Genomic DNA, 55,074 nt, shown 5'->3' with positions numbered 1-55,074 from the left:
GGATCACGCTGTGAAACGCTCCCCCCTGCTGCATGCCGAACTCTCGCAAGTGATTGCCGCGCTGGGGCATGGCGACATGGTGGTCATCGGAGATGCGGGGCTGCCGATTCCCGATGGCCCCAGGCGCATCGACCTCGCGCTCACGCCCGGCATTCCGCGCGTCGCGGACGTGCTGAAAGCCGTGCTGTCCGAGATGCAAGTGGAGCGTGCGCTGCTGGCGCGCGAGGCGGTGAAACAACTGCCCGCCGGAACGCTGCCCGCATGGTGCGAGGGCCAGTTGGCCGTCGTACCGGAGACGATCTCGCACGAAGAACTCAAGCGCCTGAGCGCAAAGGCCAAGGCCGTGATTCGCACCGGCGAATGCACGCCCTACGCCAACATCCTCCTGTACGCGGGCGTGACCTTCTGAGTTACTCGAACCGGTAGTTCGCGCCCACCGCCTGCCCCACCTTGAGCAGGTGCTCCACGCCCTGCACCACGATGCAGTTCATGCCGAAGGTGATGCTGCCATCAACGCGTGCGTCTGCACGGTAGGTGCGCAGCACGTCGCCGACCTCGGGGCTGCTGATGGCGGTGGCCGGGTCGATGTCCGGGATCGGGCAGCGCGTGCAGGGCTTGACCGGCTTGAGTTCGGCCTCGCCTTCGCCGGTAGTGACGTGCAGCGCGTCGACGCGGTCTTCGTCATGCGCCTCGATGCCGCCCAACACGATGTTGGGCCGGAAGCGCTCGATGCCGACCGCATCGTGGCCCGCCGCCGCGAGCCGCTCGTTGAGTTCGGCCAGCGAACCTTCGCTCGCGACGAGCAGCGGATAACCGTCGGCGAACTGGTTCAGCGCCTCGACGCCATCGGTCCACTGGAGGCTCGACAGCCGCTTGTGCTCGGGGTCGAAGCGCACCAGCCGCAGGGTCTGCGGCCGGCCGGGCTCGGAGAGGAAATCGCTGAACCACTGGGCGGCGATGTCGCCCATGTCGTAGGCGGCCACTTCGTCTTTCCACACCCGCACGCGCACCGGCTTTTCCACCCGGTCGAAGGCGAGGTGCAATGCCAGCATGCCGGGCGCGCGCAGCACCACTTCCATGTGCTTCATCTGCGGTTTGATGAGCGCCATGCGCGGCAGCTGGCGCTGGGTGACGAATTCGCCCTGGGCATCGACCACCATCCAGGCGCGGTCGAACTCGAGGCCGGTTTCGGTCAGCAGCATTTCGGTCAGCTCGACACCGACACACGACTTGACGGGGTAGACGAACAGGCGTGCGATGGTGGCTTCGAGGTCGAAAACGGGCTGCGACACGGTAGGGGTTCCTTGGAAATCGACCGCGATTGTCCCGCATCGGGGCTGGGGAAGGCCTTGGCGTTCCGAGGGGAAAGGCGTTAAAACTGCGCGCTACGCCCTCCTCAAGAGAAAGCATCCGCATGGCCGACGAACTGAAAGAACAGCAGATTCCCATGTCCGGGCAGGTCCTGATGCCCACCGGCCTCGCGGCGCTGGTGAGGATCCCGGTTCCCGGCACCAACCTGTGCATCGAGCTGGACCCGCGGGGGTGGGTGCCCAAGGGCGGCTCGACCTCCACGCTGTTCTTCCAGGACATCAAAGGCAAGAAGCACCTGCGGCTGGACTATGGCTTCAACGTCAAGACCAACTCGGTGAACTACCACTGGAACGCCAACAACAACACCGGCCATTTCGGCTTCGGCGATCACCAGGTCGCGGGACCCGCGGGCAAGTACGTCTATCAGGCAGCCAAGTACTTCAAGTGGGGCGGACGCATCATCGGCATCGTGGGCGTCACGCTCGATGCGGTCTCCATCGTGCAGGCAGACCGGCCGATGCGCCGGGCCACCGAGGTGGTGTCGGCCTGGGCGCTGGCGCGGGTCGGGTGCCTGGCCGTCGGCGAATACGGCGCGGGCCTGGGCACGGCGGGCGGCCCCTACGGCATCGCGGCGGGCGGCATCGGCGGCTGCCTGATCGGCGGCGTCGCGGGCTACTGGGCCGGCGAGAAGGCCGCGCAGGCCGCCTTCATCGTCTACGACTGGGCGGACGAGACGGTCTTCACGCCCCTGATGCGCGCGGCCGAGTTCGAGGTCAACGCCTTCGTGAACGAACTGGGAACGCCACGATGGTAGGCCGCATCGGGCTGCACACCGTTCGCGCCAGCCTGCCGCCGGCCCTGGAGCTCGGGCAGCTCGGCGCAGGCCAGTCGATGCTGCTCGTGCAGATCGACGATGCGGACGATCATGCGCTCGATGCCCTGCACCTCGCCATTGCCGAGGCCTTCGCGGCGCTGGGCCGCGTCACCTTTCTGGAGGATGTCGACCGGCCCACGCTCGGCATGCTGTGGCGCAAGCTGTGGAGCCCGGGGCACCGAAGCGACGCAGCCGCGTGGACGCCCGAGGAAGAAGGCACTCGGCATCGCCGCATCGCCCTGCGCAGCGCGTTCGGCGCGGCGGGCGCCGTCGGCACGGCGCCGGTGGAGCTGGGCCTGACGTCGACCGTCAGGCCCGAGGTTGCGGTGCGGCTGTTCGAGTTTTCGGGATGGTTCCAGGGCGCGCAACTGGTGCTGCTTTCGAAGTCGGCGGCACCCGGCGTCGACGACCGCTTCATCTGCGGACTGGCGGCGGAGAAGAACTGGTCGGTGCTGGACGCGCTGCCGGCCGAAGACCGGATCTCGGCCGCGGCGTTTCCCGGCGTGGACGGCGCCCTGATGGGCGTCATCGCGCTCTCGGGCACCGATCCGCAAAGCATCACCGACGCATTGACGGAACGCTTCGCCGCGCACGGCCTGCCCTGGCAGGTGCATTCGCCGGCCGAAACGCTGTCGCGCTACGGCCACGCGCTGGCGCAAGGCGCCTGACGGACCGCCTCCCGCCGGACGGGGGCGCGGGAACGGGCCCGCAACGCAACTCCTACAATCGTCCGATGGCCCTCCCCCCAGAAGTTTGCATTCGCGGCGCCGGCATCGTCGGCCGCACGCTGGCCCTGCTGCTCGCGCGCGAGCGTGTGCGCGTCGCGCTGGTGGTGCCACCGGCCACGCAGGGCAAGCAGGACATCCGCGCCTACGCGCTCAATACCGCCTCCAGGACCCTGCTCGAATCGCTGCGCGCCTGGCCCGACGCGGCCCACGCCACGGCCGTGCGCGAGATGCTCGTGCATGGCGACGAAGGCGGCCGCGTGCAATTCAGCGCCGCGAGGCAGAAGGTCGATGCGCTGGCCTGGATCGTCGATGTGCCGGCGCTCGAGCAGCAGCTGGCCGATGCGGTCCGTTTCCAGCCCCTGATCGAGGTCGTGACTGCGCCCGTGCCCGCACCGCTCACGGTGGTGTGCGAAGGCAAGGCCAGCACCACGCGCGAATCGCTCGGCGTGAGCTACGAAGTGACGCGCTATCCGCAGCATGCGATTGCGGCGCGGCTCGAGGCCGCGGAGTCGCATGACGGCATCGCGCGCCAATGGTTCGACGACAAGGGCGAAGTGCTCGCGCTGCTGCCGCTCGGCGGCACGCACGGCAAGACGGTTGCCCTGGTGTGGTCGGTCGACCAGTTGCGCGCGCCGGCCCTGCTCGCGCAGGGCGACGAAGAATTCAACGCCGCCGTGAGCGAAGCCAGCCATGGCGCGCTCGGTGCGCTCAAGCTCACGAGCGAGCGTGCGGCCTGGCCGCTCGCACGCGCCATGGCCGACCGCTGGACCGGCGCGATGCCCGGGCAGCCGAGCCAATCCTGGGCGCTGGCAGGCGATGCCGCCCACACGGTGCACCCGCTCGCGGGCCAGGGCCTGAATCTCGGGCTGGCCGATGCGGCCGCGCTGGCCGAGGTGATCAAGACCCGCGACTACTGGCGCAGCGTCGGCGATGCGCGCCTGCTGCGCCGCTACGAACGCGCCCGCCGCGCCGACGTGCTGCAGATGAGCCTCGCGACCGACGGACTGCAGCAACTGTTCTCGCACAACCTGGGCCCACTTCCTGCATTGCGCAACTGGGGCATGCGCGGCTTCGACCGCACGCGCCTCGTCAAGCACTGGATCACCGCGCAAGCCATGGGCTTGAAAGCATGACGCTACACACTCGAACGGATTTCCCGATGACTCTCGTACGCAACCTTCTTCTCGCCGCCTGCACGCTGGGCGCAGTCGTCGCCGCCACGGCCGGCGAAGCCGAGATCCGCAAGAACCTTCCGGCACGCATTCCGCAGTTCCCGGCCATCGACGAAGTCACGAAGTCGCCCGTGCCGGGCCTCTACGAAGTGCGCGTCAATGGCGCGCAGATCTTCTATACCGACGAGCAGGGCAACTACCTGATCCAGGGCAGCCTGATCGACGTGAAGTCCCGCAAGAACCTCACCGAGGAACGCGTGGAGAAGCTCAGCGAAGTCGCCTTCGACAAGCTGCCCCTGCCGGACGCGATCAAGATCGTGCGCGGCAACGGCAAGCGCAAGCTGGCGGTGTTCGAAGACCCGAACTGCGGCTACTGCAAGCGCTTCGAGAAGGACATGAAGACGATCGACAACGTCACCGTCTACCTGTTCCTCTACCCGGTGCTCGGCGCCGATTCGACCGCGAAGTCGCGCGACATCTGGTGCAGCAAGGACAAGGGCAAGGCCTGGAGCGACTGGATGGAAACCAGCGCCAAGCCCGCCACCGCCGCAGGCAGCTGCGACGTGGCAGCCCTGCAGCGCAACGTCGAGTTCGGCCGCAAGTACAACATCACCGGCACGCCCACGCTGATCTTCAGCAACGGCACCCGCACGCCGGGCGCCATCCCCGCGGAGCAGGTCGAGAAGCAACTCGCCGCCGCCGCCAGCTGATGGCCACGAAAGCCGTTGCCCGGCGCGCCGCTGCCGCGCCCGTTGCAGGCGTGCGTTACCGCGTCGAATGCGCGGACCTGCATGCGCACCTCTTCGCCGTCACGCTGACCATCGACGCACCCGCCGCAGAGCAGCGCGTGACGCTGCCGGTGTGGATTCCGGGCAGCTACCTCGTGCGCGAGTTCGCCAAGAACCTGCAGGGCCTGCGCGCCACGCAGGGACGCCGCAAGCCTGTGCTGACACAGGTCGACAAATGCAGCTGGCTGGTCGATTGCACGCCGGGCCAGCCGCTGGTGCTGCAGTACCAGGTCTGCGCGTACGACAACTCGGTGCGCACGGCCTGGCTCGACGCCGAGCGTGGCTTCTTCAACGGCACCAGCCTGTGCCTGCGGGTCGAAGGACAGACCGATGCGCCGCATGCGCTCGAGATCGTCGCGCCCGCATCGACGGCCGACGGCATCAGCTGGTCGTGCGCCACCGCCCTCGTGCCTTCGAAGACCGACAAGCACGGCTTCGGCAGCTACCAGGCGTCCGGCTACGACGAACTGGCCGACAGCCCGGTCGAGATGGGTGCCTTCTGGAGTGCCGAGTTCGAAGCCTGCGGCGTGCCGCACCGCTTCGTGATCGCAGGCGCCGCAGCCTCGTTCGACGGCGACCGGCTGATCGCCGACACCCAGGCGATCTGCGAAGCAGAGATGCGCTTCTGGCACGGCGACAAGGTGGGCAAGCGCGGCGGACCGAAGCCGCCGATCGATCGCTACGTCTTCATGCTCAATGCGGTCGACGACGGCTACGGCGGGCTCGAACACCGGCATTCCACCGCGCTGATCTGCAACCGCCGCGACCTGCCGCAGCGCGGCGAAAAGAAAAAGCAACCCGATGGCTACACCACGCTGCTGGGCCTGATCAGCCACGAGTACTTCCACACCTGGAACGTCAAGCGGATGCGCCCGGCGGAGTTTGCCCACTACGACTACAGCCGCGAGAACTACACGCAGCTGCTGTGGTTCTTCGAGGGCTTCACGAGCTATTTCGACGACCTGCTGCTGCGCCGCGCGGGCCGCATCGACGATGCGGCCTACCTGCGCCTGCTCAACAAGACCATCAACCAGGTGATGCAGACGCCGGGGCGCCTCGTGCAGCCGGTGGCCGATGCGAGCTTCGACGCCTGGGTCAAGTACTACCGCCAGGACGAGCAGACGCCCAACAGCACGGTGAGCTACTACACCAAGGGTGCGCTGGTGGCGCTGTGCTTCGACCTCACGCTGCGCCACGAAGGCAAGGGCTCGCTCGACGACGTGATGCGCCACCTGTGGACGCACAGCAGCGGCGGGCCGATCAGCGAAGCCGATGTGGCTGCTGCGCTCGAAGCCGTGGGCGGCCGCTCGTACGCACTGGAACTCGCGCGCTGGGTGCATTCGACCGAGGAGCTTCCGCTGGCGCAGCTGCTGCGCGCGCACGGCGTGGCCACGCTCGAAGACCCGTCGCAGCTGGCCCAGGTACTGGGCCTGCGCGTGGCCGAGGCCAACGGCAGCGTGCAGGTCAAGGTGGTGCTGCGCGGCGGTGCGGCCGAGAAGGCCGGTTTCTCCGCCCACGACGAGTGGATCGGCATCGAGCTGCCGACCGGTGGCAAGAAGGGGCAGCAGCGACCCGCGCAAGCCTGGCGCATCGCCAAGCTCGACGACCTGGCGCTGTACCTCGGCGACGCGACCAAGTGCACGGCCATCGTCGCGCGCGACCGCAAGCTGCTGAGGCTGCCGCTGGTGCTGCCCACCGGAGTGACCACCTGGCGCCTGTTCACGCACGACGCCGCGAAGCTGACGGGCTGGCTGGCCGGCTAGGGACTACCTCGCGGTTTCTGTCGCAGCGGGGGTTCGCACGAACAGCATCGGCTGCGGCTCGCCCACCAGCACGCAAGGCTTGCCCGTACGCCGGCAGTGGTCCTGCACGCGCCAGTAGGCGCCGTGGCTCACGCAGCCGGTCTGGCAGATCACGAGGTCGGCCGCGCGCAGGCCCGCTTCGAGTGCAAGGTCGTCGGTATCGTCGCCACCGTCGTGGTGCAGGTAGCGCCCGCCGGCGATTTCGACCAGCTGGCGTGCCAGCGATGGCGCCTCTTCTTCGCGGCCGACGCACAGCACGGCCTTTTCGCGCAGATCGGCCGGCGCCGGCCCTGCCGGAATGGCATGGCGCCGGCTGCCGGGCGCCAGCAGCGCATGAAGGCGCTTCGGCAACGTGCCGCCGACGGCCGCACGGGCCGCCAGCTCTTCCCGGACGATCGCAATCGCCGAATCGCGCGCCACCAGCGCGCCGCGCAGGCGCACGATCTGCGCCTCGAGCCGCTCGACGAGCGCTGCCTGCTCGACCAGCAGGCGCGAGCAGCGCTCCTGCGCCCGGGCATACGCCCGCAGCAACACGGCATGTTCTTGCATCGGGAACTCCATGGCAGCCATTCTAGATGAGAATAATTCTCAACTGAAGCGACACACGCGTCAGCGGACAGGAGGTCCTGCTCGGTATAGTGGGATGAGCATATTTTTCCCACCCCACCCGGAGACAGAGACACCATGCGCTACGAAAACATCGAAGTGCGGACCGAAGCAGGCAAGGTCGGCATCGTCACCCTCAACCGCCCCAAGGCCCTCAATGCGCTCAACGACGCGCTGATGACCGAACTGGGCGCCGCGCTCAAGGCCTTCGACGCCGACGACGCCATCGGCTGCATCATCCTCACCGGCAGCGAGCGCGCGTTCGCCGCCGGTGCCGACATCGCCGCGATGGCCAAGTACAGCTTCATCGACACCTACAAGGGCGACTACATCACGCGCAACTGGGAAACCATCCGCTCGATCCGCAAGCCTGTGATCGCGGCGGTGAGCGGCTTTGCGCTGGGCGGCGGCTGCGAGCTCGCGATGATGTGCGACTTCATCATCGCGGCCGACAACGCCAAGTTCGGCCAGCCCGAAATCAAGATCGGCGTGATCCCCGGCGCCGGCGGCACGCAGCGCCTGCCGCGCGCGGTGGGCAAGAGCAAGGCGATGGACATGGCGCTCACCGCCCGCATGATGGATGCGGCCGAGGCCGAGCGCGCGGGCCTCGTGAGCCGCGTGGTGCCTTTTGAAAAGCTGGCCGACGAAGCGCTCGGCGCGGCACTCGTCATCGCGGGCTACTCGCAGATCGCGGTGATGGCGGCCAAGGAGTCGGTCAACCGCGCCTTCGAGAGCGGCCTGAGCGACGGCGTGATGTTCGAGCGCCGGCTGTTCCACGCGCTGTTCGCCACGGCCGACCAGAAGGAAGGCATGGACGCCTTCCTCAACAAGCGCCAGCCGGATTTCAAGAACGCCTGACGGCGTTGGGGCTGCGGCGCGCGCTGCTAGCGCGTCAGCAGGGCCCGCAGTGCGGCGAGCGTCTGTGCCGGCGGCGTGCCGACCGATGCGCCGCCGCCGAGCTGCGGCGTCCAGCGCACCTGATCCCCCGCGATCTCGAGCACGGCGATCAATGTGCTGCCCTGGTAGAGCGACAGGCGCGCCTCGACCGGCGCAGCCAGTTGCGCGTCGGCCGCCGTGGCCGAGCGGGCCACCGCGTTCACCAGCGCGGCCAGCCCTTCGATGTCGCCGCGCGCGTGGCGCACGCCCCCGCCGTCGCGCGTGACGTCGAAGGACGTCCAGCGGTCCAGCGCCGAGAACGACGACGCGCCGGCCGGCGCTCTTGCGGCCTTGGCGGCGGCGCGTGGCGGCGGTGCATCGCGCAGGGCGCCGGAGGCTTCGACATTCGTGCTGCTGCCCCCCCGTGCAACGGACGCGGACGCGCTGTCCGTCGACTCCCGGCGCGGAGGTGCCGCGCCCGGTGCCGCGGGTGCGGCAGGCGCAGCCGCGAGCGAGGGCGGCGTTCTGTCGGGCTCGTCGATGGACGGAGGCGCCGCCGATGGCGCAGGAGCGGCGGCATAGCCACTGCTGCGTCTCTCCAACGCTCTTTCATCCTGCGCGCCTTCATTTTTTTGGCGCGCGCGTGCAGCTTGCTCGGCGATGCCCGGCGCGACCGTCGCAGGTGCGGGCAGGGGCACCGGCGCTTGCGCGGCAGCCGGCGCGGGAGGCGGCAACGGCGGCGACTCCGGAGGGGTCCGGTTGATCTCGGGCGCAGGGGTGGCCTGTTTGCGGGCCGGTGCCGGCACCGGCCGGCGGACTGCATCCGTCGTGCTGCGGTCCTGCGCTTCCTTGGCCGAATCGCGCGCCGGTGCTGCAGGCGCTTCAGCCACCGGCGCTGCCGGTGCCTGCTGCGCAACGATCGCGGGGCTGGGCGCCTGCGGCGCCGGCTCTGCCGAAGGCGGCGTGGGAGCGGCAGCAGGTGCCGGCGCTACCGCGCCGCCGACCCTCGCCTCGCCATCGAGCCTTGCATCGGGAATCGGCTCGCGGTGCCAGAGCACGGCCACGAAGGTGGCCACGAGCACGGTGGCGAAGGCCGCATTCCAGGGCATGCGGGCACGCGTGCCGCCGCCTCCGAACAGTCGGCGCCACCATGGCGCGGCATCCGCATTGTTCGCGGCGGAAGCCGGCGTTGGCGCAGGCGCGAGGTTGTGCGCCATCTTCCGGATCGCGTCGCGCGTGCGCGGGTCGGGTGCCGCATCGCGATCGGGCGCATGGTCGAGCGCGCGGCGCAGCACCGGATCGCGAAGGTCGTCGTCGCCACTGAAATCGACGGTGTTGTCGTTGCCGTTGCTCATGCGCGCTGCTCCAGCACCGACAAATAGCGCTCCATGCAACCGCGCAGCTTCTGCTGGCCGTAGCGCAGGCGGCTGCGCACCGTCTCGAAACCGATCTCCAGGCTCGCCGCCAGGGCCTCGACGGTCAGGCCGTCTTCGTGGTGCAGCAGGAACGCAGCACGCTGCTCGGCCGGCAATTCGTCGAGGCAGGCCAGCAGGCGGCGGCCGGCGGCGCGCCAGAACGCGAGCTCCTCGGCGGAGGGATGGGAAGCGGCATCGACAGCACCGCGCACGCCGCGGTCGAGCGTGGGCACGGCATCGCCGTCGTCGTCCGGATGGGCGTCGAGCGCCACCTCGCGCCCGCTCACGCGCAGCCGGTCCATCGCCAGGTTGTGCGCAATCGTGAAAGCCCAGGTGCGCCAGGTGGCGCCCTGCGGCGAAAAACTGTCGCGCGCCGAGATGATCCGCACCCAGGTGTCCTGGAACACCTCGTCGGCCTGGGCCGCGAGCCGTGCGCCCAGCAAGCGCCGGACGAAGCGGAACAGCCCGCCTTCGTGGCGCGCATAGAGCACATCGAACGCGGCGGCGTCACCGTGCGCGTAGGCCAGCATCAACTGATCGTCGGGCATGGCGTCGCGCTCGGTGGCGGCTTTGGCGGAAGGGGCGCGTGGAAGCGCGGACATCGGCGGATTTTCACCTGAGCTTGTACGGGCGGCGGACGGCATCGGGGTTCGCCTCCACAAAAAAGTCACGCGGGCTAACCCCGCGGCTGCGGGCCGGCCGTATCAGCCTGCATCCAACAACCCGGAGTCTTTCCATGGCCCTGCCCCTCGTTCCCCGTTTTCGCCGCCCGCTGGTCGTGCTGCTGTGCGCCCAGTTTCTGCTGACCGCCTGCGGCGCCACCGAGCCCCCGGCCGTTGGCGTCAGCACCGCGCGCTGGCCCAGGCCCGCCTTGCAGGTGACGCAGACCGAGCCGAACTTCCAGGCGCCGTCCGCCACGCATTGCGCACGGCCGGTGCAGACCCACGAGACGCCGGGCACCAGGAACACCGCCCAGCTGGAAAGGCGCAGGCTCGCCGACGCGTCGGCGGGCGCGAGTCTCGACGCCCCGCCGGCGGGTGCGCTGCGCAAGCCTTCGTCGCCCGCCGCAGCCAGTGCGAAGGCCTACGGCTCGACTGCCGGCGAACTGGCGGCGACCTTGCCGTCCGTCGCGGAGGCGCCGCCTCCCGCGGCGGTCGCAGTGCCGGCCCCACCTGCGCCCCCTGCGAGCAACAAGTCGCCGAGCCAGGTCCCACGCCCGGCCAACGAGCCCGTCACCGCTGGCATGGTCGACGACAACGCCGACTTCAACGAATACCTGAACTTCCGCAGCCGCACCCAGGTGGCCCACCGCGAACGCGACATCGGCATGCGCTATCTGCTCCAGGTGCGCGATGCGCGCGGCGCGGTGGTGCCCGATGCCGAAGTGGCGGTGCAGGCACCGAACGGCGCCGCCATGTGGGCCCGCACCGACGCCGGCGGGCGCGCCTGGCTGCATCCGAACGCCTTCGACGCTTCGCGCAGCCGGATGTACGAAGTCACGGTCCGCAAGAACGGCCGGCAGAGCACCGCCTTTCTGCAGCGCGGCCAGAAGAACGCGGTCGACGTGGTGCTCGACAGGCCGGGCGCTGCGCCTGCACGCGCCCAGCTCGACCTGGTCTTCCTGATCGACGCCACCGGCTCGATGGACGACGAGATCGCCAAGCTCAAGGGCACGCTGCGCACCATCGCCGACGAAGTGGCACGGCTGCCGAGCCGCCCCGACACCTGCTTCGGCCTGGTGGCATACCGCGACCGCACCGACGACTTCATCGTTCGCCGCCACGATTTCACCAACGATCTCGGCGCCTTCCAGGGCGTGCTCGATGCGCTGCAGGCCGCGGGCGGCGGCGACTACCCCGAGGCGATGAACGAGGCGCTGAACGAGACAGTCCACAAGCTGAGCTGGCGCGGCACCGGCACCACCCGCCTCGTGGTGCTGCTGGCCGACGCCCCGCCGCACCTCGACTATGGCGGCCCGCAGTACGACGACGACATGGTCGCGGCGCTGGGCAAGGGCATCAAGGTGTTCAGCGTGGGCGCCTCGGGGCTCGACAAGCAGGGCGAATACATCCAGCGCCAGATCGCCCAGTACACCGGCGGGCGCTTCGTGTTCCTGACCTACAAGGAGGGCGCGAACCCCGCGAGCGGGCCGGGTTCGCAGACGCTGCACGACGTCGGCAACTACTCGGTCCAGACGCTGGATCGGCTGATCGTTCGGCTGGTGTCGGAAGAATTGGGCAAGTTGCCGGCGGGTGGTTGAACTGGTCCCGCGGACTGGGCTATAATTTTGGGCTCGGCGCAAAACGCTGAAACGGCTCTTTAGCTCAGTCGGTTAGAGCGATGGAATCATAATCCACAGGTCCGCGGTTCGAGTCCGTGAAGAGCCACCAGTCAATAAAAGCCTTGTAAGTCAACGACTTACAAGGCTTTTTGTTTTTCCGGGGGCGCCGAGGCCCGCGCCAGCCCTCAGTCCCAGGTCCGGTTGTTCCCCCGCTGGAACTGCCGCCGGTACGCCGAAGGCGTGGCCCCCACGATCTGCCCGAAGCGGCGCGCGAACTGCGTCGGCTCGCCAAAGCCGGTGCTCTCACCGATCTCCGCCGCCGAGGCGCCGGTGAAAACCAGCAACGTCTTCGCGCGCTCGATCCGGCGTTCGGTCACCAGTTCCAGAAAGGTCTTGCCCGTTTCGCTCTTCAGCAGGTGGGCCAGGTGCGTCGCCGACACATGGCTCGCCAGCGCCGCATCGCCCAGGGTCAGTTCCTGCGCAAGGTTACGGCTGATGTAGCGGATGCAGCGCAACACGGCCGGCCGGTACGACTGCAGTGCCAGCCCCCGGGCCTCGCAGTTGCGGAACTCCTCGCCGTAGCGCCGCCACACCATGCCGATCAGGTGAAGCAGGTGGCTGCGAATCAACAGGTGGCTCGCCGTGTCTTCGTCCGGCGGCCGCTGTGCTTCCTGCGCCATGCGTTCGCACAGGTCCTGCAGTTGTTGTGTCGCGCTTTCGTCGAAGCGAAAGTCCAGGCAATGCTGGAAGCGGAATGGCGCGAGCTCGGGCGCGCGCGAGAGCGGCACTTCCGACAACTCGAAAACATCGAGGTCCAGCGATGGCAGCAAATAGTCCTTGCTGATGTTGATCACGTGGAACACGCCGTCGGCCGCGTTCGGGATGTAGTGCACCAGGAACGGCAGCACGAAGCTCACCGTGCCGGCGCCGATGGCACGCTGGCTGCCGCCGATGTAGTGCGTGGTCTCGCCCCGGGTGTTGACGTAGATCTGGAAATACTCGTGGCGGTGCGGCACCGGGTTCGGCAGGCAATTGCTCTGGTCGTGGATCCCGAAATAGGCACGCTGCGCCCGCGCCGCCATCGTGTAGTTGCTGATGGCTGCACGCGCCGCACCGGCGCGGGGCGGCGTGAATTCGATAGAAGAAGGCGTGGGTTGCATGGAAGAGCCGGTCGCAAGATCGCAAGGATTGCATATCTTTGCGCAAGCCTGCGCGTTGAGGCCGGGGGGCCGCGTTCCTAGACTCTAGCCACCCCTTTCCAAAACTTCCAGAGAGACAAACCCATGTCCCCCCAGCCGACGGCCGACCTCGCGACAGATACCCGTACCAGCACTCTGCAAGTCCAGCCCATCTCCATCGACATCGTGGGCAGCGACCAGCGCTTTCCGGTGCGCCGCGTCTACTGCGTGGGCCGCAACTACCTGGCCCACATCCGCGAGATGAAGGAAGGCGACGAGCGCGATCCGCCGTTCTTCTTCCAAAAGCCCTCCGACTCGGTGGTGACCGACGGCCGCGTGCCCTACCCCACGCTGACCGACGACTTCCAGTTCGAGTTCGAACTCGTCGTGGCCATCGGCAGCGATGCATCGAACGTGTCGCCCGAGACGGCGCTGGACCACGTGTTCGGCTACGCTGCGGGCCTGGACATGACGCGGCGCGACCGCCAGCGCGAATGCAACAAGCGCGGCCTGCCGTGGGAACAGGGCAAGTCGTTCGACCACTCGGCGCCCTGCGGCCCGATCCATCCCGTGGCGAAGGTCGGGCACATCCGTTCGGGAACGCTCAACCTCTCGGTGAACGGCGCGGTGCGGCAAGACTCGGTGCTCGAAAAGATGATCTGGAACGTCCACGAAATCGTCAGCGAGCTGTCCAAGCAATACCGCCTGCTGCCCGGCGACCTGATCTTCACCGGCACGCCGGAAGGCGTCGGCCCGGTACAGCGCGGCGACAAGCTCACCGGCCGCATCGACGGTCTCGCGCCCCTGCAGGTCGAAATCGTCTGAGCCCGGCACCGCACCGAACTGCCTACGAAGACACCATGAAACCACTCGAACGCATCTCGTACTCGTCCATCGCGGACCGTCCCGCACTGAAGCTGCCCGGCGGCAAGCGGCTGGCCGTCTGGGTCATCGTCAACGTCGAGGAATGGAACATCGACGAGACCATGCCCCGCACCGTGCTCACGCCACCGGCCGGCGGTTCGCCGATGCCCGACATCCCGAACTGGGCCTGGCACGAGTACGGCAACCGCGTCGGCTTCTGGCGCATGCTGGAAGTGATCGACGCGCTCGGCATCAACGCCACGCTTGCCATCAACGGTTCGGCCATCGGCGCCTACGAACCCATCGCCAAGGCGGCGAAGGAACGCCAGTGGGAGTTCATCGGCCACGGCTTCGGTCAGCGCAACATGCAGAAGGTGCCCGACGAGGTCGAGGACATCGCCAAGACCACCGAGGCCATTCGCGCCTACACCGGCAAGCGCCCGCGCGGCTGGCTCGGCCCGGGGCTCACCGAGACCTGGCACACGCCCGACATCCTGGCCGAGCAGGGCTACGAGTACGTGTGCGACTGGGTGCTCGACGACCAGCCGGTGCGCCTGAAGACGCGCGATGGCGGCGCGATCGTGAACGTGCCCTACACGCAGGAATGCAACGACGTGGCGATGATGCTCATCCAGCACCACAAGGCCAGCGAGTACCGCGACCGCGCCATCGACCAGTTCGAACAGCTCTACGCTGACGCGAAAGATTCGGCCCGCGTCATGGCGCTGGTGGTGCACCCCTACATCATGGGCGCGCCGCACCGCCTGCGCTACTTCCGCGAGGCGCTGGCGCACATCCAGAAACATGACGACGTCGCCTTCATGACCGGCGAGCAGATCCTCGACTGGTACGGCGCCGCGAGCAGCGCAGACACCGCCGCGTGAACCTTCGCCGGCCCGGCGCCGGCGACCCTGGGCAACGAACGAACAACAAACAGATTTCTCGCTCGACGAGAAGGAGACAACACGTGCATTCCCCAACCTCGGTCATTTCCCCAGCGGCCGGCGATGCGCGCCGCGAGGCGCCCATCACCGCGCTGGAGATCGGCATGTTCCTGGTGCTGCTCGCCTCGTACGCGCTCAACGCGATGGACCGGCAGATCTTTCCGCTCATCGCCGCGGACGTGCGCAAGGAGTTCGGCTTCAGCCTGGCCGACACCGGCCTGCTGTCGACCATCTTCACGCTGGGCATGGCCGTGGCCGGCGTTCCCACGGGCTACCTGCTGGCGCGGCTGTCGCGCAAGACCGTGCTGCAGATCGGCATCGCGATCTTCTCGCTGGGCACGCTGCTGGCGGCCTACTCGCACGGCTTCGCCGACATGATCGTCTACCGCGCCGTGACCGGCATCGGCGAGGCGATGCAGCTGACGGTGGTGATCGCCATTGCCGCGAGCTATTTCGCGCGCTACCGCGCCACCGCGGTGGGCGCCATCAACTTCTCTTTCGGCATCGGCGCGATCCTGGGGCCGCTGCTCGGCGGCCACCTGATCGGCGTGGAGCGCGACTGGCGCCTGCCGCTCATCGTGTTCGGCGTCGTGGGCTTCGCGGCAATGGCGATCATTGCGCTCACCGTGAGCAAGCGAATGACCGAGAACGTGGCCGCCACCGGCGGGCGCAGCGACCAGCGCGGCGCCACCACCCTGTGGAACCGCAACACGGCCCTGCTGACCGGCATGAGCGTCATCGGCGGGCTCTGCATCTACGGCTACCTGGGCATGTACCCGACCTTCCTGCGCGAGCACCTGCACTACACGCCGTCGGACACCGGCCGCGTGATGAGCATCTTCGGCTTCGGCGTGTTCGCATCGATCTTCGGCGGCTGGCTGGGCGACCGCTTCCACCCCAAGCTCGTGCTCTCGGCGAGCTTCGTGGGCACAGGCCTGCTGGGCTTCCTGATGTTCTCGGGCCCCACCGACATGCTGATGCAATCGGTGCTGTCCTTTGCCTGGGGCTTCGTGGTGAGCGGCGTGCTGTACGTGAACCTGGCCGGCTACCACATCAAGGCGGTGCACGCCTCGCTCGCGAGCCGCGCCACGGGCGTGTTCGTCACCACGCTGTACGGCGCGGGCGCCATCGCGGGCTTCGTCATCGGCGGCATTGCCTCGCGCTTTGGCTGGAGCACGGCCGGGCTGGCGCAGATCACACTGCTGGCGGCCGTGGGCGTGGTGCTCACGCTGCTGCTGCGCACCGACCGCATGTCGCTGCCGGCGCGCCAACCGTGATGCCGCTCGACTGGGCGCTGCTCGGCGGCGCTGCCACACTGGCCGGTGCGCTCAATGCCGTCGCGGGCGGCGGCAGTTTTCTCACGCTGCCGGCACTGGCGATGGTCGGCGTGCCACTGGTGTCGGCCAACGCCACGGGCACAGCCGCGCTGCTGCCGGGCTACCTGGCCGGCGCTTGGGCGCTGCGCAAGGAACTGTCGGGCCTGATGTCGCCTTCTCTCATGCGGCTGGGCGTGCTGTCGGTGCTCGGCGGCGCGGCCGGTGCGGCGCTGCTGCTGTCGACCTCGAACCATGCCTTTGCCCGCATCGTGCCGTGGCTGCTGCTGGCCGCGACATTGCTCTTCGCGATCGGACCCGGCCTGGTGCGCCGCAGGCTCGCCACCGCCGACAACAGCAACAACAAACCGCGCAGCCGGTGGGTCGCCGACCTGGGCGTCGTCGCGGTCGCCGTCTATGGCGGCTACTTCAACGGTGGCCTGGGCATCCTGCTGCTCGCCGTGCTCGGTGCGCTGGGGCACACGGACATGGGCCGCATGAACGGCATCAAGAATTTCGTCTCCGCGATCCTCACGCTGATCGCCGTCGCCATCTACGCGGCCAGCGGCGCGATCGTCTGGACGCACGCGCTGTGGATGGCCCTCGGTGCCACGGTGGGCGGCTATGCCGGCGGCATGGCTGCACGGCGGCTGAAGCCCGACGTGGTGCGCGGCTTCGTCGTGTTGACGGGGCTGGCGATGACCGCGGCCTTCCTTCTCAAGGCGTACTGACCGGGCTCCCGTTTCCTCTTCTTTCCTCCGTCACTTCAATCATTGGGTCGAAACATGAAAACAACCAAGAGAGACTTCACCCGTCTGGTAGGCGCCCTGATGGTCGCCGCCACCGGTGCGCCGGCGCTCGTCGGCTCGGCGTCGGTGTCGGCCCGCACGGCCCGCGTGCCGACGTCGCCCGTATCGCCCCACATTCGCCGCGGCAGCTACCTGATCCGCAACGGCGCAGTCATCACGGTCGACCGTGCGAAGGGCGTGCTGCCGCGCGCCGATGTGTGGGTGCGCGACGGCGTGATCGAGAAGATCGGGCGGGGCCTGAGCGCACCGGCCGGCGCGGAGGTCATCGATGCGACCGACATGATCGTCATGCCGGGCTTCGTTAATTCCCACTATCACATGTGGAGCGCCATCGGCCGCAGCTTCACCGCGAGCGACGGCGGCTTCTCGTACTACCCCGCCAAGAACGCGACCTCGACCCTGTACACGCCCGACGACTTCTACAACAGCGTGCTGCTGGGCTGCGCCGAGCTGGCCAACAGCGGCACCACCACCGTGCACAACTGGTCGCACAACACGCGCTCGCCGGCGCATGCCGATGCCGAGCTGCGTGCGCACCAGCACTCGCTGCTGCGCGCCCGCTACGCCTACGGCCACGTCGACAAGATGCCCGCCGACGAAGTCAACCGCTACGACGACCTGGCACGCGTGCGACGCGAGTGGTTCGGCGAGCGCTCGCCTTTCGACGGGCTGGTGCACCTGGGGCTGAACCTGCGCGGCCCGCAGCAAAGCACCGATGCCGTGTTCCACGAAGAGATGAAGTTCGCCAAGGCCAGCGGACTGCCCATGGCCATCCACGCACCGCAGGAGGCGCCGAACAACGTCGATGCCGTCGACTACGAGCGGCGCGGCTACCTGGGCCCGGATTTCATGATCGCCCACTACGTGCCCGCCAGCACGGCCGACCTGGCGGCCATGGCGCGCACGAAAACGCCGCTGACCTTTGCCACGCACTCCGAGCTGCGGCTCAGCGGCACCGGCGACGCGCGTGCCGCGCTCTTCGCGATGCGCAACGCCGGCCTGAACATCTCGCTGTCGAGCGACGCAACCTCCATCGCACCGCCGGACATGTTCGAGGCCATGCGCTTCACCTGGAACCTGGGCGTGCCGTGGGCCGGCACGCCGAGCGAGCGGTCGAAGGCCGTCGGCGTGCCCGAGGTGATCGAGATGGCAACCCTCAACGGCGCCATCGCCATGGGGCTGGGCGACGTCACCGGCTCGATCACCGAAGGCAAGCGCGCCGACATCATCCTGGTGCGCACGCAGGACCTGAACATGGGACCGATCGGCAACGTCGAGACGGCGATCGTGCAAAGCGGCAGTGCGGCCAACGTCGACACCGTGATGGTCGACGGCCGCATCGTGAAGCGCAACGGGCGGCTGCTGGCCTACGACACGCAGAGCATCATGCGCCGCGCGCGGCAATCGGCGGACCGCATTCGCACCGCAGCGGGCGAGGCCTTGAAGCTCTGAAATCCCGAAGGCCTCAAGTCCGGAGGGCTGTTCTCGAAGCACCTGCGGAACGTGCGATACACACGGGTGGCCGATAATCCGCGCCAATGCGCTCCCTTCGCCACGCCCCGCAAAACCGGTCCGCCGCCCGCGCGAGCATGCGGCGTCCGGGCACGGACCTGGTCCGCTGGGTGCTGCTGTGGTTCACGCTGTCGATCAGTGTGGCGGCTGCCTCGCCGGTGGTGCATCCGCAGGCCATGGAACTGGTCTGCTCGAGCGTCGGCTCGGTCAAGGTCATCGTGCACACCGGCGATGGCGCGCAAGAGCTGGGTGCCGGCCACATGGACTGCCCGCTGTGCGTGCTGTCTGGCGCGCCGCCTGCCGCACCGGCCGTATCGCTTCCCGTGTTCATGCCGCCGGCCCATGCGCTCCGGCCGCTTCAGTCCGCGCACATCGCCGCGACTACCGCTGCGCCGATGCCCGCGCGCGGGCCTCCTGCTTTCTCCTGACTCCTTTTCAGTTCTTCATCAGCGCGTGATGCTGCCGCCTGTGCGCAGGCCGCATCGCACGTTCCTGCAATGAGTCGGCGCCCCCGTGGGCGCTGGAGAGAGCTTTCATGAACAAGACCATTCCGCCGCGCGCACCACACGCACCACGCGCGGCATCTTCCCTGGCCGTTGCGCCTTCATCGCGCCGCCGCGCCCTGCTGCTGGCCGGCGGCGGCCTTGCCGCGCTGTCGCTTGCCGCCTGCGACAAGGTGCTGCCCGCCAGCTTCAACGGCGTCGACATCACCGGCGCCAAATACGCGCAGGACTTTCGCCTGACCGACCCCGATGGCCACGAGCGCACGCTGGCCGACTTCAAGGGCAAGGCCGTGATGATGTTCTTCGGCTTCACGCAGTGCCCCGATGTGTGCCCCACCGCGCTGGTGCGCGCCGCGGAAATCCGCCGCATGCTGGGCACCGACGGCCAGCGGCTGCAGGTGATCTTCGTCACCGTCGATCCCGAGCGCGATTCGTCCGTGGTGCTCAAGGCCTACACCCAGGCTTTCGATTCGAGCTTCATCGGGCTGTATGGCGACCTACAGAAAACCGCCGAGACCGCCAAGGACTTCAAGGTGTTCTACAAGAAGGTGCCCACCGGTTCGTCATACACCATGGACCACTCGGCCTTCAGCTACGTGTTCGACCCCGAGGGCAAGATCCGGCTGGTGCTGCGCCACGAACAGAGCGCAGAAGAATGCGCGCAAGACCTGCGGCAGATTCTCAAGACATCCGCCTGAGCTTCAACCCGATCCGTTCATTCATTCACTCATCGATTCGTCGATCCATCGATCACTCCAAGGAGATTCTTTCCATGACCCCCATCGCACGCATCCTCGCCCTCTCCGCCGCCTCGTTCCTCGTGACCGCCGCCCAGGCGCAAGTCACCGTCAAGGAGGCCTGGGTCCGCGCCACCGTGCCGCAACAGCAGGCCACCGGCGCGTTCATGCAGCTCAGCGCCGAGCAAGACACGAAGCTGGTGTCCGCCAGTTCGCCCGTCACGCCGGTGGTCGAAGTCCACGAGATGGCCATGCAGGACGGCGTGATGCGGATGCGGCAGGTGCCGTCCGTCGTGCTGCCCGCCGGCAAGACGGTCGAGCTCAAGCCCGGCGGTTATCACGTGATGCTGCTCGACCTCAAGCAGCAGGTGAAGGAAGGCGACACGGTGCCGCTGACGCTGGTGTTCGAGGGCAAGGACGGCAAGCGCGAATCGCTGGAGGTGAAGGTTCCCGTGCGTGCGTTGAATGCGTCGGCGAAGCCTGCCGCGGCGCACGGCGATCACAAGCATTGAGGGCGATCGGCTGGCGTGAGCCAAGCGGGCCTTCGCCGCAGCGCCACTCATCCAGGCGTTGTTGGGCCCGTCGCCGTGCAAACGCGGTTGCGGCCTCCCGTCTTGGCCGCATACAACGCCTTGTCGGCGGCCTGGATCAGTTCCTTCGGCTGCCCCTTGCCGGGCACGGGACTGAGCGCGTCCACGCCGGCACTCAATGTCACGAAGCCGTCCGCAGCGCCAGCGTGCACGATCTTCAGCGCCTGAACCGCGCTGCGGATTCGCTCCGCCAGGATGGCGGCGCCTGCCACATCGGTGTGCGGCAGCAGCACCGCCAGTTCCTCTCCGCCATACCTGGCCGCAAGGTCTCCCGGACGACGCGACGCGAGACTGGCGATCGTGCGGCCGATCGATTGCAGGCACTCGTCGCCGGCCGCGTGGCCGTAGATATCGTTGTACTGCTTGAAGCAATCGACATCGATCAATATGAGCGCCAGGGTGCTTGCTTCGCGCGCGGCCCGGCTGAACTCGGTATCGAGCGTCACGTCGAACTGCCGGCGGTTCGCGAGCCCGGTGAGGCCGTCCTCCATGGCCAGCGTATTGAGGGTCTTGTTCAGCGTCTCCAGCGCATCGCGCGCCTGACGCAACTCGCTCTCGGCGTGGGTCCGCAGCGCCATCTGCTTGACCAGGCGCCATCCCACGAAACCGACAAGCGACGTCAGGAGGATGACGCCCCCGGTATGCCAGAGCGTGTCGCGCCACCAGGCCACCAGGATTTCGTCCTTGGACAAGGCCGCGGTAACGAACACGGGATAGTTGGCGAGACGCCGGAAGCTGTTCAGGCGCGTCACACCGTCCTGTGCCGACTTGATATAGGCCGTTCCGACCGGGCCGCGGGCAACGTAGGTGCGGAAGAATTCAGCGCCCCCCACGTCCTTGCCGACCATCTCGGCGCTGTACGGGCGGCGCGTCACCATGGTCCCGTTTTCGAGCACCAGTCCTATCGCACCAGCCTGCCCTATATCGAGGCTGTCGTAGAACTTCATGAAGAAGTCGATGTCGATTGTCGCGAGCACCACCCCGGCGAAGCTGCCGTCCGCATGGTTGATGCGTCGTGAAACGGGGACGAGCAGCTCACCGGTGGTTCGGCTCTTCACCGGAATACCGATGTGCGGCCCGCGCTCCTCGTGTGCGCGATGAAAGATAAAGTACTCCCTGCCCGCATTGTTCAGGTTTTGCGGCGGTACCTGCCGGGAGTTGGCGACCCAGTTTCCGTTCTCGTCGTAGATGTGCATCCCGTCGAGTTGCGGAAGCTCGGCAACCCGCATGGCGAGCACCTTGCGAAGCCGCTCGACAGCCGCCGGACCGGTGCCGTCATGCTCGACGCGTTCGACAATGCCGACCACCGCCGTATCGGCCTTCTTGATCGCGTCGTCCGCCTGCTGCGCCATGGCACGCGCAAGATTCTCCGTTGCAACGCTCATTTGCCGAAGCTGCACCTCGCGCGAGTGCCAGCTGTTCCAGCAGTCGATGGCCACAAGGGTGAAACAGACGATGGCCACGAAGGCCATCGTGCGGAAGGCGATGGATGGTCGACGAAACACGCGTACTTTCGGAGCAATGAGGTCGTGAAGGTCTTTCCCGACTTTGACACATCTCCGATGGGGCTGGCGAAGTTGCAGCTGGTGCTCGATGCCACCGCCTGCCTATTCAACAGGCAACGTGGTGGGAACCCCCGTCAATCCTCGCTCTGCCACCTCGCCTCCTCCGACAGCCCACAGAGTTGTCCACAGAAAAATCGAACAAGTCATCAAACTGACTTCACCGCGACATATCCCTTGAACTGTTCCCGCAGCTTGGTCTTGAGCAGCTTGCCGGTGGCTGTATGCGGCAGGCTGTCGACGAAAGCCACGTCATCCGGCAGCCACCACTTCACCACGCGCTCCGAAAGGAAAGTGAGCAGTTCCTCGCCCGTCACCTCCGCGCCTGCGCGCTTCACCACGATGAGCAGCGGGCGCTCCTGCCACTTCGGGTGCGCGATGCCGATCACCGCCGCCTCGGCCACGGCCGGGTGCGCGCTCGCGGCGTTCTCCAGATCGATGGAGGAAATCCACTCGCCGCCGGACTTGATGACGTCCTTCGCGCGATCGACCAGCTGCACGTAGCCGTCCTCGTCGATGTTGGCCACGTCGCCCGTCGGGAAGAAGCCCTCGGCGTCGAGCACCTGGCCGCCTTCGCTCTTGAAGTAGCCGCTTGCAATCCACGGGCCGCGCACATGCAGATGGCCGAAGGCCTTGCCGTCGTGCGGCAGGCGCTGGCCGATCTCGTCGACGATCTTCAGCTCCACGCCCCAGACGCCGCGGCCCTGCCGCATCTTCACGCGCATCTGCTCTTCCTTCGGCATCGACAGGTGCTTGGGCAGCAGGTTGCCGATCACGCCGATGGGGCTGGTCTCGGTCATGCCCCAGCCCTGCACGAAGTCGGCGCCGAAGTCGCGCTCGAAACGTTCGATCATGCTGCGCGGCGTGGCGGCACCGCCCACGCCGATGCGCTTCAGGCCGATGGCACGCGTGTCGATCTCGGGGTGCGCATCGAAATACTGGAACAGCATCAGCCAGATGGTGGGCACGGCCTGCGAGAAGCCGACCTTCTCGTCGCGCATCAGTTCATACAGGCTCTGGCCATCCATGTGCGGGCCGGGCATCACGACCTTCGCCCCGGCCATCGCGGCCGCGTACGGCATGCCCCATGCGTTGGCATGGAACATCGGCACCGCGAGCAGCAGCGTCATCTGCGAGTTGACGCCGAAGGTGTCGGGCGCGCACTCCATCAGCGAGTGCAGCACGGTGGAACGGTGCGAATACAGCACGCCCTTGGGGTTGCCGGTGGTGCCCGAGGTGTAGCAGAGCGACGAGGCGGTGCGCTCGTCGAACTCGGGCCAGGTGTAGTCCTCGCTTTGTGCGGCGATCAGCTCGTCATGGCACAACAGGTTCGGCACGTCGATGGCGGGCATGTGCGCGCGGTCGGTCATCGCGATGAAGGCACGCACTGTCTTGAGCTGGGGTGCCAGCTTCTCGACCAGCGGCGCGAAGGTGGTGTCGAAGAACAGCACCTTGTCTTCGGCGTGGTTGACGATGTACTCGATCTGCTCCGGAAAGAGCCGCGGGTTCACCGTGTGCAGCACTGCGCCCGAACCCGAGACGCCGTAATACAGCGCCAGGTGGCGAAACGTGTTCCACGCCAGCGTGCCGACGCGGTCGCCGGCCTCGATGCCCAGCACCTTCATCGCGTTGGCCACCTGCTTCGAGCGGCGCTGGACCTCCGCATAGTTGGTGCGGTGGATCGGCCCTTCCACCGTGCGTCCCACGACCTCGGCGTGCGGGTGAAAGGTGGCCGCGTGGTCGATCAGCGACGAGATCAGCAGCGGGCGGTCTTGCATCAATCCGAACATGGTTCTTGTCTCCTGTATGCGGTCGACCTCATGCAGCGTTCGGGTTGGATCGTAGGCAGGGGCTCCCGCCCGCCACATCGTCGGAACGGACGATTGAGCGCCCCGAGGGTTGCTCCTGGCCTGGGCTTCATCCAAGATGACAGTCGCTGTGTCACCCCCTGAAAGCCGAAGCATGAATGTGTACGAAGCCGTTGCGAGCCGCCGATCGGTGCGCGAATTTCTCGACAAGCCGGTCGCGCCCGAGGTCATCCGGCGCGTGCTGAAAGAGGCGCTGCGCGCCCCCTCGGGCGGCAACCTCCAGCCCTGGCACCTGCATGTGGTGGGCGGCGAGCGCCTCGACGAACTCAAGGCCATCATGGGCACCCGCGTGCAGGAAGCGCCGGCCGGCGAAGGCAGCGAGTACGACATCTACCCGCGCGAGCTCGTCGCGCCTTACCGTGACCGCCGCTTCGCCGTCGGCGAGGCGATGTATGCCCGCCTCGGCATTCCGCGCGAGGACAAAGCCGCGCGCCGCGAATGGTTTGCGCGCAACTACCAGTTCTTCGGCGCGCCGCTGGCGCTGTTCTGCACCGTCGACCGCCGCATGGGGCCGCCGCAGTGGTCCGACCTGGGAATGATGCTGCAGAACGTGATGCTGCTCTTGCGCGCCGAGGGGCTCGACAGCTGCCCGCAGGAATGCTGGGCGATCTATCCGCAGACCGTCGGCCGATTCATTGCGCTGCCGCCCGAGCGGATGCTGTTCACGGGCATGGCCATCGGCCATGCCGACCGCAGGAGGCCGCTCGATGCACTCGTGACCGAGCGTGCGCCATTGGCCGAGGTGGCCGAGTTCATCGGCATCTGACGAAGCTCTCGATTCCATATCGGGTCATTCCCGGCAACCACGATCACCGCGGCAACTGTCACATCGGGAAACTGGAGGGGCCGCATCCGTTTGCCTGATGCTGTCCGGCAGAATCCGCCCACCAACGCGCATCCGCGGCGGACCATCCAGCACTCAGGGCATCGCACCATGGGCTTCAGCATCTACTACACCGCGAAGCGGGACACGCCACTGACCCCCATCGAGGTGCAGCGCATCGACGCGATCGTGCAATCGTTCGAGGTCACCGCCGAGATCGAGCGCTACGCCCACTCGGGCAAGGGCTTCAACTGGGAGAGCTTCGCGCGCTACGAAAAATCCCGGCTCGCCGGCGAAGAGGTGCTCTCGGGCGCGACGGCCCTGCCCGACAACAAGCCCTTCGCCATGCACAAGGGCGCCCGTCACTGGGTCGATTGCCTCAACCGGATTCGCCGCGAAGCGCTCTCCGACGCGAAGTGGAGTGTGCAGATCGAAGACGACGCACTGCTGTGGGACGACAAGCACGGCTGGCACGACAACGCATCCGACGGCCTCGCATCGCTCTGGCTGGGCTGCCTGTTGAGTTCGCCGTTCCGGCTTTTCACCCGGAGCGCTTGAGCCCATGAACAACGCGGCCGATTTCCACACCCAGGAAGACGACGTGTTCGGCCGCATCGCCGGACGCTACGACCTGCTGTCGGACCTCTTCAGCTTCGGCATCCACCGGCTGTGGAAGCGGCGGGTGGCGGCGCTGATCACGAGGGAGCCGTGGACAAACCTCCTGGACGTCGCGGCAGGAACAGGCGATGTCGTCCTGAAGGTGGCACGACGCCAGGGCCTGCAATCCGGCCAGAAGATCGTCGCCTCGGACATCAGCCCGCAGATGCTCGCGATCGCGCGCCGGCGTGCCACGCAGCTGAAGGTGCCGGTCGAGTTCCGGGTGCTCGATGCACACGCGATGCCGGACATTGCGAACAACAGCGTCGACCTCTATTCCATCTCGCTGGGCCTCAAGATCTGCGAGCGCAAGCTGGCGCTGAAGGAAGCACTCCGCGTCCTGAAACCGGGCGGTCGCTTCATCGCGCTGGAGGCGTCCAACATCTCCGTGCGCTGGCTTCACCGCGCCTACCTCGGCTACATGGCGGTTTGCATGCCCGTCATCGGATGGGCCGCGACCGGCGGCGACGCCTCGGCCTACCGCTACCTGCTCAAGGGAATCCAGGACTTCCCCACGGCCGAAGGGCTCGCCGCCGAACTCCGGGACATGGGGTTCGCGGACGTCTCGTTCGAGCGGCTGTCCCTCGGGATCGTCGCGATCCACATCGCCCGCAAACCTCTCAAAGCGCGCCCCTGATCGCTACCTTTGGCATCGCCAAACGATACTTTTTGCCTTTGTGCACGGGGCGGCCAGGCCGCGCCATTACAGTCGCCGCGCCCGATTTTTCTGCACGGAATCACTCGGGCCCCACCCGCCCCCGAACTTGAACCGAGCATTCGGCACCTCGGGCGAACGCGAACGCAGACACCTGAAGCACCCCATGTCGCTGGTCAAAAAAGCAATCGAAGAACACAAGGCCGCGATCGCCGCACGCGCGGCCAGCAAGGCGGCCGCCGCCATCAACACGCAGGTCGTACGCGACGCGTTTCTTTCGGAGTTCAAGACCCGGGTCGAGGCGAACGTGAGGCCGCTGCTCGACGCGTTCGTCGCGGACCTCATTGCATCGCGGCACGACGCGCTGGTCGACGACGACCTCGCCAACCCTCACAAGCCCTACATCTCGGTGCGCTTCTCGCCGGTCGCCGGCGTGAGATTGGCGGAACTTGCCTCGCGGGAGTCCGTCTTCACGCTTCGCGCCTTCGCCGCAACCCGGCAGGTGCACCACGTGTCTTCCTACGACCAGCGCTCGGGGGAACATGGCGTCACCCACGAGGCGCTGGGCATCGAGTCGGTGAATCCGTCGAGGGTCGAGCGCGGGTTCGAGGAATGCCTGCGGGCCGCGCTGAAGGCGTGGCAAGCCTGAGTTGTCGGGCAGGCCACCGGCGCCTGCTTGCATCGAACCGGGTTTCGACCAACAGTGGCAGCCTGCCCACGTCCTCGGAAGCCCATGCGATGGATGAAGACCTCGATGCACTCACCCGCGAAGCACTGGTCGCGGAAACCAAAAGATTGCGCGCCGCCATTCGACAGCACCGGGATTCGAGCGGCCACGAACTCTGCTGGCATCACCCCGACCTCTGGGCGCTGTTGCCCGACAAGCGAGACCCGAGCTTCATCGTGCCCGCCTGGCCGCAGTTCATGCGAGGGTGCGTGCGGTACCGGCAGTCGCTCGACGAGCAGGCGCCCGATGCGCCGCGCGCGGAGGTCGAATTCGAAGACCGGCCGGAATCGCCTCCCGCAGGTCAGGCCCCGTAGTCAGGCCCCGTAGAGCACGAACGCGGCCCAGTACGCCGGCCGGCGCAATTTCTCGCCGTGCTCACCGCTGGCGAACGCCCTCTTCGTCCCGGCCAGCGCCGCCTGTGTCGGCTCGCCGGCATTGAGCCGCCGGAAGAACGCCTCCATGAAGCGCGCGGTGCTCTCGTCGCTCACCGGCCACAGCGTCATCACCGTGCTGGTGTTGCCCGCCATGTAGAGCGCGTAGGGCAGCCCCATCACGCCCTCGCCGTGGACGACCTTGCCGACGCCCGTGTCGCAGGCGGACATCACCACGAGGTCGCTGCGCAGCGTGTAGGCGGGCCACTCCGCCGCCGTGACATAGCCGTCGAGCGAGGGCGGGTTGTTGACTTGCCCGAGCACCAGCGCGCTCAACGCGGGCACCGACGTGCTCAGGTAGCCGTGAACCGAAAACAGAAGACGCCGGTAGCGCGCAAGCTGGCCCGAGCCGTCGAGGTCGAGCAGCTTGCGTTCGGTGGCGTTCTCGCCGGTCACGACATCGACGCGGCCTCGATCGACAACGCGCCGCACCGCATCGATTTCGCGCGCCGTGCCCGGGAGGTTGTCCCAGGTGCTCTCGCGCAGCAACGCGATCGCTTCGTCGACGCCCTCGTCGCTCTCAGCCAGCGACTGCGCAGCGGCCTCGCGGTCGATGGCGCCCGGGGCGGCCGATCGCGATGCCGCCGCCGTGGTGCCGCCTTCGGCGCTGTAGAGCGGATTGCCAAAAGCCAGCAGCGCGTGGCGCGAAGGCAGCTTCGCATACGCCTGCTTGCGCGACTCGAGTGCGGCAAGCATCGACAGCGACTGGATGTAGCTCAGGTCGCGCGTGCCGGCAATCGGCTGGTCGTCGAACGGCAGCGCCTCGAAAGGCAACAGCGCCAATGCCGCGTCCGGCGCGACGACGATCTTCTCGTGCGAACGGATCAGCGCCGCCATGGGCGCGAGCAGGTGCTGCGAAAGCAGCGCGCCGACGGGCGCCACATCGTCGACGGCGACCGCGCCGGGTGCCGGCGGCTTGTCGCGCAGGCCGAGGCGGTAACTGTTCGGTCCCGTTTGCCACACGGCCTGCTGCGGCTCCAGCGCATCGCCCGAGAGTTTGCGAAACGCCTCGACGGTGGCCGCAAGATCGGGCACCGCCGCGAGCTCGGACGCATGGCGCAGCCCCGTCCGGTCCACCGCGAAGGCCATGACCCGGTCGCCGTCCGCGAGGTAGCTGATGAACAGCGTGTTGGCCGGCAGCAGGCGGCGCGCGTCGGCCAGCGTGGCCTTCGGTGCTTTGGCCAGCTGGCGGTACTTGGGGTAGCGGGCGCGCAGACGCGTCTGCAGATCGGCATAGGCACGCACGACGATGTTGCGTTCCGACTCCAGTTGTTGGCGACGGTCGGCCTGCCCCGCGGCCGCGTCGATGCTGCGGTCCAGCGCCGCGAGCCTGGCTTCGTGCATCGCGATGGCCTGTTGTGCATCGGCGGGCAGCGCGCCGGAGCGGTTCGCGCGCTGCAGCGCCATGCCTTCGAGCAAGGTGCGCGCTTTCGACAATTCCGCCAGTTCGAATGCGCGATCGGCCTCGCCGCCGCGCAGGCTCGCGAGCGCGTAATGGCGGTAGCCCTCCACATAGCGCTCGAACAGCGTGCGCCGGCTCTTCGGGCTCAGCCCGTGCTGCGCGCGCAAGGATTCGACATGCGAGACGTACGCCGGCAGAAGAGGTCGTACGCTGTCGAGCTGGTCGGCCTGCAGTGCCGCGGTCATCCGGTCGATCAGCGCGAGCAGCGTCTCGGGGTGCGCCTCGCCGATCAACCGCACGTAGCCTTCATGTGCCTGCGTCAGCAGCGTCAGCGCGCCTGCCGCATCGCCAGCCGATAGCCGCGCCCGTCCCGCGCTGCGCAGCGCGGCCAGGGTCAACGGGTGCGTGTCGCCCATGACTTCGCGGCGGATCTGCAAGGCCTCGCCGGTCACGCGCACCGCTTCGGCATGGTCGCCCTGCGCGTCGAGCACGCTCGCATGCACGTTCATGACATAGAGCGTCTCGGGATGGCGCGCACCGCGCAAGCCCGAGAGCGTTTCCCACGCCTGCAGCGAAAGCGCGCGCGCCTCGCCGAGCCGGCCCACGCGCCGCAGCTCGATGGCCAGCGCGCTCGCCGCATATTGGGTGCGCGGATGCGTGGGGCCGAAGGTCCGACGCGACAGGTCGTAGCCCTGCTGCGAAAGGCTCAGGGCCTCGCGCGTTCGCGCGAGCATTCCGTAGGTGGCGGCAAGGCTTCCGAGCGAACTCAGCGTGTCGGGCGCGGCCGGGCCCAGGGCGACCTGGCGCGCGCGGTAGACGGCCTCGTGGGCGATCAGCGCATCGGCGTACTGGCCGAGGTCGGTGTAGTCGGCCGCGACCGAATTGCGAAAGCGCAAGGTGGTCGGGTCGTTGGCGCCCCAGCGCGACTCGGCTTCGCCCGCGAGTTCGCGCGAGATCGCGAGCGCTTCGGCATAGCGGCCGGCCTGCCCCAGCACGACGCCGTGGTTGTGGCGCGCGACCAGCGTGTTGCGCGAGCCCGGGCCTTGCGTTTCGAGCGTCTTGCGCGCGACCGCTTCCTGCACCGCGATCGCTTCCTGGCAACGACCGACCTTGCACAACTGCAGCGCCCATGCGTTCTGCGCAGCGAGCGCCGCGTTGGCGTCTTCGCCCCAGAACACGCGGCGCACATCGCGCCGCTTCTGCAGCCAGCGTAGCTGCGCCTCGTCGTCGGCGCGCAGCTCGCTGTTGTCGATCAGGCTGCCGAGCACCAGGTCTTCGGCCAGGTAGCTCTGCATCGGCTCCTTCGCGCTGCGCGGCGCGTTGTCGAGCGCACGTTCGAACAGGCGTCCCGCGTCGGCGAACTGCCCTCGCGCGCTCAGCGCCTCGGCCTCTTCGAGCTGCTTGCGCAGCTGCGAAAACTCGCCGGTGAGGATGCGCAGCGGGTCCGGCGCCGCCGGTGGCGCGCGCGTGCCCGCAACGGCCGCGGGCGCCGTTGTTTTCTCTTGTGCCAGAGCACTGATGAAGCTCCCGGGAATCAGCAGAAGTAGCGCGACAACACCGTTTCTCGTTAGCATTGATATCGGATGGATTGCAGTGAAAAAAGTATAGGTTCGCCCTGTCGCACCTCTTCCTACGAAGATCCGTAGTCACCCATCAAGTCATGACATTCCCCAGACTCTCCACACTCGCTCCGCTGCTCTGCCTCTTCGTCGCCACGCAGAGCTCGGCGTTCAACCTCATCACCGAAGACGAAGCCCGGCTGCCCTCGGCCTACCAGGAAAGCAAGCGCGCCGGACTCACCCGCGGCCCCGGCATCGACGTGGCCAGCCCGGCCGGCACCGTGCAGAAGAACGGACTCGCATTGAAGGTGCAGTTCAAGTCGCGCGGCGGCGTTGCGATCGACCCGAAGACGGTGCGTGTGGTCTATATGAAGAACCCCACCATCGATCTCACCGATCGCATCCGCACGCATGTCAGCGGCACCGGCATCGAGCTCGACGGCGCGCAGGTGCCGGCGGGCGCGCACCAGTTGCGCGTGGAAGTCGGCGATGCCGAAGGCCGCGTGAGCAGCAAGCTCGTCGACTTCAACGCGCAGTGAGCGCTTCTCCGAAGCCGGCCTTGGCACCGGTCAAGCCCGAGGCCGATGCCGCGTCGATACCGTGCCCGTACTGCACGGAGAAGATCGCCCCGGCCGCGATCGTCTGCAAGCACTGCCACCGCGACCTGATCTTCTTCATGCCGCTGCGGCGCGACATCGAGGCGCTGAAGTCGCGCATCGAAAGCCTGGAGACCCAGAACAAACGGCTCACTGCGCTGCTGGTCGGGGACGATCCGGCGGAGGTGGTCGCACGCGCCGCGGAAGCGGTGCCCGCGACTCGCGACAGCGAAGCCGCGCCGAGCAGGTTCGCGATTGCGGGATTCCTTTTGCTGCCGGTGTTCCTGCTGGTGGCCGCGCATGCCGTGATCGTCATGTGGCTCGACCTGTCGCAGTTCTACCTGCGCATCGTGTCGGTCGCGCTGCCGGTGTGCACGGGCTTCGTGATGTCGGCGCGGTTCCGCGTTCGCCTCGCGTGGCAGTGGCTGATGGCCGCGGCCATCGGCGCGATCGCGGTCACGCTCATGACCGTGGTGGTCGCCTACAGCGACGACCAGCCGCTCGCACCGCAGAATGCGCGCGAGTGGCACGAGGTCATCTACTACGTGCTGAGCATCGCCTTCGGGCACATGACGGGCATCCTCGCTGCGCTCGCGGCTTTCCACCGGCGCAACAACGCCGTGGACCACCTGTCGGTGCGCCTCGCCGCCGCGTTGACCGCCGACACGCCGGCGCAGGGACGCACGCAGCGGCTGCGGCGCTATACCGAGTCGATCCGCGAGTTCATCACGCTGGTGACGCCGATCCTCACCGCGCTGGTGTCGATTGCCACGGGTGTGCTGAGCCTCATGAAGAAGTGACGCCCGACGCCCCTGGCGGCGCCGGGCGAAGGCGAGCCCCTCCGATTGGATGGTCATGAACGACAAGCAGGATGCGGCCTGACAATGCAGAAGGACTGCCCTCGGCCTTCCCCGTGGACAGGTGCTATCTCGGCTGGCAGGACTCACTGCAAAACGTGGCACGGCTGGTCGAGCCGGAGATCAACGAGTAGCCAGCCCCCGGGGCTAGGGACCGGCTTCAGTCAGAGCCGCTCGATGATCGTCACGTTCGCCATGCCCCCGCCCTCGCACATGGTCTGCAGCCCGTAGCGCTTGTTGCGCTGCGCGAGCGCGTGAACCAGCGTGGTCATCAGCTTGGTGCCCGAGGCGCCCAGCGGATGGCCCAGTGCAATCGCGCCGCCGTTGACGTTCAGCCGGTTCGGGTCGGCGTCCAGGGTCTGCAGCCAGGCCAGCGGCACGGGCGCAAAGGCCTCGTTGACCTCGTACAGGTCGATGTCGCCGATCTTCATGCCGGCCTTTTTCAGGGCGCGTTGCGTCGCGGGAATCGGTGCCTCCAGCATGATCACCGGGTCGTGCCCGATCACGCTCATGTGGTGCACGCGCGCCAGCGGCTTCACACCCAGCGTCTTCAGCCCGCGCTCATTGACCACCATCACGCCGCTCGCGCCGTCGCAGATCTGGCTGGCGGTGGCCGCGGTGCAGCGGCCACCTTCGGCGATGAGCTTGACGCCCGCGATGCTCTCCAGCGTGGCGTCGTAGCGGATGCCTTCGTCGGTGGTGTGCATGTCGCCCGGCTCGGTGCCGTCGCTCATGCGCGCGGCCACGGGCACGATCTCCTTGTCGAAGAGGCCGGCCTTGGTGGCGGCGATGGCGTTGCGGTGGCTGTGCAAGGCATAGGCATCGAGCTCCATCTTCTCGATGCCGTAGTTCCTGGCGATCATCTCCGCGCCGGTGAACTGGCTGAACTGGACATCGGGATAGCGCTGCTGCATCAGCGGGCTCACGTAGAAGCCCAGGCCGTTCTTCAGCGGCAGCGTGCTCGGCGTGCCCATGGGCACGCGCGTCATGCTCTCGACGCCCGCGGCGATCACGATGTCCATGCTGCCCGACATCACGGCTTGCGCCGCGAAATGCAGCGCCTGCTGCGACGAGCCGCACTGGCGGTCGACCGAGGTCGCCGGCACCGACTCGGGCAGGCGCGATGCCAGCACCGCATTGCGCGCGATGTTCGAGGCCTGCTCGCCCACCTGGCCGACGCAGCCCATGATGACGTCCTCGACCAGCGCGGGGTCGATGTCGGTGCGTGCCATGAGGGCGTTGAGCACCTGCGCGGCGAGGTCGGCAGGGTGCCACCCGGAAAGGCGGCCGTTGCGGCGGCCGCCGGCGGTGCGCGCGGCAGCGACGATGTAGGCTTCGGGCATGAAGGTCTCCAGTTGCTTTCGGGGGTGAAATTATCTCGGCGCCATGCGGATCGCGCCATCCAGGCGAACGCTCTCGCCGTTGAAGTAGCCGTTGGTGACCATCAACTCGGCCAGCGCGGCGTACTCCGCCGGTTTGCCCAGCCGCTTGGGGAACGGCACCGAGGCCGCCAGCGCCGCCTTCACGTTGTCCGGCGCGCCCTGCAGCAGCGGCGTGTCGAAGATGCCCGGCAGGATGGTGTTGACGCGGATACCTTCGCTCATCAGGTCGCGCGCGATCGGCAGCGTCATGCCGACGATGCCGGCCTTCGACGCGGTGTAGGCCGCCTGCCCCATCTGCCCGTCCTGCGCCGCCACCGAGGCGGTGTTGACGATGGCGCCGCGCTCGCCGTCTTCCAGCGCGTCGAGCGTGAGCATGCCGGCCGCCGACTTGGCAATGCAGCGGAAGGTGCCGACCAGGTTGATCTGGATGATGCGGTCGAAGTTGGCGAGCGGAAAGTGCTTGATCTCGCCCGAAGTCTTGTCGCGGCTCGCGGTCTTCACCGCATTGCCGGTGCCGGCGCAGTTGACCAGCACGCGCTCCTGCCCGTGCGCGGCGCGCGCCTTGGCAAAGGCCGCGTCGACCTGCTCTTCGGAGGTCACGTCGACCTTGCAGAACACGCCGCCCAGTTCCTTCGCCAACGCCTCCCCCTGCTCGGCATTGAGGTCGAACAGCGCGACCTTCACGCCATGGCTGGCCAGGCGGCGCGCGGTGGCGGCCCCGAGGCCCGAGGCGCCGCCCGTGACGACGGCGGCAATGCTGGAATCGAGTTGCATCTTTGCTTGCCCTTGGATGGATTTGTCGCGGGCCAGTTTAGGCAGCAGAATCGATCGCCGAAATCGTCGGAAGCGACGGAATTTCAAGGCGCCCACCCCCGTTTGCGATGCCTTCCTCCCCCAGGATTCTCGAAACCAAGCTCAGCCCGCCGGCCCTCGCCGCCACGCAGGTGCTGCGCACCGCCATCCGCGAAGAGATTGCTGCGGCCACCGTGAAGCTGGTGCTGGTGCGCGCCCCGGCCGGCTTCGGCAAGACCACCGCCATGGCGCAGATCCGCGAGCGCATGGACGCACAGGGCATCGCCACCGCCTGGCTCACGCTGGACCGGGCCGACAACGACGTCTCGCGCTTTCTCAACTGCCTGGCCGAGGCCGTGCTGCGCCTGGGCGTGGAAGAGCCGCGCACCAACGGCCCCTTCGACGCCGTGGCCGCGCTGGCCGCACACGACGCGCCTTTCACGCTCTTCCTCGACGACTTCGAGGTGGTGCAGGAGCCCGCCGTGCTGGGCCTGGTGCGCGAGATCATCGAGCAGCTGCCGCGCCGCGGGCAGCTCGTGATCGGTTCGCGCGGTCTGCCCGACCTGAGCCTGGGGCGGCTGCGTGCGCGCGGCCAGCTGATGGAGATCGACACCGACCGCCTGCGCTTCACGCTCGAAGAGACCAGCGCCTTCTTCGGCCTGCGCCAAGCCCATGCGCCCCAGGCCCTGCAGGCGCTGCCCGCCGACCTGCTCTCGCAACTGCACCACAAGACCGAAGGCTGGGTGGCCGCCATATGGCTCGCGTCGATGGCACTGGAGCGGCACGGCATCGAGACCGGCTTTGTCGAGCGCTTCTCGGGCTCCGACCGCGCCGTGGCCGAGTACCTGGCCGAAGACGTGCTCGCGCACCAGCCCGAGGAGGTTCGCGACTTCCTGCTGCGCACCAGCATCCTGCGCCAGCTCGACGCCTCGGTGTGCCAGGCGCTGAACCCGCGTGTCGACTGCGCGGCCATTCTCGAGCGGCTGGCCGCGGCCAATCTTTTTCTCACGCCCGTGAGCGGCGATGGCCGCGCGTGGCGCTACCACAGCCTGTTCGCCGACTTCCTGCGCGCGCAGCTGGCGCGCGAGCTGCCCGGCGAGATCGAACGCCTGCACCTCGCGGCCTCGGGCTGGTACGAATCGCAGGACCGCCCCGTGCCCGCCATCGACCATGCGATCGAAGGCGGCGACCATCCCCATGCGCTGACCCTGCTCGACAGCTGCGCAGCACAGTTCCTCGAACAGGGCCGCATGCGCATGCTCGCGCGCTGGTTCTCGGCCATTCCGGATCACCAGCTGCGCGCGCACCCGTTCCTGCAACCGATCGCGCTGTGGGCCACCTGCTTCACGCACGGGCCGTGGGAGGCGATGCAGATGCTCGAGCAATCGGGCTGCATCGACAGCGCCATTCCTGAAGTTCGCGCGAGTGCGCACACGCTCGTGCCGCTGCTGCTGGCCATGCAAGACCGGCACGACGAGGCCTACGAGGTCGGACGCCAAAGCCTCGCGCGCCTGCCCACCGGACTGGCCTTTGCCGACAGCGTGCTGCTCAATGCCATGGCCCACATCCTGGCCGTGCGCGGCGACCAGCGCGAGGCGCAGCGCCTGCTCGACGCCGCACGCCGCGAGCAGGGCAACAGCACCTTCAACCGCATGTACACCGAGTCGCTCGCCGGCCTGTTCGACCTGCTCGAAGGCCGCCTGCGCCAGGCCACAGCGCGGCTGCGCATGGCCGTCGACACCACGCATGCCGTGTCGTACAACCACAGCCACGGCAACGCATGGGCCGGCGTGCTCTATGCCGGCGTGGTGTACGAGTCGAACCAGCTGCCGCAGGCCGACCACCTGCTGAACGTGTACCTGCCGCTCGCGCGCGACGTGGGCCTGCCCGACCACATGATCCTGAGCCACGTGATGCGCTCGCGCATTGCGTTCCACGCCGGCGACATCGATGCGGCCTTCCAGGCGCTGACCGAGCTCGAATACCTCGGCCACCACCGCCAGCTGCCCCGCGTGGTGGCCGGCGCCAAGCTGGAGCGCTCGCGCATGCTGCTGCTGCAGGGCAACGGCCCCGCATCGCGCGACGAGCTGCTGCGCGCCGGCGACCCCGAGCTGTGGGAACGCGAGCGCCGCCAACGCCTGCTCGCACACGACCTCGACTACCTGGCGCTGGCCAAGGCGCGGTGGGAGATCGTGTTCGGCGACGCACGCGCCGCGCTGGCCGTGCTCGACGCCGAGATCCACGCCGCCGTCGCATCGACCCGCAACCGCCGCGTCCTCAAGCTGCGCGTGCTGCGCGCGATGGCGCTGCAACGCATGGGCGAGATGGCCGCCGCCATCGAGGAGATCGGCGCCGCGCTGCAGACCGCGAGCCAGGAAGGCTTCATGCGGCTGATCCTCGATGAAGGGCCGGCGGTGGGGACGCTGGTGCAGCGGTATGCGAATGCGGCGATGCAGGAGGCTGCTTCTGCATCTCCTTCGACGCATGGCGATCCGATCCTGGCGGACTATCTACAGCGGTTGCTGCAGGCGATGGGGCCGATGGCGCCAGCCGACGCGGAGGCGACATCGACTGGCGATGCGATCAAGGAGCCACTCACGCGCAAGGAGATTCGCGTGCTGCAGCTGTTGGCCGAGGGGTACTCGAACAATGCGATGGCAGAAAAGCTGTTCGTTTCCGACAGCACCGTTCGCACGCATCTGCGGAATATCAACATGAAGCTGGATGCGAAGAGCCGGACGCAGGCTGTGGCGATTGCGCGGAGGCTGGGCGTGATCCGCTAGTTACGGCGCCTTCGCAGCATTCTCACCACCCCAACCGATGCGCTCTGAAATCAGGGCCGCAAGAAGGGGAACCCATACGTTGGATGGCGCTTGAAGGCCCATCATCGGCGGCCGGCCTCCAAGTTGAAAGGCTCCGTTTGCCCCACGACTACGGAAATCGGTGATACCGCCCCCACCCCGCATTCCCTAGCATTCCTGTCAGAACAGCACAGGTGCAAGTCGAGCAATGCCCAGAGGTATCCCCAACCCAGCTGCCATGTACGGCATTGCGCCCCGCCGCTGGGGCTTCGAAGTCTCGCTCGTGCGCAACGGCACTCGCTACTACAGGCAGTTCGGCAAGGCCAGCTACGGCAGCCTGGAGCAGGCCTTGCTCCAGGCGCAGGACTGGCGCGACGCCGTGGTCCGCAGCGTGCCGCCGGTGGCACGGCGCACCCGTGCAGAAAAGCTCCGGGCCAACAACACCACCGGCATTTCAGGCGTCTTTTGCCAGGTCGCATCCGGCGGCAGGGTGCGGGCCTGGACCGCCAAGACCTGCATCGGGCGGAACGAAATACTCCGTGTCGATTTCCCGGTCGAGGCCGTGGGCAAGGCGGCGCAGGCGCTGGCCGCCGAGGAACGCGCGAGGCAGCTGGACCGGATGCCGGGACTGGCACGGCTGCATCCGGCCGAGGAAGCGATCCGCCAAGGCATGACGGTGCAGCCGGCGGGGCCGCGCGCGCCCAAGCGCTCGAAGTCGGAGATCACCCGCAGCACCAACTCCAGCGGTGTCAGCGGGGTCCAGTTCAAGACGCCCAATGCCGGCCATCCCGGCTACTGGCTCGCCACCACCTTCACCGCGGGCAAGGGCAGTGTGTGCAAGGCCTTCTCGGTGAAGGCGCATGGCTACGACATGGCAAAGCGCCTGGCGATTGCCGAGCGCGAGCGGCAGCTGGCCCGGAAGTTCGACGATGCCGGGAAACAGGCATCGTCCGATCGTTTCTTCCGGCGCGAGGCCGGCGGCCCAATGGTCCGGCCATGACGCTCAAGCCTCTTCACCAACTGCTGCGGGTGGCCTCGCACCTGCTGGACCAGGCCGCGGCGGAAGTGCGCAACAAAAACCTGGACCCCGTCACCGGGAACATCGAAAGAATCGGCCGCGCATTGATCGAGGTGATGGAGGTGCAACGAAAGATCTTTGACTTGCACCCCGAGCTTCGGCCCAAGTCGCTCGCGGCGTCGGACCGGGAGGCCGACGCCAACAAGCTCTTCACCCGGTTCATGCTCGAAGCGCTGGCGCTGGAAGACGTGGGCAACACCGTGGCCGCGGTCGAGCGGTACACGCGGTTCATCGGCATCTCGCCCTCCTACCACCACCGCGAGATCGCACGGGCCGAGATTCGCCGGCTGTCCGAGGCGGCTGCCCTGGCCGGGGCGTTCAGAGCGCCCGCGAAATCACCTCTTTCATGATCTCGTTGGTGCCGCCGTAGATGCGCTGCACCCGGGCGTCGGCGTACATGCGCGCGACCATGTATTCGTTCATGAAGCCGTAGCCGCCGAAGAGCTGCAGGCATTCGTCCACCACGCGGCCCTGGGTTTCGGAGCCCCAGAGCTTGGCCATCGAAGCGGTGGCGGTGTCGAGCTTGCCGGCCACCAGGTCTTCGACGCAGCGGTCGATGAAGGCACGGCCCACCTTGATCTGCGTGGCGATCTCGGCCAGCTTGAACCTGGTGTTCTGGAACTCGGCAATCGGCTTGCCGAAGGCCTTGCGGTCGCGCACGTAGTCGAGCGTGGCCTGGTAGGCGCCTTCCATGGTGGCGAGCGCGCTCACGCCGATGATGGTGCGCTCGTAGGGCAGGTCGCCCATGAGCTGGAAGAAGCCCTGCCCTTCCTGGCCGCCCAGCAGCGCATCGGCCGGCACGCACACATCGTCGAAGAAGAGCTCGGAGGTGTCCTGCGCCTTCATGCCGATCTTGTCGAGCACGCGGCCGACGCGAAAGCCCTGGCAGCCCTCGGTCTCGACGATGAGGATCGACGTGCCCTTCGCGCCCTGCGTCGGGTCGGTCTTGCACACCACCAGCACCACGCCGGCGAGGTAGCCGTTGGTGATGAAGGTCTTCGAGCCGTTGATGACGTAGCCGCCCTCCTTCTTCTCGGCGCGGGTGCGTATGCCCTGCAGGTCGGAGCCGGCGCCGGGCTCGGTCATGGCGATGGCGCCGACCAGCTCGCCGCGCGCCATGCGCGGCAGGTAGCGGCGCTTCTGTTCCTCGGTGCCGTGGTTGAGGAAGTAGTGCGCCACGATGGCATGCACCGAGGTGGCCATGCCGGTGAGGGCGCGGCGCGACATTTCTTCGTAGAACACGGCCTCGTGGCGGAAGTCGCCGCCGGCGCCGCCGTAGACCTCGGGGACGTCGGCGCACAGCAGGCCGAGCGCGCCGGCCTTGCGCCAGACCTCGTGGCCCACGTGGCCGCGCTTGCGGGCCTCCTCGTCGTGCGGGAGCACTTCGGTTTCGATGAAGCGCACCACGGTGTCGCGGTAGAGCTCCAGGTCTTCATCGCTCCATGAGCGGCGGAAGTCGATGGGCATGGGTGGGCTCCTTGATGGTCTCTGGGATGGATCGTCAGTCCACGCGGCGAACGCCCCAGCGGCGCAGCATGGCCTCGCCGTCGTCGTGCGCGGTGGCCGGCGGCACGACGGGTGCGGTGCGGCTGAAGCGCGGCGCGGGCGCAGGCTGCACCACGCCGCCGACCTCCACGAAGGTGCCGCGCGCCACGTTGTGCGGGTATTCGGGCGCCTCGTCCCAATCGAGCACGGGCGCGAAGCAGGCGTCGCTGCCCTCGAGCAGCACGCACCATTCGTCGCGCGTGCGGGTGCGGAACACGTCGGCCATGCGCAGCTTGAGCAACGGCCAGCGGTCGGTGTCCATCTGCGCGTCGAAAGCGGTGTCGTCGGCGATGCCGCAGCGCTCGCGCAGCAGCGCGTAGAACTGCGGCTCGATAGCGCCCACGGCCACGTACTTGCCGTCGGCGCAGGCATAGGTGTCGTAGAAGTGCGCGCCGCCGTCGAGCATGTTCTCGCCGCGCTGGTTGCTCCACAGGCCGGCCGACTTGAAGCCGTACATCATGGACGACAGCAGTGCCGCGCCGTCGGTCATGGCGGCATCGACCACCTGCCCCTGGCCCGAGCCCTTCGCCTCATGCAGCGCGGCGAGGATGCCGAAGGCCAGCAGCATCGCGCCGCCGCCGAAGTCGCCCACGTAGTTGAGCGGCGGCACGGGCGCCTCGCCGGAGCGGCCGATGGCGTGCAGCGCGCCGCTGATGGCGATGTAGTTGATGTCGTGGCCCGCCGCATGGGCGAGCGGCCCGTGCTGGCCCCAGCCGGTCATGCGGCCGTAAACCAGGCGCGGGTTGCGCGCATGGCATTCGGCGGGGCCGAGGCCGAGACGCTCCATCACGCCGGGGCGAAAGCCCTCGATGAGCACGTCGGCCTTGGCGATGGCGTCGAGCATGGGTGGCGCCGCGCCTTCGGCGCGAAGGTCGACCTGCAGCGTGCTGCGTCCGCGCGCAAGGATGTCGTGCAGCGCCGTCCGCGTGCCGGGCCGTTCGATGCGGATCACCTCCGCGCCCATGTCGGCGAACAGCATCGCGCAGAAAGGCCCGGGGCCGAGGCCCGCCATCTCGATCACCCGCAGTCCCTGCAGTGGACCTGCCATGTCCGTCTCCTGTGGCGCCACGCCGGCGGCCTGTTGCGTGCAGGCATCTTGGCGCGGGGGCGGCCTCGGGAGCATCGTCCAAAGCGACGAATGCAGCAACAGCGGGTGTGGCAGGCGTCATGCCGCCCCGGCCGCGGCGCGCAGCTTCGCCGGTTTCCGTAGTTTGGGCCCACACCCGGGATAGTCCTCTCCAGTGCCCGCGCGCAGCCGCGGAAAATCCCTGTCCGGGAGTTGTTCAGTGCGCCAAAGAATGCGCTGCCCTCAACGGAGAGCAACATGCACGCCACCACCCCGGGTTTCTCGCACGCCAGCGTCGAACGGCTGTGCGACTACGAGCTGCCCGCCCCACCGGCCCGCGCTGCGCCGGCGGCCCCTCTCTTTCCGGACGCCAACGACGCCGGAGACCTCGCACTGACCTGGTGGCTGTGGATGGACGAGGTGGGCAAGAGCATGTGGCGCCACTGCGACGCCTGGCGCGGGCAGTACCTCGGCCATCCGACGACCAAGGGCCCTTCGGGCGGCGCCTGAACCGGCCTGGCCTGTTCAGGCCGCCACGGCTTCCCGCGCCGGCAGCGCCTTCGCCGGCACCGGCATGTGCTGCGCCCAGTCGATGATCTCCAGCGTGCCGTCGGCATGCTCGGCCAGCGCCGTGAGGCTCTCGACCCAGTCGCCGTCGTTGCAATAGAGGATGCCGTCGATGTCGCGCATCTCGGCGTGGTGGATGTGGCCGCAGACCACGCCCTGCACGCCGCGCTTGCGGGCCTCGCGCGCCACGGCGTTCTCGAAGTCGCCCACGTAGCTCACGGCACGCTTGACCTTGCCCTTGAGGTATTTGGAAAGCGACCAGTACGGCAGCCCCATGCGCGCGCGCAGCGAGTTGAGGTGGCGGTTCAGCTTGAGCGTGAATTCGTAGAGCGAATCGCCCACGTGGGCGAGCCACTTGGCGCACTGGATCACGCCGTCGAACAGGTCGCCGTGGATGATCCAGAGCTTGCGGCCGTCGGCGGTCTCGTGGATCCATTCCTCGGCCACGTCGATGCCGCCGAAGTTGTGGTGCAGGTACTTGCGGGCGAACTCGTCGTGGTTGCCGGGAATGAAGATCACGCGCGTGCCCTTGCGCGCCTTGCGCAGCAGCTTCTGGATCACGTCGTTGTGCGCCTGCGGCCAGTACCAGTGGCGCTTGAGCTGCCAGCCGTCGATGATGTCGCCGACCAGGAACAACGTTTCGCACTCGGTGTGCTTGAGGAAGTCGAGCAGCGCCCGGGCCTGGCAGCCGGGGGTGCCCAGGTGCAGGTCGGAGATCCAGAGCGTGCGGAAGTGCAGCGGTGGACGCAGGCGATCGTCGTCCTCCGGTTCCGAGGCCCGGGTCGCGGTGTCGCGCCATGCGCGCAGGAAAGCGTCGTCGCGTTGCATGGACGGGTAGGCTCCCACCTTCGCGTGACGCCGCGATGGCACACCCGTGACATCCCGGTGACGCGTGGCCCGATGGCAACGCCACAATCGCGCGATGCGCCCTGGCCAGATCATCGTTCTCGCAACCCCGGTGTTCTTCCTGCTGATCGCGATCGAGCTCGCGGTGGGCCGCGTGCGGGCGCGCCGCGGCACCGGGCAGGACACCTACCGGCTGGCCGATGCGGTCAACAGCATCGGGCTGGGCATGCTGAGCCAGATCAGCGCGGTGCTGACCGGGCTGCTGCGCATCGGCATCTACACGGCCGTGTATTCGGCGGTGGCGCTGTTCCCCCCCGAGACGGCCCGCGACTTCTGGACCACCTGGTACGGCTGGCTGCTGGCGCTGGTGTTCTACGACTTCTGCTACTACTGGCTGCACCGCATGGGCCACGAGTCGGCGGTGCTGTGGGCGGCGCATGTGGTGCACCACCAGAGCCAGCACTACAACCTCTCGACCGCGCTGCGCCAGACCTCGAGCGGCGCGCTGCTGGGCTGGGTGTTCTACCTGCCGATGGCCATTGCCGGCGTGCCGCCGCTGGTGTTCGGCGTGGTGGCGCTCGTCGACCTGCTCTACCAGTTCTGGGTGCACACCGAGCAGGTCGGCAAGCTCGGCTGGTTCGACCGCTGGTTCTGCTCGCCCTCGAACCACCGCGTGCACCATGCGGTGAACGACGGGTACCTCGACCGCAACTACGGCGGCATCCTGATCATCTGGGACCGCCTGTTCGGCAGCTTCCGGGAGGAAGGCGAACGCTGCGTCTACGGCACGCGCAGCCAGCTCGGCAGCTGGGACCCGCTGTGGGCGAATGCCGAGGTGTACTGGGCGCTGGCCAAGGATTCGTGGCATGCGCGCAGCTGGGCCGACAAGCTGCGCGTGTGGTTCAAGCCGCCCGGCTGGCGGCCGGCCGACGTGGCGGCGCGCTTTCCGAAGCCGGCCTTCGACATCGCGAAGGTGACGCGCTACGAGCCGCCTGTGAGCCCAGGGGTGAAGTGGTTTGCCGGGCTGCAGTTCCTGGTGCTGCTGAACACGGTGGCTGTCTTCCTGTGGTTTTCCGATGGCTTGCCGCTGCCGCAGGCTGCCGTGTGGCTCGCCGCGCTGACGGCGAGCCTGTGGGCCATCGGCGGCGTGCTGCAGGGGCGCTTCTCGGTCACCGAGGTGCTGCTGGTCGAGGCGGCCGCGCTGGCCACCGCGAGCGCGGCGCTGGGCATCGGCTGGCTGCACCACATCGGCAAGCCGCTGGCATTGGCGATCGCCATCTTCCTTGCGGCCAGGCGCGCGATGAAGGCGGGTGCCGTGACGCGCTTCGACGGTCTTCTGCTGGCCGGGCTGGCCGCCTCGCTGGCGGGCGATGTGCTGCTGATGGGGTCTGCGAAGCTGTTCGTGCCCGGGCTTGTCTGCTTCCTGCTCGCCCACCTGGCGTACATCGCGTTGTTCCGCATCGGCGTCGGCATGTTCCCGCGCCGCGGGGCGCTGGTGGCGACGCTGCTGATCGGCGTGGCGATGTATGCGTTCCTTTGGCAGGGCGGACTGCCGCCGGCCTTGCGCATCCCGGTCGGGATCTACGTGGTGGTGATCGCCGGCATGGCGGCGCAGGCCATCGGGCGGGCGGCGGTGCTGCGCCATACCGATCCGTCAGCGTTGTGGGTGGCGGTGGGCGCGTGCTTCTTCATGCTGAGCGATGCGCTGCTGGCGACCAACCGTTTTGTTTCGGCGCTGCCGCTGGCCTCGCTCTGGGTGCTGGCGACTTACTACGCCGCGCAGGTACTGATCGTGCGGCACGCGCGCCCGACGGCTTGACTTGCTCCCTCCCCTCCCGGGGGAGGGTTGGGGTGGGGGCAAGCGGCGTACCCATCGAGCGCTCTGCCTGCCCCCATCCCAACCTTCCCCCAGAGGGGGAAGGAGCGAAAAACCGAACCTAATCCGGGCAGCGCTGGATTTCCACCGTCGAGTGGCGGATTTCCTCGTGCATCGAGAAGCAGGCGCGCACCTCGTCGGCCGTCAGCGTCGGCGAGTGCGTCACGACGGTGAGCGCGCAGGCGTAGGCATCGCGGCCGACGCGCCAGACGTGCAGGTCGGCGACGCGGGTTTCCGAACCGGCCAGGGTGGTTTCCACGCCTTCGCGGATCTCGGCCGTGACGGGATGGTCCATCTCGCGGTCAAGCAGCACCTTGCCGGTTTCCTTCAGCAGCCCCTTGGCCCAGAGTGCCACGAGTACGGCGCCGACGATGCCCATCGCCGGGTCGAGCCAGGCCCAGCCGTAGAACCAGCCACCCAGCAGCGCCGCGATGGCGAGCACCGAAGTGGCGGCATCGGCCACCACGTGCAGGTAGGCGGAGCGCAGGTTCAGGTCGTGGCCATGTTCGTGGTGATGGTGGTGGCCGTGGGCATGGTGATGCCCGTGATCGTGGTCGTGGTGCGTGCCGCCCAGCAGCCGCGCGCAGACCAGGTTGACCACCAGCCCCAGCACGGCGACGGCCACCGCCTCGGGGTAATGGATCGCAGAGGGCGACCACAGCCGTTCGAGCGAGCCCGCCACCATCAGCGCCGCGACGCCGAGCAGCAGCAGCGCGCTCACAAAGCCGCCCAGCACCTCGATCTTCCAGGTGCCGAAGGCAAAGCGCGGGTCGCGCGCGTAGCGCCGCGCCGCCGCATAGGCAAAGGCGCTCAGGCCGATGGCCAGCGCGTGCGAACTCATGTGCCAGCCGTCGGCCAGCAGCGCCATCGAGTTGAACCACCAGCCGGCGCCGATCTCGATCACCATCATCGTGGCGGTGATCCACATCACGAGGCGGGTGCTGCGCTCGGCCGAAGCATTGCCGGCACCGAAGTGGTGGTCGTGCTGCCAGGCGCTCAGGTCATGGGTGTGCATGGGTTTGCCTCAAGCTCCGAAAAGATCCTGTCCGTCGGAACGGCTCGACGGCGGCGTCACGCCCAGGTGGCGGTAGGCCGCCAGCGTGGCGATGCGGCCGCGCGGCGTGCGCTGCAGGTAGCCCTGTTGGATGAGGTAGGGCTCGATCACGTCCTCGATGGTGTCGCGCTCCTCGCCGATGCTGGCCGCCACGTTGTCCAGGCCGACCGGGCCGCCGTCGAAGCGGTGGATCACGGCTTCGAGCAGCTTGCGGTCCATCAGGTCGAAACCCTGCGGATCGACGTCGAGCATGGCCAGCGCCTTGTGGGCGATGTCCTCGGTGATGCGGCCGTCGCCCTTGACCTCGGCATAGTCGCGCACGCGGCGCAGCAGGCGGTTGGCGATGCGGGGCGTGCCGCGCGAGCGGCGGGCAATTTCGAAGCCGCCGGCGGCGTCGGTCTCGACCTTGAGCAGGCCGGCGCTGCGCCGCACGATCAGCGCGAGTTCCTCGGGCGTGTAGAACTCCAGCCGGGCGACGATGCCGAAGCGGTCGCGCAGCGGGTTGGTCAGCATGCCGGCGCGGGTGGTGGCGCCCACCAGGGTGAAGGGCTGCAGGTCGAGCTTGATGCTGCGCGCCGCGGGGCCCTCGCCGATCATGATGTCGATCTGGTAGTCCTCCAGCGCGGGATACAGGATTTCCTCGACGACCGGGCTCAGGCGGTGGATCTCGTCGATGAAGAGCACATCGTTCGGCTCGAGGTTGGTCAGGAGCGCCGCCAGGTCCTTGGGCTTTTCGAGCACGGGGCCCGATGTCTGGCGCAGGTTGACGCCCAGTTCGGCCGCGATGATGTGCGACAGCGTGGTCTTGCCCAGGCCTGGCGGGCCGAACAGCAGGACGTGGTCGAGCGCCTCCTTGCGCTTGCGCGCGGCGCCGATGAAGATTTCGAGCTGCTCGCGCACCTTGGCCTGGCCGACGTATTCGTCGAGCAGCTTGGGGCGCAAGGCCCGCTCGATCGCCTCTTCGTTGGGCGAGGCGGGGGCGGCGGACACCACGCGTTGAGGGGCGGGTGCGAAATCGTCGGTCTGGATCGTCATTTGGTGAGTTTTCGGACTGAGTTTAGTGCCTGCCACACTGGCAGAATGCTCCGGCCATATAACAAACGAGGGGAAGCCAGCACGTGTCAATCTACGAACTGAAGCCGCGCTTCCAGGCCCTGCTGCGGCCGCTGGTGGTCCGCCTGCATGTCATGGGCGTCACGGCCAACCAGGTCACGCTGGCGGCGTGCGTCGTGTCGGTCGCCCTCGGGCTCTGGCTTTTCTTCGCGGCGCCCTACCTCTCATCCTTCGCGGCCTTCGGGCTCATCCCCGCCTGGATGTTCCTGCGCATGGCCTTCAACGCCATCGACGGCATGCTGGCGCGCGAGCACAACCAGCAGAGCAGGCTGGGCGCCTTCCTCAACGAACTGACCGACGTGGTCTCCGATGCCGCGCTCTACCTCCCCTTCGCGCTGGTGCAGCCCTTCAGCCCGTTCTGGGTCGGCACGGTGATCGTGCTGGCCGGGCTGAGCGAGTTCGCCGGCGCGCTCGGCCCCACGGTGGGAGCCTCGCGCCGCTACGACGGGCCGCTGGGCAAGAGCGACCGGGCCTTCGTGTTCGGCGCGCTCGGCCTCTACGTGGCGCTGGGCTGGCCGCTGCCGGGCTGGACGGCCTGGCTGATGCCGCTGGCCGCGGCGCTCGTGGCCTGGACCACCGTCAACCGCATCCGCCGCGCATTGGCCGAAGCCGATGCCGCAGGCAGCCACTGAACAAAAACCAGAATCGACAGGGATTCCATGACCGACACCATTCCACGCATTGCCGCCGAGCACCACTTCCAGACGCACGACGGCGAATCGCTTTTCTACCGCCACTGGCCTGCCACGGGCGCCACGCGCCGCGGCGCCATCGTGCTGTTCCACCGCGGCCATGAGCACGGTGCGCGCATGGCGCACCTGGTCGACGAGCTGAACCTGCCCGATTTCGACTTCTTCGCCTGGGACGCGCGCGGCCACGGCCGTTCGCCCGGCCAGCGCGGCTACAGCCCGAGCTTCGGCACCTCGGTGCGCGACGTGCAGACCTTCGTCCACCACATCGGCAGCGCGCACGGCGTGCCCGAAGAGGACATCCACGTCGTCGCGCAAAGCGTGGGCGCGGTGCTGATCGCGACCTGGGCCCACGACTACGCGCCCAAGGTGCGCGGGCTCACGCTGGCCTCGCCGGCCTTCAAGGTGAAGCTCTACGTGCCGTTCGCGCGCGCCGGCTTGGGTCTGATGCACAAGCTGCGCGGACTCTTCTTCGTCAACAGCTACGTGAAGGCGAAATTCCTCACGCACGACCCGGCACGCATCGCGAGCTACGAGAGCGATCCGCTGATCTCGCGGCCCATCGCGGTCAATATCCTGCTGGGCCTCTACGAAGCGGCCGACCGCGTGGTGGCCGACGCCAATGCGATCACGCTGCCGGTGCAGTTGCTGATCTCGGGCGCCGACTGGGTGGTGCACCACAAGCCGCAGCACCAGTTCTTCGAGCGGCTGGGCAGCGCGGTCAAGACCAAGACCGAACTGCCGGGCTTCTTCCACGACACGCTGGGCGAGAAAGACCGGGCGCCGGCCGTCCAGTCGATCCGCGAATTCATCCTGCAGCGCTTCGACGCGCCGGCCGTGCCGGTCGACCGCCGTGCGGCGCACCTGAGCGGCGACACGGCTGACGAGTCGCGCGCCTTGGCCGAACCGCTCTCGCCCCTGTCGGCGCGCGGCGCCTACTGGGCCATGACGCGCGGGGGCTTGCGCGTTGGCGGCACGCTGTCGAACGGCATTGCGCTTGGCCACGAGACCGGCTTCGATTCGGGCAGCACGCTCGACTACGTCTACCGCAACCACCCGCACGGCAAGGGGCCGCTGGGCCGGTCCATCGACAACACGTACCTGAACTCGATCGGCTGGCGCGGCATCCGGCAGCGCAAGATCCACGTCGAGGAGCTGCTGCGCATCGCGATGGAGCGGCTGGCCGAGATGCACCGCGAGGTGCGGGTGATGGACATTGCCGCCGGCCACGGCCGCTATGTGCTCGACGCGGTGCTCGCGAGCCCGGTCAAGGCCAGTTCGATCCTGCTGCGCGACTACAGCGACATCAATGTGCGCGACGGCCGCGCACTGATCGCCGAGAAGGGCCTCGAGGACGTTGCGCAGTTCGTGCAGGCCGACGCCTTCGACCGCATCAGCCTCGCGAGCGTGACGCCACGGCCCACGCTGGCGGTGGTGTCGGGCCTCTACGAGCTCTTCCCCGACAACGAGATGGTGCGGCGCTCGCTCGCGGGCGTGGGCGACGCGGTGGAAGACCGCGGCTACCTCGTCTACACCGGACAGCCCTGGCATCCGCAGCTCGAGATGATTGCGCGCGCGCTCACCAGCCACCGCCAGGGCGAGGCCTGGGTGATGCGCCGCCGCACGCAGGTCGAGATGGACCAGCTGGTGGAGGAAGCGGGCTTCCGCAAGATCGACCAGCGGATCGACGAGTGGGGCATCTTCACGGTTTCGCTGGCGGTGCGCACGGGGCGATGAGAACCCGGCCTGGACAACGTCCCTGGAAGCGCGCAGCCGCGTGGCTCGTGCTCCTCGGGCCGCTGTTCTATGCGACCTACGGTTTCGCCAACTGGTGGGCCACCACGCGTGCGAACGTGCCCTCGATGGCCTTCGACTGGGAGCGGCAGATACCGTTCTGGCCGTGGACGATCTTTCCGTACTGGACGATCAACGTGTTCTATGCGCTGTCGCTGTTCCTCGCGCGCAGCAAGCACGCGCTGGACCGCCATGCGCTGCGGCTCGTCACCGCGACACTGATCGCCTGCAGCTGCTTCATCGTCTGGCCGCTGCACTTCAGCTTCGGACAGCCGCCGGTCGAGGGCGCGCCGGCCTTTCTGTTCAACGCGCTGCGCGGCTTCGACCAGCCGTTCAACCAGGCGCCTTCGCTGCACATCGCGCTGGCGGTGATCCTGTGGGACTGGTACCGGCAGTTCCTGCGCGCGCTCTGGGCGCGGCTGGTGCTGCATGTGTGGGCGTTCGCGATCTGCGCATCGGTGCTCACGACCTGGCAGCACCACTTCATCGACATTCCGACCGGCGCGCTGCTGGGGGTGGTGTGCGTCTGGCTCTGGCCGCTGGAGCGCGCGGTGTCGATGCCGCATGCATGGCAACTCGCACGCGACCCGCAGCGCTGGATGCTCGCGGGCTTCTATGCCGTGGGCGCGGCGCTGCTTCTTGCCGCTGCGTTGTATGGCGGCGGCGCCTCGCTGTGGCTGGCGTGGCCGGCTGCGTCGCTTGGGTTCGTGGCACTCAACTACATCGGCTTCGGCGCGCGCGGCTTCCAGATGAACAGGCAGGGGCGCATGGGTTGGGCGGCGCGCTGGCTGTTCGCGCCCTACCGCCTGTGCGCGGCGATCAACGCCTGGCTCTGGACGCGCAAGCTGCCGGCCTCGGTCGAGGTGGTGCCCGGCCTGCGGCTGGGCCGCCGGCCGACGCATGCCGAATGGCTGGCCGCCGGCCAGCCCCGGCTGGTGAGCCTGTGTGCCGAACTGCAGATGCCGGCCGGCGTGCCGGATGCGCGCTGTGTGCCGCTGCTCGACCTGGTGGTGCCGCCGACAGTGCGCTTGCAACGCGCAGCAGCAGTCATCGAAGGCCAGCGCCGCAACGCCGCAGGCGCGCCGGTGTGGGTGTGCTGTGCGCTCGGCTTTTCGCGCAGTGCCGCCGCGGCGATCGCATGGCTGGGCCGCTACGGTTCGGCAGGCGGCCTGGCGCAGGCCGAGGACACGGTGCGCCAGGCCCGGCCGCAGATCGTTCTGCGGCGCGCATGGATGGTTTCTCTGGCGCCGCTGGGCTCCGTCACGCCAGAGGTACCGCCTCATGACTGACAACGAACGCGCCACCTGCGCAGCACTGGCCGGCCTGCTGCGCGCCTTCACGGTGCTGGCGATCTGGGGCTTCGCGCTGACATGCATCGCCGCGCTGGTGCTCGCGCTGACGCTGCGTTCGCTCTCGACCACGGCCGCCATGGGCTTCGGCGCGGCCGTGATCCTCGGGGTGCTCGAACGCTATTTCGCTTTCCGGTTGCGGCTGGACCAGGCGCTTTTCGACGACCTGGCGCGCGGCACCATCGCATCGCTGGAAACACTCGATGGCGCACTCGACAGCCTCGGCCTGCGCAATGCACAGCCATCGCAGCACATCCGTCCGCTCGACAACCGCGTGCAAGGCACCCGCCAGCTCATGCAGCGCCAAGCCATCGTGGTCGCCTGCCAGAGCGCCATGTTTCTCCTCGCCTTGATGACACAGGATCTCTCTTGACCGACGAAGACAACAACAAGAACAGCGACAAGCCCAAGCCCGAAAGCACGGTGCTGCGCCGCGCGCTCGCCATCGTCGCGGGCAAGCTGATCATCGGTGCGGCCGGGCTCCTGACCGGCGTGCGCGCCATCTGGAGCGGCACCACGCCCAAGGCCGAGCAGACGCTGTACTTCGCCAACCACACGAGCCACGGCGACTTCGTGCTGCTCTGGGCCACGCTGCCGCCCGACCTGCGCGCGCTCACCCGGCCCGTGGCGGGGCAGGACTACTGGAACGCCTCGAAGCTGCGCCAGTTCATCGGCGCCGACGTGTTCAATGCGCTGATGATCCGGCGCGACGGCTCGGGCCAGGGCGAGAACCCGGTCGAGCAGATGACGCAGGCGCTGGAGGGCGGCGACTCGCTGATCATGTTCCCCGAGGGCACGCGCAACACCGGCGACGAGATCCTGCTGCCGCTCAAGAGCGGCCTCTTCCACCTGGCGCGCGCCTGTCCCAGCGTGCGGCTGGTGCCGGTGTGGATCGAGAACCTGAAGCGCGTGCTGCCCAAGGGCACGCTGGTGCCGATTCCGCTGGCCTGCACGGTGCGTTTCGGCACGCCGATCAAGCTGGAGGAAGGCGAGGACAAGAACACGTTCATCGCCCGCGCACGCACCGCCATGCTCGACCTGCGCCCCGAATACGACCGCATCGAGCAGAACGGAGGGACCGCCTCGTGATCGAACTCTCTCCCTTCGCGTGGACCACGCTCAAGCTCTTCGGCGGCGTCTTCGGCGTGCTGCTGCTGGCCTCGGCCATCGGCGTGCTGCTCAAGTGGCGGGTGGCGAACGGCCAGCCGCATTCGGTGATCGACAACCTCAACTCGCGCGTCAACGCATGGTGGGTGATGGTGGCGGTGATCGGCCTCGCCTTCGCGTTCGGCAAGGGCGGCGTGATCGTGCTGTTCTACCTGATCTCGTTCTATGCGCTGCGCGAGTTCATCAGCCTCGCCTACACGCGGCGCGGCGACCATGCGGCGATCGCGCTCGCGTTCTTCGTTGCGCTGCCGGGGCAGTACTTCCTGATCTGGATCGAGTGGTACGGGTTGTATTCGATCTTCATCCCGGTCTATGCCTTCCTGATCCTGCCGATCCTCGCGGCGGTGGGCGGCGACACGCAGCGCTTCCTGGAGCGCACCTCGAAGATCCAGTGGGGGCTGATGGTCTGCGTGTTCTGCATCAGCCACGTGCCCGCGCTGCTCACGCTGCAGATTCCGGGTTTCGAAGGCCGCAACCTGCTCTTGATCGCTTTCCTCGTGATCGTGGTGCAAGGCAGCGACGTGCTGCAGTACGTGTGGGGCAAGCTCTTCGGCAAGCGCAAGGTCGCGCCCGAGCTGTCGCCCTCCAAGACCTGGGAAGGCCTGATCGGCGGCGTGGCGAGCGCCACCGCGCTGGGCGCGGCGCTCTACTGGGCCACGCCGTTCAACCCGTGGCAGGCTGCGCTGATGGCCTTCATGATCTGCTTCATGGGCTTCTTCGGCGGGCTGGTGATGTCGGCCATCAAGCGCGACCGCGGCGTGAAGGACTGGGGCTCGATGATCGAGGGCCATGGCGGCATGCTCGACCGGCTCGACTCGGTGATCTTCGCGGCGCCGATCTACTTTCATGCGCTGCGCTACTGGTGGGTGCCGTGAGCACGGCGCGCGCCGCCGTGAAGAAACCGGCGGCCGTCGAGCGCATTACGCACGACACGCCGGTCGAATGCACCACCGTCGCCGCATGGGAACGTTGGCTGAAGCGCCACCATGCCACCGCGGCCGGTGTGTGGATTCGCATGGCGAAGAAGGCCAGCGGCATCGCCTCCATCGACCACCCCGAGGCGCTCGAAGTCGCCCTCTGCTACGGCTGGATCGACGGCCAGCGCAAAGGCGAAGACGCGCAGCATTTCCTGCAGCGCTTCACCCCGCGCACCGCGCGCAGCACCTGGTCGAAGATCAACCGCGACAAGGTGCTGAAGCTGATCGACGACGGCCGCATGCAGCCGGCCGGCCTCGCCGAGATCGAACGCGCCCGTACCGACGGACGCTGGGACGCGGCCTACGACGCCCAGAGCGTCGCCACCGTGCCGCCCGACCTGCAGGCCGCGCTCGATGCGAACCGCAAGGCGAAGGCCTTCTTCGCGACGCTGGATTCGCGCAACCGCTATGCGGTGCTGTTCCGCACGCAGGGCGCGAAGAAGCCCGAGACCCGGGCGCGCCGCATCGCGCAGTTCGTGGAGATGCTGGCGAAGGGCGAGAAGATCCATCCCTGATCGCTGAAAGCGCGAGCGGCGCGAAGTACTGGGCGCTCAGGGATGTTTCGTTCCGGGGCGCGTGCACAGGACACCGGGTACTGCTCTCGTGCTGGCCGATCAACCACTGCTCTGAGCGAGCACACCGTCGGCGGGATCGCGCCCTGAATCACCCACAACGCATCGAAAAGCAAAGCTTCAAGCTCACTTCGCCAGCGCCTTCAGCGCCAGCTTGATCCCTTCGCTCACGGTCGCGTCCTTCGGCAACGCCTTGAGCGCCAGCGCGGCTTCCTTGTCGCTGTAGCCCAGCGCGATCAGCGCCTGCAGGATGTCGGCCTGCGCATCGGAAGCGGCATGTGCAGGCATGCCGATATCGGCGCCCAGCTTCCCCTTGAGCTCGAGCAGCAGCCGCTCGGCGGTCTTCTTGCCGATGCCCGGGATCTTCACGAGCCGGCCGAGCTCCTGCGTCGTGATCGCCTGCGACAGCTCGCCCACGCTCATGCCCGAGAGCAGGCCGAGCGCGGTGCGCGGGCCCACGCCGGTGATCTTGATGAGCTGGCGGAAAGCCGCGCGCTCCTCGGCGGTGCCGAAACCGTAGAGAATCTGCGCGTCCTCGCGCACGACGAAGTGCGTGAGCAGCGAAACGCGCTCTCCGGTGCCGGGCAGGTTGTAGAACGTGCTCATCGGCACGTCGACCTCGTATCCGACCCCGTTGCAGTCCACCACCACCTGCGGCGGGTTGCGTTCGGCCAGTGTGCCGGTGAGTTTGCCTATCATGGGTGCCCTTTTTCCTTGAAATGTCCGGCGTGATTCTGCGACACACCTTTGCTCCCCCCAACAATTCGCGCCTTGGCCATCTGTGCGGACCGCTGGACGCTCACCTGCGCCGCATCGAGGAAGCCCTGGGGGTGAAGATCGCGCACCGCCACGAGCAGTTCAAGGTCGACGGTCCCAAGGCCGGCGCGCAACGTGCGATGGATGTGCTGCAGGCACTCTACGAGATTGCCCAGCGCCCGATCGACCCGGCCGTGGTGCAGCTCACGCTCGCGGGCGATGGCTCGATGAGCGACGAGGACGCGGCCATGCTCGTCACCCGCCGTGCCGATCTGCGCGCACGCACGCCGACACAGGCCCTGTACCTCGACAACATCGCCAAGCACGACATCACCTTCGGCATCGGTCCGGCGGGCACCGGCAAGACGTATCTTGCGGTGGCGTGCGCGGTCGATGCGCTGGAGCGCGCCGCAGTGCAGCGCATCGTGCTCACGCGTCCGGCGGTAGAGGCGGGCGAGCGCCTCGGCTTCCTGCCGGGCGACCTGACGCAGAAGGTCGACCCCTACCTGCGCCCGCTGTACGACGCGCTCTACGACCTGATGGGCTACGAGAAGGTGCAGAAGGCCTTCGAGCGCAATGCGCTCGAGATCGCGCCGCTGGCCTTCATGCGCGGACGCACGCTGAACAACGCTTTCGTGATCCTCGACGAAGCGCAGAACACCACGGTCGAGCAGATGAAGATGTTCCTCACGCGCATCGGCTTCGGCGCAAAGGCCGTGGTGACGGGCGACGTGAGCCAGATCGACCTGCCCAAGCAGCAGCTGAGCGGGCTGATCGACGCCGAGCGCGTGCTGCGGCGCGTGAGCGGCATCGCGATCACGCACTTCACGAGTGCCGACGTGGTGCGGCATCCGCTGGTCGCCAAGATCGTCGACGCCTACGACGGCCAGCGCAAGCGCGCCGGCGCGCATTGAAATGAAACTCCCCCAGGCTTCGCGCACTTCGTGTCGCTACGCCCACCCCCTCGCCGGGGGCGACACCGGCGGCCCGGCAAAGCCGGTTCCGCGGTGTCCCGCGAACTGGCCGCGCCGGTTTCATGCAATACGGGTGGCGCTTGGCACCATGGAAAACTGAGATGACGCTGCCCGCACTTTCCCTCTCGCTGCAGTTCGCGCGCTTCAAGGGCGTCGAACGACATCGCGCCGCCCTGCCGCGCCACAGCGTGACGCGCTGGATCCGCCATGCGCTCGACATCGACGGCGAGATCACGGTGCGCATCGTCGATGCCGAGGAAGGCCAGCGGCTGAACCGCGAATTCCGCGGCAAGGACTACGCGACCAACGTGCTGACCTTCGACTATGCACAGAGCCCCGTGGCGATGGCCGACCTGGTGCTGTGCGCGCCGGTGATCGCGCACGAGGCGAAGGAACAGCGCAAGACGCTGGCCGCGCACTACGCGCACATGCTGGTGCACGGCACGCTGCATGCGCAGGGCTGGGACCACGAGACCAGCGAGGCCGATGCCGAGGAGATGGAGGCGTACGAAATCCAGATCCTCGCGGAGTTGGGCATCCGCAACCCCTACGGCAAGGGATGATGACCACTGCGGGCACCGATCCCTGGCTGCCCCGCTGGCTGCCGTTGCTGCGGGAGCGGGCCGGCGAAGACCCGGTGCTCGAACTGGGCTGCGGCACCGGGCCCGACAGCGCCACGCTGGTCGATGCAGGCCTGCGCGTCGTGGGCGTCGAGTTGTCGTCTGAGGCCGTGGAGAAGGCCCGCCAGCGCGTGCCGGCCGGCGCGCAGTTCCATTGCCAGGACTTCCGCGAGCCCTTTCCGCTGCCTGCCGGCCGCACGGTCGGCGTGGTGCTCGCCAGCCTGTCGCTGCACTACTTCGCGTGGGACGAGACACTGGCGCTGGTACGACGCATCCACGGCGTGCTGCGCCCGGACGGCCTGCTGCTGTGCCGACTCAACTCGGTCAACGACCTCCAATTCGGCGGCCGCGGACCGACGTCCAGCGGCAGGGACGAGGATTTCTTCTACCTCGTCGACGGCATGCCCAAGCGCTTCTTCGACCGCGACGCGGTGCAGCGGCTCTTTGCCGACGGCTGGCGCATGCGGCACCTGGAAGAAATGACGATCGAGCGCTACGCGCAATCGAAGGTCGTGTGGGAGGCGGTGCTTGAGCCTAGGGCCTGTTAACGCTATGCAAGGGGTCGCGTTGCTTCGCAAAGGGGCTGGCTGCAAGGCGCCCGCGCGCAGCAAGGCTG

The 55,074-nt window shown here is 68.0% G+C and carries 55 protein-coding genes and 1 tRNA gene (1 of these 56 only partly in view); 40 read left to right on the top strand and 16 right to left on the bottom strand.

The genetic code is table 11. The annotated features are described in order from the left end of the window. On the top strand, nt 1–14 hold the 3' portion of the coding sequence (gene rbsK, locus AC1DXX_RS17055; RefSeq protein ID WP_478135388.1) for a ribokinase. 949 nt of this gene lie to the left of the window's left edge; the window shows 14 of its 963 coding nt (coding positions 950–963); its start codon lies off the left edge, out of view; its stop codon occupies nt 12–14. Continuing rightward, complete coding sequence (gene rbsD, locus AC1DXX_RS17050) at nt 11–409, top strand: D-ribose pyranase (protein WP_478135387.1); 399 nt, start codon at nt 11–13, stop codon at nt 407–409. The genes rbsK and rbsD overlap by 4 nt, the downstream gene beginning before the upstream one ends. A 1-nt stretch (nt 410) precedes the next feature. Here rbsD and AC1DXX_RS17045 read toward each other — a convergent pair whose 3' ends face one another. Then, nucleotides 411–1,292, bottom strand: a complete 882-nt coding sequence (locus AC1DXX_RS17045) for an MOSC domain-containing protein (protein ID WP_478135386.1) — start codon at nt 1,290–1,292, stop codon at nt 411–413. A 122-nt stretch (nt 1,293–1,414) separates the two neighbouring features. On the opposite strand from AC1DXX_RS17045, the gene AC1DXX_RS17040 reads away from it, so the two are divergent. The 5 genes from AC1DXX_RS17040 (at nt 1,415) to AC1DXX_RS17020 (ending at nt 6,636) form a co-directional block, all read left to right on the top strand. Beyond that, a complete protein-coding gene (locus AC1DXX_RS17040) occupies nt 1,415–2,125 on the top strand; it encodes a hypothetical protein (RefSeq protein ID WP_478135385.1) in 711 nt (236 codons plus the stop codon). Continuing rightward, nucleotides 2,119–2,853, top strand: coding sequence for a hypothetical protein (locus AC1DXX_RS17035; protein WP_478135384.1), 735 nt, complete (start codon nt 2,119–2,121; stop codon nt 2,851–2,853). The genes AC1DXX_RS17040 and AC1DXX_RS17035 overlap by 7 nt, the downstream gene beginning before the upstream one ends. Nucleotides 2,854–2,918: 65 nt before the next feature. Continuing rightward, a complete protein-coding gene (locus AC1DXX_RS17030) occupies nt 2,919–4,046 on the top strand; it encodes an FAD-dependent monooxygenase (RefSeq protein ID WP_478135383.1) in 1,128 nt (375 codons plus the stop codon). Between the two features lie 26 nt (nt 4,047–4,072). Then, nucleotides 4,073–4,795 carry a DsbC family protein gene (locus AC1DXX_RS17025; RefSeq protein ID WP_478135382.1) on the top strand — a complete coding sequence of 241 codons (723 nt, stop codon included), beginning with the start codon at nt 4,073–4,075 and terminating at the stop codon, nt 4,793–4,795. After that, nucleotides 4,795–6,636, top strand: a complete 1,842-nt coding sequence (locus tag AC1DXX_RS17020) for a M61 family metallopeptidase (protein ID WP_478135381.1) — start codon at nt 4,795–4,797, stop codon at nt 6,634–6,636. Before AC1DXX_RS17025 ends, AC1DXX_RS17020 begins: the two co-directional genes overlap by 1 nt. A 3-nt stretch (nt 6,637–6,639) precedes the next feature. Here the strand turns inward: AC1DXX_RS17020 and AC1DXX_RS17015 are convergent, their stop codons facing one another. Further along, the gene (locus AC1DXX_RS17015; RefSeq protein WP_478135380.1) at nt 6,640–7,224 is read right to left on the bottom strand and encodes a DUF2325 domain-containing protein; all 585 of its coding nucleotides are present in this window, start codon (nt 7,222–7,224) and stop codon (nt 6,640–6,642) included. 135 nt (nt 7,225–7,359) lie between these two features. Between AC1DXX_RS17015 and AC1DXX_RS17010 the strand changes: the two genes are divergently transcribed. Next, a complete protein-coding gene (locus tag AC1DXX_RS17010; protein WP_478135379.1) occupies nt 7,360–8,139 on the top strand; it encodes an enoyl-CoA hydratase in 780 nt (259 codons plus the stop codon). 26 nt (nt 8,140–8,165) lie between these two features. Here the strand turns inward: AC1DXX_RS17010 and AC1DXX_RS17005 are convergent, their stop codons facing one another. Together AC1DXX_RS17005 and AC1DXX_RS17000 are read right to left on the bottom strand one after the other, a co-directional pair. Next, nucleotides 8,166–9,512 carry a hypothetical protein gene (locus tag AC1DXX_RS17005; RefSeq protein ID WP_478135378.1) on the bottom strand — a complete coding sequence of 449 codons (1,347 nt, stop codon included), beginning with the start codon at nt 9,510–9,512 and terminating at the stop codon, nt 8,166–8,168. Then, nucleotides 9,509–10,174 (bottom strand): sigma-70 family RNA polymerase sigma factor, encoded by a 666-nt coding sequence (locus AC1DXX_RS17000; RefSeq protein ID WP_478135377.1) that lies wholly within the window; start codon nt 10,172–10,174, stop codon nt 9,509–9,511. Before AC1DXX_RS17000 ends, AC1DXX_RS17005 begins: the two co-directional genes overlap by 4 nt. 134 nt (nt 10,175–10,308) lie before the next feature. Here AC1DXX_RS17000 and AC1DXX_RS16995 point away from each other — a divergent pair, with 134 nt between their 5' ends. Next, a complete protein-coding gene (locus AC1DXX_RS16995; RefSeq protein ID WP_478135376.1) occupies nt 10,309–11,832 on the top strand; it encodes a vWA domain-containing protein in 1,524 nt (507 codons plus the stop codon). Between the two features lie 53 nt (nt 11,833–11,885). Beyond that, nucleotides 11,886–11,962: transfer RNA gene (locus tag AC1DXX_RS16990), tRNA-Met, on the top strand. 76 nt (nt 11,963–12,038) lie between these two features. On the opposite strand, the gene AC1DXX_RS16985 is transcribed toward AC1DXX_RS16990, so the two are convergent. Next, the gene (locus AC1DXX_RS16985; protein WP_478135375.1) at nt 12,039–13,013 is read right to left on the bottom strand and encodes a helix-turn-helix domain-containing protein; all 975 of its coding nucleotides are present in this window, start codon (nt 13,011–13,013) and stop codon (nt 12,039–12,041) included. Nucleotides 13,014–13,136: 123 nt separating this feature from the next. Between AC1DXX_RS16985 and AC1DXX_RS16980 the strand changes: the two genes are divergently transcribed. The 8 genes from AC1DXX_RS16980 to AC1DXX_RS16945 all read left to right on the top strand — a co-directional run bounded on the left by AC1DXX_RS16980 (nt 13,137) and on the right by AC1DXX_RS16945 (nt 20,225). After that, a complete protein-coding gene (locus AC1DXX_RS16980; RefSeq protein ID WP_478135374.1) occupies nt 13,137–13,856 on the top strand; it encodes a fumarylacetoacetate hydrolase family protein in 720 nt (239 codons plus the stop codon). 35 nt (nt 13,857–13,891) lie between these two features. Next, nucleotides 13,892–14,779 carry a polysaccharide deacetylase family protein gene (locus tag AC1DXX_RS16975; RefSeq protein WP_478135373.1) on the top strand — a complete coding sequence of 296 codons (888 nt, stop codon included), beginning with the start codon at nt 13,892–13,894 and terminating at the stop codon, nt 14,777–14,779. A gap of 83 nt (nt 14,780–14,862) precedes the next feature. Further along, nucleotides 14,863–16,116 carry an MFS transporter gene (locus AC1DXX_RS16970; RefSeq protein WP_478135372.1) on the top strand — a complete coding sequence of 418 codons (1,254 nt, stop codon included), beginning with the start codon at nt 14,863–14,865 and terminating at the stop codon, nt 16,114–16,116. Beyond that, nucleotides 16,116–16,883 (top strand): sulfite exporter TauE/SafE family protein, encoded by a 768-nt coding sequence (locus AC1DXX_RS16965; RefSeq protein ID WP_478135371.1) that lies wholly within the window; start codon nt 16,116–16,118, stop codon nt 16,881–16,883. Before AC1DXX_RS16970 ends, AC1DXX_RS16965 begins: the two co-directional genes overlap by 1 nt. A gap of 54 nt (nt 16,884–16,937) precedes the next feature. Continuing rightward, nucleotides 16,938–18,413, top strand: coding sequence for an amidohydrolase family protein (locus tag AC1DXX_RS16960; RefSeq protein ID WP_478135370.1), 1,476 nt, complete (start codon nt 16,938–16,940; stop codon nt 18,411–18,413). Between the two features lie 137 nt (nt 18,414–18,550). Next, complete coding sequence (locus AC1DXX_RS16955; protein WP_478135398.1) at nt 18,551–18,901, top strand: DUF2946 family protein; 351 nt, start codon at nt 18,551–18,553, stop codon at nt 18,899–18,901. Nucleotides 18,902–19,008: 107 nt separating this feature from the next. Then, nucleotides 19,009–19,674, top strand: a complete 666-nt coding sequence (locus tag AC1DXX_RS16950; protein ID WP_478135369.1) for an SCO family protein — start codon at nt 19,009–19,011, stop codon at nt 19,672–19,674. Between the two features lie 74 nt (nt 19,675–19,748). Continuing rightward, a complete protein-coding gene (locus AC1DXX_RS16945) occupies nt 19,749–20,225 on the top strand; it encodes a copper chaperone PCu(A)C (RefSeq protein WP_478135368.1) in 477 nt (158 codons plus the stop codon). Nucleotides 20,226–20,272: 47 nt separating this feature from the next. Here the strand turns inward: AC1DXX_RS16945 and AC1DXX_RS16940 are convergent, their stop codons facing one another. Beyond that, on the bottom strand, nt 20,273–21,775 hold the full coding sequence (locus AC1DXX_RS16940) for a diguanylate cyclase domain-containing protein (protein WP_478135367.1): 1,503 nt from the start codon (nt 21,773–21,775) through the stop codon (nt 20,273–20,275). Between the two features lie 239 nt (nt 21,776–22,014). Further along, the gene (locus tag AC1DXX_RS16935) at nt 22,015–23,655 is read right to left on the bottom strand and encodes a 3-(methylthio)propionyl-CoA ligase (RefSeq protein WP_478135366.1); all 1,641 of its coding nucleotides are present in this window, start codon (nt 23,653–23,655) and stop codon (nt 22,015–22,017) included. A 172-nt stretch (nt 23,656–23,827) separates the two neighbouring features. On the opposite strand from AC1DXX_RS16935, the gene AC1DXX_RS16930 reads away from it, so the two are divergent. The 5 genes from AC1DXX_RS16930 to AC1DXX_RS16910 all read left to right on the top strand — a co-directional run bounded on the left by AC1DXX_RS16930 (nt 23,828) and on the right by AC1DXX_RS16910 (nt 26,909). Further along, the gene (locus AC1DXX_RS16930) at nt 23,828–24,499 is read left to right on the top strand and encodes a nitroreductase (protein ID WP_478135365.1); all 672 of its coding nucleotides are present in this window, start codon (nt 23,828–23,830) and stop codon (nt 24,497–24,499) included. 168 nt (nt 24,500–24,667) lie between these two features. Beyond that, complete coding sequence (locus AC1DXX_RS16925; RefSeq protein WP_478135364.1) at nt 24,668–25,114, top strand: hypothetical protein; 447 nt, start codon at nt 24,668–24,670, stop codon at nt 25,112–25,114. A 4-nt stretch (nt 25,115–25,118) separates the two neighbouring features. Further along, complete coding sequence (locus AC1DXX_RS16920; protein WP_478135363.1) at nt 25,119–25,850, top strand: ubiquinone/menaquinone biosynthesis methyltransferase; 732 nt, start codon at nt 25,119–25,121, stop codon at nt 25,848–25,850. Between the two features lie 184 nt (nt 25,851–26,034). Next, on the top strand, nt 26,035–26,517 hold the full coding sequence (locus AC1DXX_RS16915; RefSeq protein WP_478135362.1) for a hypothetical protein: 483 nt from the start codon (nt 26,035–26,037) through the stop codon (nt 26,515–26,517). Nucleotides 26,518–26,606: 89 nt separating this feature from the next. Next, nucleotides 26,607–26,909 (top strand): hypothetical protein, encoded by a 303-nt coding sequence (locus AC1DXX_RS16910; protein WP_478135361.1) that lies wholly within the window; start codon nt 26,607–26,609, stop codon nt 26,907–26,909. On the opposite strand, the gene AC1DXX_RS16905 is transcribed toward AC1DXX_RS16910, so the two are convergent. Then, complete coding sequence (locus AC1DXX_RS16905; RefSeq protein WP_478135360.1) at nt 26,910–30,002, bottom strand: CHAT domain-containing protein; 3,093 nt, start codon at nt 30,000–30,002, stop codon at nt 26,910–26,912. It abuts the gene before it with no gap. A gap of 86 nt (nt 30,003–30,088) precedes the next feature. On the opposite strand from AC1DXX_RS16905, the gene AC1DXX_RS16900 reads away from it, so the two are divergent. Together AC1DXX_RS16900 and AC1DXX_RS16895 are read left to right on the top strand one after the other, a co-directional pair. Further along, a complete protein-coding gene (locus tag AC1DXX_RS16900) occupies nt 30,089–30,526 on the top strand; it encodes a hypothetical protein (RefSeq protein ID WP_478135359.1) in 438 nt (145 codons plus the stop codon). Beyond that, nucleotides 30,523–31,383 (top strand): hypothetical protein, encoded by an 861-nt coding sequence (locus tag AC1DXX_RS16895; protein ID WP_478135358.1) that lies wholly within the window; start codon nt 30,523–30,525, stop codon nt 31,381–31,383. Before AC1DXX_RS16900 ends, AC1DXX_RS16895 begins: the two co-directional genes overlap by 4 nt. 221 nt (nt 31,384–31,604) lie before the next feature. Here AC1DXX_RS16895 and AC1DXX_RS16890 read toward each other — a convergent pair whose 3' ends face one another. Continuing rightward, nucleotides 31,605–32,783, bottom strand: coding sequence for an acetyl-CoA C-acetyltransferase (locus tag AC1DXX_RS16890; protein ID WP_478135357.1), 1,179 nt, complete (start codon nt 32,781–32,783; stop codon nt 31,605–31,607). Nucleotides 32,784–32,813: 30 nt separating this feature from the next. Continuing rightward, the gene (locus tag AC1DXX_RS16885) at nt 32,814–33,596 is read right to left on the bottom strand and encodes an SDR family NAD(P)-dependent oxidoreductase (RefSeq protein WP_478135356.1); all 783 of its coding nucleotides are present in this window, start codon (nt 33,594–33,596) and stop codon (nt 32,814–32,816) included. Nucleotides 33,597–33,703: 107 nt separating this feature from the next. Here AC1DXX_RS16885 and AC1DXX_RS16880 point away from each other — a divergent pair, with 107 nt between their 5' ends. The 3 genes from AC1DXX_RS16880 (at nt 33,704) to AC1DXX_RS16870 (ending at nt 37,843) form a co-directional block, all read left to right on the top strand. Further along, the gene (locus AC1DXX_RS16880) at nt 33,704–36,397 is read left to right on the top strand and encodes a winged helix-turn-helix domain-containing protein (RefSeq protein ID WP_478135355.1); all 2,694 of its coding nucleotides are present in this window, start codon (nt 33,704–33,706) and stop codon (nt 36,395–36,397) included. A gap of 226 nt (nt 36,398–36,623) precedes the next feature. Continuing rightward, nucleotides 36,624–37,415 (top strand): AP2 domain-containing protein, encoded by a 792-nt coding sequence (locus AC1DXX_RS16875; protein WP_478135354.1) that lies wholly within the window; start codon nt 36,624–36,626, stop codon nt 37,413–37,415. Further along, nucleotides 37,412–37,843 carry a hypothetical protein gene (locus tag AC1DXX_RS16870; RefSeq protein ID WP_478135353.1) on the top strand — a complete coding sequence of 144 codons (432 nt, stop codon included), beginning with the start codon at nt 37,412–37,414 and terminating at the stop codon, nt 37,841–37,843. Before AC1DXX_RS16875 ends, AC1DXX_RS16870 begins: the two co-directional genes overlap by 4 nt. Here AC1DXX_RS16870 and AC1DXX_RS16865 read toward each other — a convergent pair. After that, entirely contained in the window at nt 37,812–38,960 is a 1,149-nt protein-coding gene (locus AC1DXX_RS16865) for an acyl-CoA dehydrogenase family protein (RefSeq protein WP_478135352.1), read from the bottom strand. The genes AC1DXX_RS16870 and AC1DXX_RS16865 overlap by 32 nt on opposite strands. Before the next feature lie 34 nt (nt 38,961–38,994). After that, nucleotides 38,995–40,086 carry a CaiB/BaiF CoA transferase family protein gene (locus AC1DXX_RS16860; RefSeq protein ID WP_478135351.1) on the bottom strand — a complete coding sequence of 364 codons (1,092 nt, stop codon included), beginning with the start codon at nt 40,084–40,086 and terminating at the stop codon, nt 38,995–38,997. Between the two features lie 276 nt (nt 40,087–40,362). On the opposite strand from AC1DXX_RS16860, the gene AC1DXX_RS16855 reads away from it, so the two are divergent. Continuing rightward, entirely contained in the window at nt 40,363–40,614 is a 252-nt protein-coding gene (locus AC1DXX_RS16855) for a hypothetical protein (protein WP_478135350.1), read from the top strand. 15 nt (nt 40,615–40,629) lie between these two features. Here AC1DXX_RS16855 and AC1DXX_RS16850 read toward each other — a convergent pair whose 3' ends face one another. Then, nucleotides 40,630–41,499 carry a UDP-2,3-diacylglucosamine diphosphatase gene (locus AC1DXX_RS16850; protein ID WP_478135349.1) on the bottom strand — a complete coding sequence of 290 codons (870 nt, stop codon included), beginning with the start codon at nt 41,497–41,499 and terminating at the stop codon, nt 40,630–40,632. Between the two features lie 94 nt (nt 41,500–41,593). On the opposite strand from AC1DXX_RS16850, the gene AC1DXX_RS16845 reads away from it, so the two are divergent. Further along, nucleotides 41,594–43,336 carry a lysoplasmalogenase family protein gene (locus AC1DXX_RS16845; protein ID WP_478135348.1) on the top strand — a complete coding sequence of 581 codons (1,743 nt, stop codon included), beginning with the start codon at nt 41,594–41,596 and terminating at the stop codon, nt 43,334–43,336. 118 nt (nt 43,337–43,454) lie between these two features. Here AC1DXX_RS16845 and dmeF read toward each other — a convergent pair whose 3' ends face one another. After that, on the bottom strand, nt 43,455–44,408 hold the full coding sequence (gene dmeF, locus AC1DXX_RS16840) for a CDF family Co(II)/Ni(II) efflux transporter DmeF (protein ID WP_478135347.1): 954 nt from the start codon (nt 44,406–44,408) through the stop codon (nt 43,455–43,457). 9 nt (nt 44,409–44,417) lie between these two features. Beyond that, nucleotides 44,418–45,482, bottom strand: a complete 1,065-nt coding sequence (ruvB, locus tag AC1DXX_RS16835) for a Holliday junction branch migration DNA helicase RuvB (RefSeq protein WP_478135346.1) — start codon at nt 45,480–45,482, stop codon at nt 44,418–44,420. A gap of 83 nt (nt 45,483–45,565) precedes the next feature. Between ruvB and AC1DXX_RS16830 the strand changes: the two genes are divergently transcribed. Genes AC1DXX_RS16830 through AC1DXX_RS16800 form a run of 7 tightly spaced genes read left to right on the top strand, consistent with a single transcriptional unit; the run spans nt 45,566 to nt 52,051 of the window. Further along, nucleotides 45,566–46,192 (top strand): CDP-alcohol phosphatidyltransferase family protein, encoded by a 627-nt coding sequence (locus AC1DXX_RS16830; protein WP_478135345.1) that lies wholly within the window; start codon nt 45,566–45,568, stop codon nt 46,190–46,192. Nucleotides 46,193–46,219: 27 nt separating this feature from the next. Beyond that, complete coding sequence (locus AC1DXX_RS16825; protein ID WP_478135344.1) at nt 46,220–47,986, top strand: bifunctional alpha/beta hydrolase/class I SAM-dependent methyltransferase; 1,767 nt, start codon at nt 46,220–46,222, stop codon at nt 47,984–47,986. Next, nucleotides 47,983–49,332, top strand: coding sequence for a phosphatase PAP2/dual specificity phosphatase family protein (locus tag AC1DXX_RS16820; protein ID WP_478135343.1), 1,350 nt, complete (start codon nt 47,983–47,985; stop codon nt 49,330–49,332). Before AC1DXX_RS16825 ends, AC1DXX_RS16820 begins: the two co-directional genes overlap by 4 nt. Then, a complete protein-coding gene (locus tag AC1DXX_RS16815; protein ID WP_478135342.1) occupies nt 49,325–49,765 on the top strand; it encodes a hypothetical protein in 441 nt (146 codons plus the stop codon). The genes AC1DXX_RS16820 and AC1DXX_RS16815 overlap by 8 nt, the downstream gene beginning before the upstream one ends. Next, complete coding sequence (locus AC1DXX_RS16810) at nt 49,762–50,481, top strand: lysophospholipid acyltransferase family protein (protein WP_478135341.1); 720 nt, start codon at nt 49,762–49,764, stop codon at nt 50,479–50,481. Before AC1DXX_RS16815 ends, AC1DXX_RS16810 begins: the two co-directional genes overlap by 4 nt. Further along, complete coding sequence (locus tag AC1DXX_RS16805) at nt 50,478–51,434, top strand: phosphatidate cytidylyltransferase (RefSeq protein WP_478135340.1); 957 nt, start codon at nt 50,478–50,480, stop codon at nt 51,432–51,434. Before AC1DXX_RS16810 ends, AC1DXX_RS16805 begins: the two co-directional genes overlap by 4 nt. Beyond that, complete coding sequence (locus tag AC1DXX_RS16800) at nt 51,431–52,051, top strand: YdeI/OmpD-associated family protein (protein WP_478135339.1); 621 nt, start codon at nt 51,431–51,433, stop codon at nt 52,049–52,051. Before AC1DXX_RS16805 ends, AC1DXX_RS16800 begins: the two co-directional genes overlap by 4 nt. A gap of 183 nt (nt 52,052–52,234) precedes the next feature. Here the strand turns inward: AC1DXX_RS16800 and ruvA are convergent, their stop codons facing one another. Further along, a complete protein-coding gene (ruvA, locus tag AC1DXX_RS16795; protein WP_478135338.1) occupies nt 52,235–52,807 on the bottom strand; it encodes a Holliday junction branch migration protein RuvA in 573 nt (190 codons plus the stop codon). Between the two features lie 20 nt (nt 52,808–52,827). Between ruvA and AC1DXX_RS16790 the strand changes: the two genes are divergently transcribed. The 3 genes from AC1DXX_RS16790 (at nt 52,828) to AC1DXX_RS16780 (ending at nt 55,006) form a co-directional block, all read left to right on the top strand. Continuing rightward, nucleotides 52,828–53,778 (top strand): PhoH family protein, encoded by a 951-nt coding sequence (locus AC1DXX_RS16790; RefSeq protein WP_478135337.1) that lies wholly within the window; start codon nt 52,828–52,830, stop codon nt 53,776–53,778. Nucleotides 53,779–53,939: 161 nt separating this feature from the next. Then, entirely contained in the window at nt 53,940–54,401 is a 462-nt protein-coding gene (gene ybeY, locus AC1DXX_RS16785) for an rRNA maturation RNase YbeY (protein ID WP_478135336.1), read from the top strand. Next, on the top strand, nt 54,398–55,006 hold the full coding sequence (locus AC1DXX_RS16780) for a class I SAM-dependent methyltransferase (protein ID WP_478135335.1): 609 nt from the start codon (nt 54,398–54,400) through the stop codon (nt 55,004–55,006). Before ybeY ends, AC1DXX_RS16780 begins: the two co-directional genes overlap by 4 nt. Nucleotides 55,007–55,074: the final 68 nt, after the last annotated feature.

This window comes from Variovorax sp. P4_B10, assembly GCF_056402375.1.
The sequence above is the reverse complement of the archived record's forward strand: the minus strand, read 5'-3'. Positions and strand labels throughout refer to the sequence as shown.

Coding starts and splice junctions, on each gene's coding strand:
- AC1DXX_RS17040 (WP_478135385.1), top strand. CDS start 1,415: ATGGCCGACGAACTGAAAGAACAGCAGATTCCCATGTCCGGGCAGGTC.
- AC1DXX_RS17035 (WP_478135384.1), top strand. CDS start 2,119: ATGGTAGGCCGCATCGGGCTGCACACCGTTCGCGCCAGCCTGCCGCCG.
- AC1DXX_RS17030 (WP_478135383.1), top strand. CDS start 2,919: ATGGCCCTCCCCCCAGAAGTTTGCATTCGCGGCGCCGGCATCGTCGGC.
- AC1DXX_RS17025 (WP_478135382.1), top strand. CDS start 4,073: ATGACTCTCGTACGCAACCTTCTTCTCGCCGCCTGCACGCTGGGCGCA.
- AC1DXX_RS17020 (WP_478135381.1), top strand. CDS start 4,795: ATGGCCACGAAAGCCGTTGCCCGGCGCGCCGCTGCCGCGCCCGTTGCA.
- AC1DXX_RS17015 (WP_478135380.1), bottom strand. CDS start 7,224: ATGCAAGAACATGCCGTGTTGCTGCGGGCGTATGCCCGGGCGCAGGAG.
- AC1DXX_RS17010 (WP_478135379.1), top strand. CDS start 7,360: ATGCGCTACGAAAACATCGAAGTGCGGACCGAAGCAGGCAAGGTCGGC.
- AC1DXX_RS17005 (WP_478135378.1), bottom strand. CDS start 9,512: ATGAGCAACGGCAACGACAACACCGTCGATTTCAGTGGCGACGACGAC.
- AC1DXX_RS17000 (WP_478135377.1), bottom strand. CDS start 10,174: ATGTCCGCGCTTCCACGCGCCCCTTCCGCCAAAGCCGCCACCGAGCGC.
- AC1DXX_RS16995 (WP_478135376.1), top strand. CDS start 10,309: ATGGCCCTGCCCCTCGTTCCCCGTTTTCGCCGCCCGCTGGTCGTGCTG.
- AC1DXX_RS16985 (WP_478135375.1), bottom strand. CDS start 13,013: ATGCAACCCACGCCTTCTTCTATCGAATTCACGCCGCCCCGCGCCGGT.
- AC1DXX_RS16980 (WP_478135374.1), top strand. CDS start 13,137: ATGTCCCCCCAGCCGACGGCCGACCTCGCGACAGATACCCGTACCAGC.
- AC1DXX_RS16975 (WP_478135373.1), top strand. CDS start 13,892: ATGAAACCACTCGAACGCATCTCGTACTCGTCCATCGCGGACCGTCCC.
- AC1DXX_RS16965 (WP_478135371.1), top strand. CDS start 16,116: ATGCCGCTCGACTGGGCGCTGCTCGGCGGCGCTGCCACACTGGCCGGT.
- AC1DXX_RS16960 (WP_478135370.1), top strand. CDS start 16,938: ATGAAAACAACCAAGAGAGACTTCACCCGTCTGGTAGGCGCCCTGATG.
- AC1DXX_RS16955 (WP_478135398.1), top strand. CDS start 18,551: ATGCGGCGTCCGGGCACGGACCTGGTCCGCTGGGTGCTGCTGTGGTTC.
- AC1DXX_RS16950 (WP_478135369.1), top strand. CDS start 19,009: ATGAACAAGACCATTCCGCCGCGCGCACCACACGCACCACGCGCGGCA.
- AC1DXX_RS16945 (WP_478135368.1), top strand. CDS start 19,749: ATGACCCCCATCGCACGCATCCTCGCCCTCTCCGCCGCCTCGTTCCTC.
- AC1DXX_RS16940 (WP_478135367.1), bottom strand. CDS start 21,775: ATGGCCTTCGTGGCCATCGTCTGTTTCACCCTTGTGGCCATCGACTGC.
- AC1DXX_RS16935 (WP_478135366.1), bottom strand. CDS start 23,655: ATGTTCGGATTGATGCAAGACCGCCCGCTGCTGATCTCGTCGCTGATC.
- AC1DXX_RS16930 (WP_478135365.1), top strand. CDS start 23,828: ATGAATGTGTACGAAGCCGTTGCGAGCCGCCGATCGGTGCGCGAATTT.
- AC1DXX_RS16925 (WP_478135364.1), top strand. CDS start 24,668: ATGGGCTTCAGCATCTACTACACCGCGAAGCGGGACACGCCACTGACC.
- AC1DXX_RS16920 (WP_478135363.1), top strand. CDS start 25,119: ATGAACAACGCGGCCGATTTCCACACCCAGGAAGACGACGTGTTCGGC.
- AC1DXX_RS16915 (WP_478135362.1), top strand. CDS start 26,035: ATGTCGCTGGTCAAAAAAGCAATCGAAGAACACAAGGCCGCGATCGCC.
- AC1DXX_RS16910 (WP_478135361.1), top strand. CDS start 26,607: ATGGATGAAGACCTCGATGCACTCACCCGCGAAGCACTGGTCGCGGAA.
- AC1DXX_RS16905 (WP_478135360.1), bottom strand. CDS start 30,002: ATGCTAACGAGAAACGGTGTTGTCGCGCTACTTCTGCTGATTCCCGGG.
- AC1DXX_RS16900 (WP_478135359.1), top strand. CDS start 30,089: ATGACATTCCCCAGACTCTCCACACTCGCTCCGCTGCTCTGCCTCTTC.
- AC1DXX_RS16890 (WP_478135357.1), bottom strand. CDS start 32,783: ATGCCCGAAGCCTACATCGTCGCTGCCGCGCGCACCGCCGGCGGCCGC.
- AC1DXX_RS16885 (WP_478135356.1), bottom strand. CDS start 33,596: ATGCAACTCGATTCCAGCATTGCCGCCGTCGTCACGGGCGGCGCCTCG.
- AC1DXX_RS16880 (WP_478135355.1), top strand. CDS start 33,704: ATGCCTTCCTCCCCCAGGATTCTCGAAACCAAGCTCAGCCCGCCGGCC.
- AC1DXX_RS16875 (WP_478135354.1), top strand. CDS start 36,624: ATGCCCAGAGGTATCCCCAACCCAGCTGCCATGTACGGCATTGCGCCC.
- AC1DXX_RS16870 (WP_478135353.1), top strand. CDS start 37,412: ATGACGCTCAAGCCTCTTCACCAACTGCTGCGGGTGGCCTCGCACCTG.
- AC1DXX_RS16865 (WP_478135352.1), bottom strand. CDS start 38,960: ATGCCCATCGACTTCCGCCGCTCATGGAGCGATGAAGACCTGGAGCTC.
- AC1DXX_RS16860 (WP_478135351.1), bottom strand. CDS start 40,086: ATGGCAGGTCCACTGCAGGGACTGCGGGTGATCGAGATGGCGGGCCTC.
- AC1DXX_RS16855 (WP_478135350.1), top strand. CDS start 40,363: ATGCACGCCACCACCCCGGGTTTCTCGCACGCCAGCGTCGAACGGCTG.
- AC1DXX_RS16850 (WP_478135349.1), bottom strand. CDS start 41,499: ATGCAACGCGACGACGCTTTCCTGCGCGCATGGCGCGACACCGCGACC.
- AC1DXX_RS16845 (WP_478135348.1), top strand. CDS start 41,594: ATGCGCCCTGGCCAGATCATCGTTCTCGCAACCCCGGTGTTCTTCCTG.
- dmeF (WP_478135347.1), bottom strand. CDS start 44,408: ATGCACACCCATGACCTGAGCGCCTGGCAGCACGACCACCACTTCGGT.
- ruvB (WP_478135346.1), bottom strand. CDS start 45,482: ATGACGATCCAGACCGACGATTTCGCACCCGCCCCTCAACGCGTGGTG.
- AC1DXX_RS16825 (WP_478135344.1), top strand. CDS start 46,220: ATGACCGACACCATTCCACGCATTGCCGCCGAGCACCACTTCCAGACG.
- AC1DXX_RS16820 (WP_478135343.1), top strand. CDS start 47,983: ATGAGAACCCGGCCTGGACAACGTCCCTGGAAGCGCGCAGCCGCGTGG.
- AC1DXX_RS16815 (WP_478135342.1), top strand. CDS start 49,325: ATGACTGACAACGAACGCGCCACCTGCGCAGCACTGGCCGGCCTGCTG.
- ruvA (WP_478135338.1), bottom strand. CDS start 52,807: ATGATAGGCAAACTCACCGGCACACTGGCCGAACGCAACCCGCCGCAG.
- AC1DXX_RS16790 (WP_478135337.1), top strand. CDS start 52,828: ATGTCCGGCGTGATTCTGCGACACACCTTTGCTCCCCCCAACAATTCG.
- ybeY (WP_478135336.1), top strand. CDS start 53,940: ATGACGCTGCCCGCACTTTCCCTCTCGCTGCAGTTCGCGCGCTTCAAG.
- AC1DXX_RS16780 (WP_478135335.1), top strand. CDS start 54,398: ATGATGACCACTGCGGGCACCGATCCCTGGCTGCCCCGCTGGCTGCCG.